This window comes from Bradyrhizobium sp. LB8.2, from assembly GCF_040548035.1.
In the GTDB taxonomy this organism is placed as follows: Bacteria; Pseudomonadota; Alphaproteobacteria; order Rhizobiales; family Xanthobacteraceae; genus Bradyrhizobium.
Window position 1 is genome coordinate 1 of record NZ_JBEPQV010000045.1, and the last position, 53,394, is coordinate 53,394.

Consider the following 53,394-nt stretch of genomic DNA (forward strand, 5'->3'; position numbering starts at 1 on the left):
CATCGTCGTCTCCAGGTTGGGTGGTATTGCAACCTCAGTCTGGCCTCAGACTTGGTCGCTATCCACTCCCCATGGAATCTTCGCTGCGCTCGCAATGACAGAAAAACTCAACCCCATCCCGCGCTGATGCCGCCATCCACCGTATAGATGACGCCCGATGTATAGCCGGCGCGATCCGACGCCAGGAACGCCATGAGGTCGCCGATCTCGCGGGCATGCGCCGGCCTGCCGAGCGGCAGGCTCTTCTGGAATTCCTTGTAGCGGCTCTCGTCGCCGAACTGGTGCTTTGCCCGCGTCTTCAGCAGGGTGACGTGACGGTCGGTGCCGACCGGGCCGGGATTGATGCCGACCACGCGGATGTTGTCGGCGAGGCTCTTGCCCCCGAGCGCGCGGGTGAAGGCCATCAGCGCGGCATTGCCGGCGCTGCCGCAAATGTAGTTGGCGTCGAACTTCTCGCCGGCGGCGCCGATGTCGTTGACAATGACGCCGCCGCCCTTCGCCTTCATCTGCGCGTAAATCATGCGCGTGAGGTTGATGTAGCCGAACACTTTCAATTCCCAGGCGTGCCGCCAGGTCGCCTCGTCGATCTTGTCGATGGAGCCGCCGGGGATGTCGCCTGCATTGTTGACGAGCACGTCGATGTCGGCGGCCTCCTTCGCCAGCCGCGCCAAATCCTCAGTCTTGCGCAGATCGACAATGCTCGTCGCGGCATCGATCTGATGGGCGGAGCGCAGGCGCTCGGCCAGCGCCTTGAGCTGATCGCCATTGCGGGCGGCGAGGAGGAGATGGCAGCCTTCCTCGGCAAAGGCCTCGGCGGCGGCTGCGCCGATGCCCTTGGACGCACCCGTGATCAGGACGCGCTTGCCACGCAGATGCAGATCCATGGAAGTTACTCGCTCGGTGAGAACAGGATGAAATCAGTAGGCGGTTGGCCGCGCCATGGTCAACATTGCAGTGCAGCGTTGCACTGCCGCCGCGTTTGGTCCATTGCAGTGCGGTCAAAAAACGCGGCGGCTGCCGGACCAATCAAGGACGTTCTCGATGAGCAAGAAGCAATACCGGATCGCGGTCATTCCCGGTGACGGCATCGGCAAGGAAGTGATGCCGGAGGGTCTGCGCGTTCTGGAGACCGCAGCGAAGAAGCACGGGGTGTCTCTTCATTTCGATCATTTCGACTTCTCGTCCTGGGACTATTACGAGAAGCACGGCCAGATGATGCCGGACGATTGGAAGGACAAGATCGGCAAGCACGATGCCATTTACTTCGGTGCGGTCGGCTGGCCGGCCAAGATTCCGGATCACGTCTCGCTGTGGGGTTCACTGATCAAATTCCGCCGCGAGTTCGATCAGTATGTGAATTTGCGTCCGGTGCGGCTGATGCCGGGCGTGCCGTCGCCGCTGGCAAATCGCAAGCCGGGCGAGATCGATTTCTGGGTGGTGCGCGAGAATACCGAGGGCGAATATTCGTCCGTCGGCGGCCGCATGTTCCCGGACACCGACCGCGAGTTCGTGACCCAGCAGACGGTGATGACCCGCATCGGCGTCGATCGCATCCTGAAATTCGCCTTCGAGCTCGCGCAGTCGCGGCCGAAGAAGCACCTGACCTCGGCGACCAAGTCGAACGGCATCTCCATCACCATGCCCTATTGGGACGAGCGCGTGGAGGCGATGGCCAAGAAGTTTCCGGGCGTGAAGTGGGACAAGTACCACATCGACATTTTGACGGCGAACTTCGTGCTGCATCCGGACTGGTTCGACGTCGTGGTCGGCTCCAATTTGTTCGGCGACATCCTGTCCGATCTCGGCCCCGCCTGCACCGGCACCATCGGCATCGCGCCGTCAGGCAACATCAACCCCGAGGGCAATTTCCCGTCGGTGTTCGAGCCGGTGCACGGCTCGGCGCCAGATATCGCGGGCCAGGGAATTGCGAACCCGATCGGTGCGATCTGGTCGGGCGCGATGATGCTCGAGCATCTCGGCGAGAAGGAAGCCGGCAAGTCGATCGTCGATGCGATCGAGCGCACGCTGGCCGAGCGCACGCTCCGCACCAAGGACCTGGGCGGCAATGCTGACACCACGGCTTGCGGCAAGGCAGTCGCGGAGATGGTGGATTAGTTCGATCCGCTAACCGCGGGGTGGCCGTCCCGGCCTTCGCCGGGACGACATAGAGCTACCCCGCGATCTTTTCGATCGCCGCCTGATCCAGCCCAAACTTCTTCCCGGCTTCCAGAATCTCCTGCCAGGTGGTCGGATCAACCGGAATACCTTCCGCCAGACGCTTCTTCTTCGTCTCGCGCTCGGGCTCGCCGGCGATCTTCACCTTGTCGACGCCGGGGGCGGGCGGTGAGCCGGTATGCCAGGCGACGAAGCCCTCGACCTCGCGCGCCAGATTCTCGCCGGTGCCGAGCTTGCCCGGGTCGATGATGATCGAGAGCATGCCGTTGAGGACGTTGTGCTTGCCGTCGGACGGGCCCTTGACCACCTGCCCGCCGGAGAGCGCGCCGCCGAGGATTTCGCACACCAGCGCGAGCCCCGAACCCTTGTGCTCGCCGAACGGCAGGATGGCGCCGTGCGGCGGGATCACGGTGTAGCGCGGATTAGTGGTGGGCTTGCCTTCATTGTCAATGATGGTGCCGGGTTCGAGCTCGACGCCCTTGTTGTGGGCGACACGGGTCTTGCCCTGCGCGATCCTGCTGGTGGCGAAGTCGAGCACGATCGGCTCTTTGCCTCTGCGCGGGATGCCGACGCAGAAGGGGTTGGTGCCGTGGCGCGCATCGCTGCCGCCCCAGGGCGCCACGATCGGGCGCGAGATCACGTTGACGAAGTGAATCGATACCAGCCCGTGGCCGATGCACTGCTCGGCCCAGTGGCCGATGCGGCCGATGTGGTGCGAGTTCGACAGGCCGACGAGACACACGCCGTTGCGCTTGGCGCGCTCGGCCGCCAGCTCCATCGCTTCATGGCCGATCACCTGGCCGTAGCCGGTGAGGCCGTCGAGGGTGAGAAGCGGACCAGTGTCGAGCACGATCTTGACGTGCTGGTTCACGGCGAGGCCGCCCGTGGTGACGCTCTGGACGTAGCGCGGGATCATGCCGACGCCGTGCGAGTCATGTCCCCTGAGGTTGGCCTCGACGAGGTTCGTGGATACGAGCTCGGCCTCGCGGTCCGTGGAGCCGCCGGCCTTGACAATGGCGCGGACGACGTTGGTGAGCGGCTGTGCCTTGATGGTGCGATAGTCGGCCATTGTTGTTGCTCTTATCCTTTCACGATCCGGCGGCAGTGGACCCACGCCGCTTCGATCAGGTTCTCACTTGCTTCCGGCGTGCGGAAGGCCGAATGCGCCGACAGCGTCACGTTCGGAATCTTCGTCAGCGGATGATCGCCGGGCAGGGGTTCGATGTTGAAAACATCGAGGCCGGCATGGCGGATGTGGCCCGACTTCAGCCCGTCGATCATGGCGGTCTCGTCGACGACGGCGGCGCGGGCGGTGTTGATGAGGATGACGCCCGGCTTCATCTTCGCGATCTTCTCGCGGGTGATCATGCCGCGGGTCTCGTCGTTGAGCAGCAGATGCAGTGACACGACATCGGCTCGCGCCAGCAATTCGTCGAGATCGGTGAATTCGACGCCCGGATGGCTCTTGGGCGAGCGGTTCCAGGCAATCACCTTCATGCCGCTGCCCGAGGCAATGCGTGCGACCTCGGCGGCGATACCGCCGAAGCCGATCAGGCCGAGCGTCTTGCCGGTGAGCTGCATGCCATCCTCGCGCAGCCAGTTGCCGCCGCGCATCTCGCGATCCATCATCGCGATGCCTCGCGCCGAGGCCCACATCAGCGCGATCGCGGCTTCCGCGACCGCCGTATCGCCATAGCCCTTGATCAGATGCACGGAGATACCGAGCTCGGCGAGCTCTTCCGGATTCATGTAGCTGCGCGCACCGGTGCCGAGGAACACCACGTGCTTCAGCCCTGCGCACTTCTTCGCGACCTCGGTCGGCAGCGCGGTGTGATCGACGATCGCGATCTCGGCGCCGTCGAGGATCTCAGGATATTGCTCGGGCTTGATGTCGGGATCCCTGTGGATACGCACCTTGGGATCGCCCGGTTGCTCCAGCCGCTCCATGATCACGGCGAGAGCTTCATTGGCGTCGACGAAAACTCCGCGCATGGTTTTCTCCGGTCAGGACGCGACGCCGGCGATCGCCAGCACGGTGTGCATCAATACGTTGGTGCCGGCCGCGCAGTCGGGCTGCGTGGCGTCCTCCAGCTCGTTGTGGCTAATGCCGTCCTTGCAGGGCACGAACACCATCGCCGCCGGCATGACGGTATTGAGGTTGCAGGCGTCGTGGCCGGCGCCCGAGGTGATGCGGCGAGAGGAATAGCCGAGGGTCTTCGCTGCGTTCTCCACCGCTGCAATCAGCTTCGGATCGAAATGCGTCGGCGGCTTGCGCCAGACGAGGTCGATCTTGACCTCGACCTTGCGGCGCGTGGCGATCTCGGCAATGGCAGCGTGCAAATCGCGATCGAGCGCGTCCATGATCGCGCCATCGGCGCTGCGGCAATCCATGGTGAAGGCGATCTCGCCGGGAATGACATTGCGCGAGGGGTTTGCGATCACGGCCTCGCCGATGGTGCCGACAGCCTTCGGCCCGTGCTTGCTGGCGATGGCCTCCATTGCCAGCACGATCTCGGAGAGCGTGGCGAGTGCATCGCGCCGCAACGGCATCGGCGTCGATCCGGCATGGCTCTCGAAGCCGGTAATCTTGCCGTCGTACCAGAGCACACCCTGGCCGGAATCGACCACGCCGATGGTCTTGCTCTCAGCCTCAAGGATCGGACCCTGCTCGATGTGCAACTCGACGAAGCAGCCGAGCTTCTGAAAGCCGACCGGCTTGTCGCCGCGATAGCCGATGCCGTCGAGTGCCTGCCCGACAGTGACGCCTTCGACGTCCTTGCGCGACAGGATGTCATCAGTGGTGAAGTCGCCGACATAGGCTGCGGAGGCCATCATCGCGGGGGCGAAGCGCGAGCCTTCTTCATTGGTCCAATTGACGACGCAGATCGGCGCCTCGGTCTCGATGCCGGCGTCGTTCAGCGTACGGATCACTTCGAGCGCGCCGAGCGTTCCCAGAATGCCGTCATACTTGCCGCCGGTAGGCTGGGTGTCGAGATGCGAGCCGATGCCGACGGGCAGCTTCGACATGTCGCGGCCCTTGCGCAGGCCGAACTGCGAGCCGAGCGCATCGGTGTGCACCTCTAGGCCGGCGTCCTCGCAGGCCTTGCGGAACCAGTCGCGCACCTGCTTGTCCTCCGCGCTCAGCGTCAGCCGCCGCACGCCGCCCTTGGCCGTCGCGCCGAACTGCGCGGTCTCGTGGATGGAGCCCCAGAGGCGGGCGGAATCGATTTGCAAATTGGTGGCGGCTCGGCTCATGCGGTCAGTCTCTCATTTGTCCGGCGCCTGTTTCAATGACGCGCCGGCGCGGGCGCGTCAACTGCGAGGCTGCTCTGCGCAATCTGACATGCAAGCTCTGCGACGCGCTCCACCGCCACGACGTCGGGCGAGGCGAGCCAGCTCGCGGTGAATGTCAGTGGCGCGATTTCGAGATCGGTGTCGAGCAGTTGCAGCCGCCCGTCTGCCAGCTCGCTCTCGACGATGGCGTCGGGAATCACAGCGATGCCGAGGCCCTCGACCGCCATGTGGATGACGGTCGCGAGCGAGGCGGAGGCGTGCAGCCGGATCGGCGGCAGCTCCGGCCGGTCGAACACTTCGCGCACGACCTCATAAGGCCGCGTCTTGCGCGGAAAGGTGATGATCGGAAACCGCGCCAGCTCAGCCCGCGTTACCGGTCCATGGCCGAGGCCGAGCGAGGGGCTGGCGAGAAAGCCGATCGGATAGTCGGCGAGGACGCGATTGTGCACCCCGGAGGCCGAGAGCGGACCGACGACGAAGGCAAGCTCGATCTCTTGCGCAAGCAGGCGCGCGGTGAGGTTCGGCGTGATGTCGACCTCGATCTCCAGCGAGAGGTTCGGATAGACCCCGTTCATGCTCTTCACGAGGCGGGGCAGCCAGGTGTGCACGATGGTTTCGGCAACGCCGAGACGCATCACACCGCGCATCGCCGAGCGGTCGCCGACCTCGGCCAACATCTGGGCGCGCAGGCCGATCAGTTTTTCCGCATACACCATCATCTGCCGGCCGCTCGGCGTCGGCGAAGCCACGCGATGATCGCGGTTGAGGAGCTTCACGCCCATCTCGCGCTCGAGCTGAGCGATTCGCTGGGAGATCGCCGGCTGGGTCGTGTTGAGCCTTGCTGCGGCACCACGGAAGCTGCCGAGCTTCACAACCCAGAGGAACGTCTCGATCGACCTGAAGTCCAGCACTGGAAGGATTTTCCCGATCGATAAACAAAATTTATCGAGAATGATTAGAAACGACGATTAGACTTTATAGCACGCTTGGTGTTGGCTTGTCTTTGTCGAGTTTATAGGCAGGTCGATCACATGACTGTTTTGGTGGCAGTGCAGCAAACTGAAACGCCCGACATGCTTCCGAGCCGCAAGGCGCGGCTTGCCTACCGCGAGGGTCTGGTCGCCTCGACCGCCGGCGTGGCTCCCGGCTTCGTCCAGGGCAATCTGGCGATCCTGCCGGCGGAATATGCCAGCGCCTTTCACCGCTTCTGCCAGCTCAATCCCAAGCCGTGCCCGATCATCGGGATGTCCGAGGTCGGCAGTCCGCACACCCCGGCGCTCGGAGCCGATCTCGATATCCGCACCGACGTGCCGCGCTATCGCGTCTGGCGCGACGGCGAGGTGGTCGACGAGCCGACCGATGTGAAGAAGCATTGGCGCGACGATCTCGTGACCTTCGTGCTCGGCTGCTCGTTCTCGTTCGAAGAGGCGCTGCTCGACGAGGGCATGCCGATCCGCCACATCGAGCACAATGTGCGCGTGCCGATGTATCGCACCAACATCGCCTGCGGCGCCTCCGGTCCTTTCGCCGGTCCCATGGTGGTTTCGATGCGTCCGTTCAAACCGGCGGACGCGATCCGCGCGGTGCAGATCACCTCGCGCTATCCAGCCGTGCACGGCGCGCCCGTGCATCTCGGCCATCCGCATCTGATCGGTATCAAGGACATCGCCAAGCCCGATTACGGCGATCCGGTGCCGGTTGCCGACGATGAGATCCCGGTGTTCTGGGCCTGCGGCGTGACGCCGCAATCGGTCATCAACGCCGCGAAGGTGCCGTTCGCGATCACGCATTCGCCCGGCCTGATGCTGGTGACGGATATCAAGAACAGGACCATGGCCGTGATTTAGTGGGCAGCGTTTGCTGCTTCTTCGGGCTTTACCGCATCCATCAATCGTTTCATTCGATCAGTCGAAATTCAGTAACAGGGGACTTTGCCATGACGATCACTCGCCGCGACGTATTGTTGGGAGCTACCGCTGCAGCCGCGCTGGTGCCGCTGGCAGCGCGCGCGCAGACTTCCGAGGTCGTGATCGGCGTGATCTATCCGTTCTCGGGCGGCAGCGCGCAGCAGGGCGTCGACGCGCAGAAGGCCTATGAGACCGCGCTCGAGGTCATCAACAAGGACACCGATTTCGACTTGCCGCTGGCGAAGGGCGAGGGCCTGCCGGGTCTCGGCGGCGCAAAGGTCCGCCTCGTGTTTGCCGATCACCAGGCCGATCCGCAGAAGGGGCGCGCCGAAGCCGAGCGCCTGATCACGCAGGTGAAGGTCTCCGCCATCATCGGCACCTATCAGAGCGCGGTCGCCGTCACCGTCAGCCAGATCTGCGAGCGCTACCAGATCCCGTTCGTCTCCGCCGACAACTCCTCGCCCAGCCTGCATCGCCGTGGCCTGAAATATTACTTCCGCGCCGCGCCGCACGACGAGATGTATTCGGCCGCGATGTTCGACTTCTTCGATGCCTTGAAAAAGAAGGGCACCAAGATCGAGACGCTGTCGCTGTTCCACGAGGACACCATCTTCGGCACCGATTCCGGCAACGCCCAGGCCAAGATCGCCGGCGAGCGCGGCTACAAGATCGTCACCGACATCAAGTATCGCGCCAACTCGCCCTCGCTCTCGGCCGAGGTGCAGCAGCTCAAGAGCGCCAACGCCGACGTGCTGATGCCGTCGAGCTACACCACCGACGGCATCCTGCTGGTCAAGACCATGGCCGAGCTCGGCTACAAGCCGAATGCGATCGTGGCCCAGGACGCCGGCTTCTCGGAGAAGGCGCTCTATGATGCCGTCGGCGACAAGCTCGAAGGCGTGATCTCGCGCGGCACCTTCTCGCTGGACCTGGCGCAGAAGCGCCCGATGGTCGGCAAGATCAACGAGATGTTCAAGACGCGGTCGGGCAAGGATTTCAACGATCTCACCTCGCGCCAGTTCATGGGCCTGATCATCCTCGCCGACGCCATCAGCCGTGCCAAGTCGACGGACGGCGAGAAGATCCGCGACGCGCTGGCCGCCACCGACATCCCGGGCGAGCAGACCATCATGCCCTGGAAGCGCGTCAAGTTCGACGAGATGGGCCAGAACAACGATGCCGACCCGGTGCTGCTGCAATATGTCGGCGGCAAGTTCGTCACCATCTTCCCGCCGCAGGCCGCGATCGCTGAAGCGATCTGGCCGATGAAGTAAGATTTAGGAAAGCGGGAGCTCAGACGGTAGCTCCCGCCCTCATCCCTGCGCAACGGCGAAGCCGTTGTCGCTGGAGGAGCGGGCGCAGCCCGCGTCTCGAAGGACGAGGGCGGGCCCATCCTTCGAGACGCGCGCAGCGCGCTCCTCAGGATGAGGGCGTAATTCGGGGGACGGACTTTTGACAGCCCAAACCATTATCCAGAGTCTCGCGAGCGGCCTTCTCATGGGTCTGCTCTACGGACTGATCGCCGTCGGCCTCGCGCTGATCTTCGGCCTGATGGACGTCGTGAACTTCGCCCATGGCGAGTTCCTGATGATCGCGATGTATGTGAGCTTCTTCCTGTTCACGTTCTTCGCGATCGACCCCCTGCTGTCGGCGCCGCTGGTGGCTGCCGCGCTGTTCGTGTTCGGAGCTGTGGTCTATCTATTGGTCGTGCGCTTTGCCATGCGGGCCAAGGCCAATGCCGGCATGGTGCAGATCTTCTCGACCTTCGGCCTCGCCATCGTGATGCGCGGCCTCGCGCAGTTCTTTTTCACGCCGGACTATCGCAGCGTTCCGCATTCCTGGCTCGGCGGCAAGACGATCTCAATCGCCGGCATCTTCCTGCCCGAGCCGCAGCTGATGGGCGCGCTGGTCTCGATCCTGGCCTTTGCCGGGCTCTACTTCTTCATCCATCGCACCGATTTCGGCCGCGCGCTGGAAGCTACCCGTGAAGATCCCGGCGCGGTGGCCCTGGTCGGCATCGACAAGAACCGCGTGTTCGCGCTTGGCTGGGGACTTGGTGCCGCGCTGGTCGGCCTCGCCGGAGCGATCATGGCAAGCTTCTTCTATATCTATCCCGACGTCGGCGCGTCCTTTGCGCTGATCGCTTATGTCACGGTGGCGCTCGGCGGCTTCGGCAGCGTGTTCGGCGCTTTCGCCGGCGGCATCATCGTCGGCCTCGTTGAAGCGACCACCGCGCTGGTGCTGCCGCCGTCGCTGAAATCGGTCGGCATCTACGCAGTCTACCTGCTGGTCGTCTTCATCCGGCCGCGCGGCCTGTTCGGGTCGATGTGATGGACAAGAATTTTGCCGTGCGGCGCCGCCGCGACCTCATCATCGCCGCGGTGCTGGCCGGGCTCGCAGCGCTCGCCCCGCTGTTCATCAAGGACGTCTACGTCCAGAACATCCTGATCCTGACCTTGATGTATGCGGCGCTGTCGCAGAGCTGGAACATTCTTTCCGGCTACTGCGGGCAGATTTCGCTGGGACACGCGCTTTATTTCGGGATCGGCGCCTACACCACCGAGCTCCTGTTCACCAAGTTCGGCGTGCTGCCCTGGTTCGGCATGCTCGCCGGCGGCGTGATTGCCGCCCTCATTGCGATGGGGCTCGGCTATCCCTTCTTCCGCCTGCGCGGCCATTACTTCGTGATCGCGACCATCGTCATCGCCGAGATCGGGCTGCTGCTGTTCCAGAACTGGGAATGGGCGGGGGCGGCGATGGGAATCACCATTCAGGTGCGCGGCGACAGCTGGCTGAAATTCCAGTTCATGCGCAGCAAGCTGCCGTACTTCTATTTCGCGCTGGTGCTGTGCAGCCTCGCGTGGTTCGTCACCTGGTGGCTGGAAGACTCCAAATGGGGCTTTTGGTGGCGCGCGGTGAAGGACAATCCGGAAGCGGCCGAGAGCCTCGGGGTCGTCGTGTTCAACTCCAAGATGGGCGCGGCCGCCGTCTCCGCTTTCCTCGTTGCCATCGGCGGCGCCTTCTATGCGCAGTTTCTCGCCTATATCGATCCTGAGAGCGTCATGGGCTTCCAGTTCTCGCTGCTGATGGCGCTGCCGGCAGTGCTTGGTGGCATCGGTACTCTCTGGGGCCCGGTGCTTGGCGCGGCCATCCTGATCCCGATGACGGAGCTGACGCGCTCCTATATCGGCGGCTCCGGGCGCGGCGTCGATCTGATCGTCTATGGCGGGCTGATCGTGGCGATCTCGCTGGCTCTGCCGCAGGGGCTGGTCAGTCTGTTCTCCCGTTCTAAAGCGAAGGGAGCCTCGCGATGACCGCGCTCCTTGAAACCCGCGGCGTCTGGCAACGTTTTGGCGGCCTCGTCGCCAACAGCGACGTCTCGATTTCGGTCGGCCGCGGCGAGATCGTGGGCCTGATCGGCCCCAACGGTGCCGGCAAGTCGACGCTGTTCAATCTGATCGCCGGCGTGTTGCCGCCGACTCAAGGCTCGATCTGGTTCGACGGCGAGGACGTCACCAAGATGCCCGCGGCCGAGCGCTGTCAGCGCGGCGTCGGGCGCACGTTCCAGGTGGTCAGGAGCTTTGAGACCATGACTGTCATCGACAACGTCATCGTCGGTGCTCTCGTGCGTAACACCGTGATGCGCGTGGCGCGCCGCAAGGCGTATGAGGTGCTGGAGTTCACCGGCCTTGCCGCGCGTGCCGACGTGCTGGCGAGCGACCTCGTGCCGGCCGAGAAGCGCCGTCTCGAAGTCGCCCGTGCGCTGGCGACCGAACCGAAGCTGCTGCTGCTCGACGAAGTCCTCACCGGCCTCACGCCGACCGAGGCGCAGACCGGTGTCGCCCTGGTGCGCAAGGTGCGCGATGCCGGCATCACCGTGCTGATGGTCGAGCATGTCATGGAGATCGTGATGCCGCTGGTCGATCGCGCCATCGTGCTCGACCTCGGCAAGGTGCTGGTCGAGGGCAAGCCCACCGAGGTCGTCCGCGATCCCAAGGTGATCAGCGCTTATCTGGGAGATCGTCATGCTGTCGGTGCGTGAAGTCACGACCGCCTATCAGGGCCTGGTCGCGATCTCCGCGATCTCGATCGAAGTCCAGAAGGGCGAGATCGTCTGCGTCGCGGGCGCCAACGGCGCGGGCAAGTCGACGCTGCTGAAATCCATCGCCGGCGCCGAGCGCCCGCGCTCGGGCACCGTGACGTTTGACGGCAAGCGGCTCGACGGCATGGCGCAGCACCACATCACGGCCACCGGCATCGCCTACGTGCCGGAGAACCGCCGCCTGTTTCCGCGCCTCTCCGTGCGCGACAATCTGCGCCTCGGCAGTTATCTCTATCGTGGCGAGGCCGATCGTGAGAGTCCGCTCGATCTCGTCTTCAAGCTGTTCCCGCGCCTGTCCGAACGCCTCGAGCAGCGCGCCGAGACGCTCTCCGGCGGCGAGCAGCAAATGCTCGCGATCGGCCGCGCGTTGATGACGCGCCCGCGGCTGCTGATGCTGGACGAGCCTTCACAGGGCATCATGCCGAAGCTGGTCGACGAAATCTTCCAGGCCGTGAAGCGCATCCGCGACGCCGGCATGACCGTGCTAATCGTCGAGCAGCGCATGGCGGAGTGCCTTGAGATCGCCGACCGCGCCTACATCCTGCAAACCGGCCGCGTGCTGATGCAGGGCGCAGCAAGCGAGATCAGAGGCAATCCGGATGTGCGCAAGGCATATCTGGGGCTGTAACTAGACTGCCACCACAATCTCTACCGTCATTCTGAGGTGCGCGCCCTTCGCGCGCCTCGAAGGATGCGCCGCGAACGCCTCTAGCCCATCCTTCGAGGCTTCACCTTGCGATGCATTGCATCACAAGGCTCGCGCCTCAGGATGACGGCGGAGTATGCGGTGAGCGCCCGTGCTCATGCCCATGCTCCGGCAGCTTCACCCCGAACACTTTCACCAGATCCTCCACCTGCTCCGGCGACAGATAGCGCGGGTTCATCCCGCGCAGCAGCAGATACAGCTTCGCCGTCTCCTCCAGCTCCTCCGTTGCGAACACCGCGGCCTCCAGCGTGTCGCCTGATACCACCGGGCCGTGATTGGCGAGCAGCACGGATGAATATTCCCCCGCCAGCCCCTTGATGGCATCCGCGACCTCGGGATCGCCAGGGCGGTAATAGGGCACGAGCGCGGTGGCGCCGCATTTCATCAGATAATAGGCCGTCATCGGCGGCAGCACGGCACGCGGGTCGATCTCGGGGAGCATCGACAGCGCGACGGAGTGGGTAGAATGCAGATGCACGATTGCCCTTGCGCTCCCGCGCGTGGCGTAGAGCGCAGTGTGCAGCGGAACTTCCTTGGTCGGCGCATCGCCCGAAACCAGCCGGCCCTGCTCGTCCAGCCGCGACAGTTTTGCGGGATCGAGAAAGCCGAGCGAGGCGTTGGTCGGCGTCACCAGCCAGCCGCCGCCGTCCAGCCTGATGCTGATATTGCCGGAGGAGCCGGGCGTCAGCCCGCGCTCGAACAGGGACCGTCCGAAGCGGCAAATGTCTTCGCGCAGCCTTGTCTCGTTGCTCATGGCCGTCATGTCCGTTTGTCTCACGCTTTGGCAGCGCGGCCAAGCCGTGTTATTCGGTTGCCAAGCTGCCGCAAGGGCGGCCGTCCGGGAAACGTTCGCAAGGATGAGTTGCATGTCCGCCTCCACGTCACAGAATCAGCGCATCGCCGTCGTCGGGCTCGGCTCGATGGGGTTTGGCATGGCGACCTCGCTAAAACGCGCCGGACATATTGTCACCGGCTGCGACGTCTCGGCCGATGCGGTGGCGCGTTTCGTGACGGACGGCGGCGCAGGCGCCAAGACGCCGGCCGAAGCTGCCAAGGACGCCGATATCGTCGTCAGTGTCGTCGTCAATGCCGCGCAGACCGAGACCATCCTGTTCGGCAAGGACGGCGTCGCCGAAGCCATGCCCGTGGACAGCGTCTTCCTGTCGTCCGCGACCATGGATCCCGACGTGGCGCGGCGCCTTGCCAAGCAGTTGGAGGCGACCGGCCGGCACTATCTGGATGCGCCGATCTCCGGCGGGGCGCAGCGCGCCGCGCAAGGCGAGCTGACGATTCTCGCCTCCGGCAGTCCGGCTGCGTTTGAGAAAGCGCGGCCTGCGCTCGATGCCATGGCCGCAAAGCTCTACGAGCTTGGCGATGCCGCAGGCCAAGGCGCCGCCTTCAAGATGATCAACCAGTTGCTCGCCGGCGTGCATATCGCCGCCGCCAGCGAGGCGATCGCGTTCGCGGCCAAGCAGGGGCTCGACATCCGCAAGGTTTATGAGGTGATCACGGCGTCCGCCGGGAATTCATGGATGTTCGAGAACCGCATGCCGCACGTGCTCGACGGCGATTACACGCCGCGCAGTGCGGTCGAGATCTTCGTCAAGGACCTCGGCATCATCCAGGACATGGCGCGCAGCGCCAGATTCCCGGTGCCGGTCTCCGCTGCCGCGCTCCAGATGTTCTTGATGACGGCAGCCGCCGGCATGGGCCGCGACGACGACGCGTCGGTGGCGCGGATGTATGCAAAGGTCACCGGCGTCAAGCTCCCCGGCGACAAGTAGACAAGAGGACTCCAATGCCCCGTTTTGCCGCCAATCTCTCGATGATGTTCACCGAGGTGCCGTTCCTCGACCGCTTCGATGTCGCAGCCCAAGCCGGCTTCACCGCCGTCGAGTTTCTCTTTCCCTACGAGCATCCGGCCGAAGCGGTCGGCGAGCGGCTCAAGCGCAATGGCCTGACGCAGGCGCTGTTCAACCTGCCGCCGGGCGACTGGAATGCCGGCGAGAAGGGTTTTGCCGCACTCCCCTCGCGCTTCGCCGAGCTCAAGCAAAGCCTGGAGACCGCGCTGCCTTACGCCAAGGCGACCGGCGTCAAGCGGCTGCATTTGATGGCCGGCATCGCCAACCGTGGCGAGCGCGTCGCCATCGAGGCGTTCTACAAATCGGTGGCGTGGGCCGCCGAGTTCTTTGCGCCGCACGGCATCGACATCGTGCTCGAGCCGATCAATGCGCGCAATGTGCCCGGCTACTTCCTCAATGATTTCGGTTTCGCGCGGGACCTGATCGACGAGTTGAGGATTTCGAACCTGAAGCTCCAGTTCGATATCTATCACTGCCAGATCATCCATGGCGACGTCACGATGCGGCTGCGCGAGATGATGCCGATCATCGGCCACGTCCAGATCGCCAGCATCCCCTCGCGCAACGAGCCTGACGGCGAGGAGCTGAACTATCCGTTCCTGTTCACCGAACTCGACCGGCTCGGCTACACCGGCTTCGTCGGCTGTGAATATAATCCGCGCGGCAAGACCACGGACGGTCTTGCCTGGTTCCAGCCCTATGCCGGAGTGAAGCCGTGACACTTGCACTGGGCTGCATCGCCGACGACTACACCGGCGCCTCCGATCTCGCCAACACGCTGACACGCGCGGGCCTGCGCACCGTCCAGACCATCGGCGTTCCCGCGGACGATCTCGCGCTGCCCGAGGTGGACGCCGTCGTGGTGTCCTTGAAGAGCCGCTCGATCGAAGCCGGTCTTGCCGTATCGCGCTCGCGCGCGGCCGAGACATGGCTGCGCAGCCGCGGCGCGAGTCATGTGCTGTTCAAGATCTGCTCTACTTTCGATTCCACGGATGCCGGCAATATCGGCCCGGTGATGGACGCGCTGCGCGCCGATGGCGGCGAGTCGGTGGTGCTGGTGACGCCGGCGTTTCCGGAAACCGGCCGCACCGTTTACCAGGGCAATCTGTTCGTCGGCGCCGTGCCGCTGAACGAGAGCCCGCTGAAGGACCATCCGCTCAACCCGATGCACGATTCCAACCTGGTGCGCGTTCTGGCGCGTCAGAGCGGGACGCAGATCGGCCTCGTCGACCTCGCCACGGTCACCCGCGGCGCAGATGCCGTGCGGGCGCGGCTGGCCGAGCTCGCCGGCAAGGGCGTTGGCGCGGCGATCATCGACGCCGTCTTCGACCGCGACCTCGAGGCCATCGGCCTCGTCGCTGCCGAACACCGGCTGTCGGTCGGTGCCTCCGGCATCGGCCTTGGCCTGGCGCGCGCGCTGGTCTCGACAGGCAAGGTCAAATCGGCAGCGGCCAGCAGCGGCGCCGGCGCCACGGTCGGCGGATCCGCGGCCTGCCTTGCCGGAAGCTGCTCGCAGGCGACGCTTCAGCAGATCGCGAATGCCGAGCGTGTCATGCCGGTGTTACATCTCGATCCGGACCGTATTACTACGGGCGAGGACGAGGCGCAGCGTGCGCTGGCCTGGGCGAAGCCGCGACTCGCCGACGGTCCGGTCCTGATTGCATCGAGCTCGACGCCGGACCAGGTCGCAGCGCTCCAGGCGCGCCACGGCCGCGACGCGGCCGGTCACGCCATCGAGCAGGCCATGGCCGATATCGCCGAGGGGCTGGTGCATGCCGGCGTCAAGCGCCTGGTCGTTGCCGGCGGGGAGACATCGGGCGCCGTGGTCGACCGGCTAAAGATTCCTGGATTTCTCGTCGGAGTAGAGATCGCGGCGGGCGTCCCGGTGCTGCGCGCGGTCGGTGCTGAAAAAGGCGACATGTTGCTTGCTTTGAAGTCCGGAAATTTCGGCGGCGCGGCGTTTTTCACGGACGCGCTTGGGCTCATGCGCTGAGCGCAGGGCATTTTTAGCGTCATGTTCACTTGTTTCGGGCTTCCGTACTCGTACGGAGTCGTAATTAACGTCTGCTCAGGTGCTCTGGTGTTGGATGTCGGTGCTGCTCCCTTTGGTTGATTCGTAGAACTTCCGGACGCCCCGCCGCGCCAGCACAAAGAGACCCGATTATGCTCGCCACCATTTCCATCCGCGCCAAGATCATCAGTGTCGTGGCGCTCCTGCTGGTCGCAATGACCGGCATGGGTCTGCTCGCCGTCATGAAGATGCGGTCGATGAACGCCAATACGGTCGACATCACCACGAGCTGGCTGCCGAGCGTGCGGGTGCTCGGCGATCTGCGCGCCGGCGTGATCACCTACCGCAACGTGATCCGCGAGCACATGCTGTCGGAGACTCTCGAAGAGAAGCTCGCGTCGGAGAAGACGCTTGCGACGGTGGTCGAGGCCAACACCAAGTTCCGTCAGGTCTACGAGCCCATGATTACCTCGCCTGAAGAGCGGGCGATGTACAGCGAGTGGTCCAAGCTGTGGGACGAGTACAAGAAGGGCACCCAGGAAGTCATGGCGCTCTCACGCAAGGAGGCCGGCAAGGTCCCGCACGAGGCGCATGAGCTGAACACCAAGACCGTCAACAAGATTGGACTGCAAGCCGATGAGGTCTTGCGCAAGGACATCGAGCTCAACACCAAGGGCGGCGACCAGGCCGCCCAGGATGCCGCCAACAGCTATTCCTTTGCTTTCATGCTGGTCTCGATCATTCTAGGCGCTGCGGTCGTCATCGGCACCGGCGTCGGCTTCTATCTCGTCCATGACGTATCGAGCGGCATCAACTCGATCACCGAGCCGATGCAGGCGCTTGGCAAGGGCGAGCTTTCCGCCGAAGTCCCGCATCGCGGCGAGAAGACGGAAATCGGTGCCATGGCCGACGTGCTCCAGATATTCAAGGAAGCGTTGATCGCCAAGAAGTCCGCCGACGAGGCCGCGGCCGCCGATGCCGAAGCCAAGATCGAGCGCGGCCGCCGCGTCGACAACGTCACCCGCGAATTCGAAACCATGATCGGCGAGATCGTGCAGACCGTGTCGTCGGCCTCGACCCAGCTCGAAGCCTCGGCCTCGACGCTGACCTCGACCGCCGACCGCTCGCAGCGGCTGGCGACCACGGTTGCCGCCGCTTCGGAAGAAGCCTCGACCAACGTGCAGTCGGTGGCCTCGGCGACCGAGGAGATGGCTTCATCGGTGGGCGAGATCAGCCGTCAGGTGCAGGAATCGGCGCGGATGGCGGGCGATGCCGTCGGCCAGGCCCGCGCCACCACCGAGCGCGTCAGCGAGCTCTCAAAGGCTGCCTCGCGCATTGGCGACGTCGTCGAGCTGATCAACACCATCGCCGGCCAGACCAACCTTCTGGCGCTGAACGCGACCATCGAAGCCGCCCGTGCCGGCGAAGCCGGCCGCGGCTTCGCCGTGGTGGCCTCCGAGGTGAAGGCGCTCGCAGAACAGACCGCGAAGGCGACCGGCGAGATCGGCCAGCAGATCGCCGGCATCCAGGCGGCGACCAACGACTCGGTCGGCGCCATCAAGGAGATCTCCTCGACCATCGAGCGTTTGTCGGAGATCTCCTCGGCGATTGCGGCCGCGGTGGAAGAGCAGGGCGCTGCGACCCAGGAAATCGCCCGCAACGTCCAGCAGGCCGCCCAGGGCACCCAGCAGGTTTCGTCCAACATCACCGACGTGCAGCGCGGCGCGACCGAAACCGGCTCGGCGTCCTCGCAGGTGCTGTCGGCAGCGCAGATGCTGTCCAACGACTCGGGCCGGCTCAAGACCGAGGTCAGCAAGTTCCTGACCAACGTTCGCGCGGCGTAGGCCGGGCAGGCACGGAATTCCTGAAAGCGGCGTCTTCGGGCGCCGCTTTTTTACGCGCAGGAAAGCGGCTTCTGTCGCCTTTCGGGCGCGAGCTGCATATCTGGAATGCTGTTTCGCAGTGCAATAGCGCGGAATTGACCGCACGTGACGCAGCGTCGTTGGCCATTTGGGCGGTCTTCAGGTAAATCAGCCATGGAACCCGCGGGGGCGGTGTTTCCTGTCCCTGATTTGGAATTGCCTGGCGAATGATTGCTCTGGTTCGTATTGCCCTGAGCCGGCCCTACACGTTTGTCGTGCTCGCGCTCCTGCTTCTGATCATCGGCCCGCTGGCGGCGCTGCGGACGCCGACCGACATCTTTCCGGACATCCGCATCCCCGTGATCGGCGTGGTCTGGCAGTACACCGGCCTGCCGCCCGACCAGATGTCCGGCCGCATCACGACGCCATTCCAGCGCGCGCTGACCACGACGGTCAACGACATCGAGCACATCACCGCCAACTCCTACAACGGCTTTGGCATCATCAAGATCTTCTTTCAGCCGAACGTCGATATCCGCACTGCCAACGCGCAGGTCACGGCGATCTCGCAGACGCTGATCAAGCAGATGCCGCCGGGCGCGACGCCGCCCTTGATCCTGAACTACTCCGCCTCGACCGTGCCGATCATCCAGGTGGCGCTGTCGGGTGACGGCCTCACCGAGCAGAACCTTGCCGATATCGGCATCAACCAGCTCCGCACCCCGCTGGTCACAGTGCCCGGCGCAGCGATCCCCTATCCGTTCGGCGGCAAGCAGCGCCAGGTCCAGATCGACCTCGACCCGACCGCGCTCCAGGCTCGCGGTCTCTCCGGCCAGGACGTCGCCAACGCACTTGCAGCCCAGAACCTGATCACGCCGGTCGGAACGCAGAAGATCGGCCAGTTCGAGTACATCATCCAGCTCAACAACTCGCCGCTGAAAATCGACGAGCTCGGCAATCTGCCGATCCGGACCGTCAACGGTGCGATGGTGTATGTGCGCGACGTCGCGACCGTGCGTGACGGCAACCCGCCGCAGACCAACATCGTCCATGTCGACGGCAACCGCTCAGTGCTGATGATGGTGCTGAAGGCGGGCGCGACCTCGACGCTCGACATCATCGCGGGCATCAAGCAGAAGGTGATCGACGTCAAGGATCAGCTGCCGGACGCGCTCAAGATCGGCTTCATCGGTGATCAATCGGTGTTCGTCCGCGGCGCCATCGAAGGCGTCGCGTTCGAAGGCGTGATCGCGGCGCTGCTCACCAGCGTCATGATCCTGCTGTTCCTCGGCAGCTGGCGCTCGACCGTCATCATCGCGGTCTCGATCCCGCTCTCCGTTCTCGGCGCCATCATCATGCTGTCGGCGATCGGCGAGACGCTGAACATCATGACGCTCGGCGGCCTGGCGCTCGCGGTCGGCATCCTCGTCGACGACGCCACCGTGACCATCGAGAACATCAATTATCATCTGGAGCAGGGCAAGCCCGTCGAGCAGTCGATCCTCGACGGCGCCAACCAGATCGTGACGCCGGCCTTCGTCTCGCTGCTCTGCATCTGCATCGTGTTCGTGCCGATGTTCTTCCTCACCGGCGTGGCGCGCTTCCTGTTCGTGCCGATGGCGGAAGCGGTGATGTTCGCGATGATCTGGTCGTTCCTGCTGTCGCGCACGCTCGTGCCGACCATGGCCAATTATCTGTTGCAGCCACATGTGCATCACGAGGGCGCGCCGCCGAAGTCGCGCAATCCGCTGGTGTGGTTGCAGCGCGGCTTCGAGGCTCGCTTCGAACGCATTCGCAGCGGCTACCACAATTTCCTCGGGCTCGCGCTGGCACATCGCCCGGTGTTCGTGATCGGCTTCCTCTGCGTGGTCGGCGCGTCCTTCGCGCTGGTGCCGTTCCTCGGGCGCAATTTCTTCCCTGCGGTCGATGCCGGCAACATCCTGATGCACGTCCGCACCCAGGTCGGCACCCGAGTCGAGGAGACCGCCAACCAGCTCGCCGACGTGCAGAAGGCGATCCGCAAGCTGATCCCGAGCGAGATCGAAACGCTGACCGACAACATCGGCATGCCAATCTCCGGCATCAACATGACCTACAACAATACCGGCGTGATCGGCCCGCAGGACGGCGACATCCAGATCAAGCTGAAAGAGGGCCACAAGCCGACCGAGGAGCATGTCCGCGTGCTGCGTGAGCAATTGCCGCGGCTGTTCCCCGGGGTCAGCTTCGCCTTCCTGCCCGCCGACATCGTCAGCCAGATTCTGAACTTCGGTGCGCCGGCGCCAATCGACCTCCAGATCCGCGGCGCCAATCTCAGCGCCAACTTTGCCTACGCAAACACGCTCCTGGCCAGGGTGCGGCGGATTCCCGGCGTCGCGGATGCGCGCATCCAGCAGTCGCCGAACAATCCGACCTTCAACATCGATGTTGATCGCACCCGCGCGCAATATGTCGGCCTGACCGAGCGCGACGTCACCAATAGTCTCGTGGTCAACCTTGCCGGCTCCTCGCAGGTGGCGCCGACCTACTACCTCAATCCGGATAACGGCGTGTCCTATTCGATCGTGATGCAGACGCCGCAATACCAGATGGATTCGCTTAGCGCGCTGCAGACGTTGCCGATCACGGCCGCCGGCAATTCGCAGTCGCCGATCCTGGGCGGCATCGCCGACATCAAGCGCTCGGCGTCAAGCGCCGTGGTCTCGCAATACGACATCCAGTCGATGGTGCAGATCTTCGCCACGACCTCGGGTCGTGATCTCGGTGCGGTTGCCGTCGACATCCGGCAGGCGATCGCCGACACCGCAAAGGAGGTGCCGAAAGGCTCTTCCGTGGTGCTGCTCGGCCAGGTGCAGACCATGAACAGCGCCTTCACCGGCCTCTTGTTCGGCCTGCTCGGGGCGGTCGTGCTGATCTACTTCCTGATCGTCGTGAACTTCCAGTCCTGGTCCGATCCCTTCGTGATCATCACGGCGCTGCCGGCCGCGCTCGCCGGCATCGTCTGGATGCTGTTCGCGACCGAAACGACGCTGTCGGTGCCGGCGCTGACCGGCGCCATCATGTGCATGGGCGTCGCCACCGCCAACAGCGTGCTCGTGATCTCATTCGCCCGCGAGCGCTACGAGGAGCTTGGCGATCCCATCGCAGCCGCGCTCGAAGCCGGCGTCGTCCGGTTCCGCCCGGTGCTGATGACTGCACTCGCCATGATCATCGGCATGGCGCCGATGGCCCTGGGGCTGGGCGAGGGCGGCGAGCAGAATGCGCCGCTCGGCCGCGCCGTGATCGGCGGCCTGATCTTTGCGACCTTCGCCACCCTGATGTTTGTTCCCGTGGTGTTCAGTATGGTACACAAGAAGCAAGGCGCCAAAGCCGCCGCCTCCCTGGAGACCCCGCATGTCGCCCACTGAACCCCGCTCCCCGGTATCGCACCGGAAACTGGGCATTTTTGGCGTGGTGGCGCTGATTGCGGCAGGCCTCGTGGTCGGCACCGGCATTCGCGCGCGCGAGGAGCAGGGCTCCAAGCTGAAGGAGTGGACCGACGAACAGGCCGTTCCCAGCGTCGCGGTGACGCTACCCAACGCCAAGGCCCTCCACGCCAGCCTCGATCTGCCGGGCCGGTTGGAAGCCTATTCCCGCGCACCGATTTTCGCGCGCGTATCGGGTTACCTGAAGAGCTGGAGCGCCGACATCGGCGCGCGCGTCAAGGCCGGTCAGGTGATCGCCGAGATCGAGGCACCCGACCTCGATCAGCAGCTCTTGCAGGCCCGCGCCGACCTCGCCAGCCAACAGGCCAGCGCCAGGCTGTCGGAGGCGACGCTCAACCGCCGCAAGACGCTGGTCGCATCCAACTTCGTCTCGGCGCAGGAAATCGACGAGCGCACCGCCGATCTCTCCAACAAGAACGCCGCCGTGCATTCGGGGCAGGCCAACGTCGAGCGGCTCGAGGCGCTCGCAGGCTACAAGAAGATCACCGTGCCATTCGACGGCGTCGTCACCGCGCGCGATACCGACGTCGGAGCGCTGATCAACGCGGGCGGCGGCTCGGGTCCGGCGATGTTCGTGGTTTCCGACATCACCAAGCTGCGCGTCTACGTCAACGTTCCCCAAAATTACGTGCCCGCGATCAAGATGGGCGCCAAGGCCGGCATCGTGCTGCCGGAGTATCCGAACCGGACCTTCCAGGCGACGGTGGAGGCTTCTTCGCAAGCCGTCGACGTCGCCTCCGGCACGACGCGCATGCAGCTTGGTCTCGACAATTCCTCGGGCGAGCTGATGCCCGGCGGTTACGCCAGCGTCAAGCTCAGCCTGCAGCGCGACTCCGCGCCGCTCAGCATTCCCGCCAGCGCGCTGATCTTCAACAGCAGCGGCCTGCGCGTCGCGACTGTCGGTGTCGACGACAAGGTCCTGTTCAAGCCCGTGACCATCGCGCGCGACCTCGGCCGCGAGATCGAGCTCGCCTCAGGAATTGCAGCGGATGACCGCGTCATCACCGCACCGCCGGACGGACTTTCCGACGGCGACCTGGTCCGCGTGACCGGCGCCGGCGCCAAGGGCAAGCCGGCGACGGCGTCGGAGAAGCAGGCGCCGAAGGGGTAGCTTCGATTTCGTGGGGTGCGCACGGCGCAAGAGCGCCTTTGCCTACCCTACGAGAGTTACGCCACCCTCCACTCCGGCACGCCATCCGCGGCGGCCATCGTGATCTCGCCCAGCGAACCCACCGGCGTTCGATCCATGTCGAGCAGATGCGCCAGCTTGGCGCCGTCGCCCGCCGGTATCCGCGCCAGCGTGCGCCGGTCATCTTCCGTCCGCAGCATCACCACGCCGTGCTCGACATCGCCGCCGCGGCCATAGAGCACCGTGAAGCTCTCGACCTTGCCCCTGCCTGTGACGTCCGTGACGAACTCCGGCACCGCGCGCTTGTTGCTGTCGGCCTCCGCCTGCACGCTGGTCTCCTGTGCCAATGCCTCGCGCGGCGGCACCTTCGACACCACCAGCGCATGGTGCTTGGTGACGAAGCCGCCCTGGCCGTAGAGCAGGCCGAGTTTTGCGCCGTTGCGCACACGCCGCACCATCGCGCAGGCTGCATGCGTCATGTAGGTGTTGAGCGGCGCGCCGAAGAAGGTGAGGCCGCCGGTCACGGTCGGCTGTACGTCGGGGCCTAAACCCAGCGTCCGCCGCGCCATCTTGGGCACGCACGGGAAGCAGCTGTACAGTTCGATCGCGTCGAACTTCTTGCCGTCGCCGCCGACGAGGTCCATCGCGGCTTTCAGCACCGCATTCTGCGGATGGCTCTCGTAAAACTGGTCGCGCAGGAGATAGTCGCGCGGTTCTTCCGCAGAGGCGCCGCCGAGCGGGTAGACCAGCTTGTCTTCGGCAATGCCGGCCGCGCGAGCCCTGGCGAGGCTGGTGAGCAGCAGCGCACCGCCCATGTTGACGCTGGGGTTGGCAACCATGAGCTTGTTGTAGGGCCACGCGATGAGACGATTGTCCGCCGTCGGCGTCGTGATCTCGTCCGGCGCGTAGCGCCGCTTGAGCCAGGCGTTGGGATTTTGCGCCGCGGCCTCGGAATAGCGCGACCATAGCGTGCCGGACTCTGCCATGGCTTCGCGCGGCGTCTGGCCCCAATGCGCGGAGGAGGCGGTCTCATAGAACGGGTATACGGTGACGGGGCGGAACACACCGAGCTTCACGGCCAACGGCTTCTGGAACGCCGCGCCGCGCTTCGGCTCCTCGACGTCATGGGCGAACGGCGTCCAGGGCAGCTTGGCCCCGGCGCGCTCGGCCTTGGTCGCGGTCGACTGCGCCTCCGCGCCGCAGACCGCGGCCACCGTGCATTCGCCGCGCGCGATGCGCTTTGCTGCCTCGTGGACGTAGCGGATCGGGCTTTCGCCGCCGACCGGGCCGTAATAGCAATGCGCCGGCGTGATGCCGAGTTGTTTCGCCAGCAGCTGCTCCGGATCGCGATAACGCCAGCTCAGGAAGTTGACGACGTCGAGCGATTGCACCTCGCCGAGCAGTTTGGCGCCGGCGTCCTGTTCGGCACGTCGCAGCGCCTGTTCGAGCAGATCAAGCGGCTCGAGGCCGTCGGTGATCTCCTTGGGGCGATCGACGATCTCGCCGATGCCGACGATGACGGGGATGCGGTTTGGGGGGATAGAGGAGTTCGTCATTTCTGTTTGCTTCACGTTTCAGATCTTGGGCACGCCGTCGTCCTTCGAGGCCTTCGCTGCGCTACGGCACCTCAGGATGACGGCTACAGATACCGCGTCATCCTGAGGTGCGAGCCGAGCGGCGCGTGCGCCGCCGGGCGAGCCTCGAAGGATGGGCCGCGGGCAATCACTCCGCCACCAGCGCATTCATGTGCTCGACGGCTTCGGCAAACTCTTCCTTGAACTCCTGCACCACGGCGCCTGCGGATTTCACGCTGTCGATCAGGCCGACGCCCTGGCCGACGAAATAGCTGACGAGATCCCGCGCCCTCGCGTTGCCGCTCGCCGCGGCGCGGTCGATCGAGTTGAAGGCGTCGCGGCTGACGATGCTTTGTAGCGGCATCGGCAATGCGCCGGGGCTCTCGGGTGCGCGATCCCAGGCGTCGGTCCAGACCGAGCGGAGTTGTCGGGCCGGCTTTCCCGTACGCCCTTTCGAGCGGATCGCATCGCGCGATGATGCGGCGATCATCTTCTCACGAAAGATTTCCGTGGTCTCGGCCTCGACGGTGGCAAGCCACACCGAGCCGGTCCAGGCGCCGGCCGCACCCATGGCCATGCAGGCCGCCATCTGCCGTCCGGTCATGATGCCGCCGGCGGCCAGCACCGGCACGTCGCGGATCGGCTTGATCGTCTTGATCACCTCCGGCACCAGCACCATGGTGGAGACCTCGCCGCAATGGCCGCCCGCTTCGGTGCCCTGGACCACGAGGATATCGACGCCGGCCGCGACCTGTCGTAGCGCATGCTCCTTGGCGCCGACCAGAGCGGCAACCGGCACGCCGTGCTTCCTGCCCATCTCGATCATGGCCTTCGGCGGCACGCCCAGGGCATTGGCGATCAGGCGAATCGGGTGGTTGAACGAGACCTCCAGCAGCTCCAACGCGGTCCTGGCATCGAATGGCTGCGGCTGGTCGTCAGCCACCTCAGTGGTCGTGAGTTCGATGCCGTATTTCTTCAGGAGATCGCGCGTGTAGTTGCGATGCTCCTGCGGCACGCGTGCTTCAAGGCTCTTCCAGGTGACGTCCTTCTCACCCGCGGTCGAAATGTTTTCCGGGATCAGCACGTCGACACCGTAAGGCTTGCCCTCAACGTGGTCGTCGATCCATTTCAGCTCGCGTTCGAGGGTATCAGGCGTGTGCACGGTCGCACCTAACACGCCAAAGCCGCCGGCGCGGCTGACGGCGGCGACGACATCGCGGCAATGGCTGAAGGCGAGCAGCGGGAACTCGATGCCCAGCATATCGCAGATCGGCGATTTCATCGTTCCCTCCCGGCGGCCTCGCGTTGCTGTTGTTGCATTCTGCAGCGAAGACCACTCGACGCTAGCCCATCGTCGTCCGCGATGCCACGCCGGATTCGGCCACGCATCTTGCGCGCAGGCGCCGCGCGGCAGACGAGCCATTCCGCTGTACAAAATAAGCAGATCAGAGCCGGCCGATTTGCCTCTTGCGCTTTCGGATGCGCGAGCGAATGCTGGCCCACAACAACAGAAAAGGGAGCGCCAGTCGATGTCGCCAGCGCAAGCGAATCCGTCTCCGACCACGGAATCCTACGACGTGATCGTCGTCGGCGCGGGCTTCGCCGGCATGTACATGCTGCACCGCTTGCGCGGGCTCGGTTTCTCGGCGCGAGTCTACGAGCAGGGCGGCGGCGTCGGCGGCACCTGGTACTGGAATCGCTATCCCGGTGCGCGTTGCGACGTCGAGAGCATGCAATATTCCTATTCGTTCTCGGAAGAACTCCAGCAGGAATGGGACTGGAGCGAGCGCTACGCATCGCAGCCGGAGATTTTGAAATACGTCGACCACGTCGCTGACCGGTTTGATCTGCGCCGGGACATCCAGTTCAACACCAACGTCGAGCGCGCGATGTTCGACGAACATGCGAGGTGCTGGGCGGTGACGACGTCCGACGGCAAAACGGTTCAGGCGCAATTCGTCGTGCTCGCGACCGGCTGTCTCTCGAATGCGCGCAAGCCCGACATCAAGGGTCTCGATAACTTCAAAGGTCCCGTCTATCACACCGGCAATTGGCCGCACGAAGACGTTGATTTCACCGGCTTGCGCGTCGGCCTGATCGGAACGGGATCGTCAGGCATTCAGTCGGCGCCCGTCATCGCCGAACAGGCAAAACATCTGACAGTGTTTCAGCGCACTGCGAATTTTTCCATTCCCGCCCGCAATGCCGCGTTGACCGACCAGGAGCGCAACACGTTCCGCAAGAATTATCCCGAGATCCGCCGCTTCGCCCGCGAAGTCGCGCGCAACGGTATTTTCGCCGAGCAGCCCGACCGCGGCGCGCTCGATGATAGCGACGATGTCAGGCGCGAAAAATACGCGGCGCGCTGGGAGCGCGGTGGTCTCACCTTCATGTATGCCTACAACAATCTCGGCCTCGCGCTGTCGGCGAACGACACCGCCGCGAATTTCGTCCGCGGCAAGATCGGCGAGATCGTGACGGATCCCGAGACGGCAAGGCTGCTGCAGCCGGATAGCCATCCGATCGGCACCAAGCGCATCTGCATCGACACCGATTATTTCGCGACCTTCAACCGGCCGAACGTCTCGCTGGTCGATATCAAGAGCAACCCGATCCAGGAGATCACGGCGAATGCCGTCCGTGTCGGAGGCGAGGACCACGAGGTCGACGCGCTCGTGCTCGCGACCGGCTTCGACGCCATGACCGGATCGGTCGCGAAGATCGACATCCGAGGTCCGGGCGGACAGACGCTGAACCGGAAATGGGCGGAAGGCCCCAAGACCTATCTCGGGTTGATGAGCGCCGGCTTTCCGAACCTCTTCATCATCACCGGCCCCGGCAGCCCCTCGGTGCTCTCGAACATGATCGTGTCGATCGAGCAGCATGCCGACTGGATCGCGGACAGCCTCGTCCACATGCGCAAGCAGGGCCTTGCCACGATGGAGGCGGATGGGGAAGCCGAGGACAAATGGGTCGCCCATGTCAACGAGGTCGCCCATGGCACGCTCTATCCGCAGGCCAATTCCTGGTACATGGGTGCCAACATCCCCGGCAAGCCGCGCATTTTCATGCCCTATATCGGCGGCGTCGGCGTCTACCGTCGTATCTGCGACGAGGTCGCGGCGAAGGGATATGAGGGGTTCGTGATGGAAGCCGAAGCCCGGCCGCGCAGGCTGGTGACGCGCTAGGCTGCATGCGGCCGGACTGAGGTCCGCGCCGGGCGCAGACCGGGCAGGCTTGTCATTCGCCATTTGCGCGCTAATTAATGCAGACGCATCTTCCCGCCGGAGAGCTTTGCATGACTGACGCCCCCGCCTACGTGCCGCCCAAGGTCTGGACCTGGAACAAGGAGAACGGCGGGCAGTTCGCCAGCATCAACCGCCCGATCGCCGGTCCCACGCATGACAAGGAGCTGCCGGTCGGCCGCCACCCCTTACAGCTCTATTCGCTGGCGACGCCGAACGGCGTCAAGGTCACCGTGATGCTGGAGGAGCTTCTGGCGCTCGGCCACAAGGGCGCGGAATACGACGCCTGGCTGATCAAGATCGGCAATGGTGACCAGTTCGGCAGCGGCTTTGTCGACATCAATCCGAATTCCAAAATCCCGGCGCTGATGGACCGCTCAGGCCCGGAGCCGATCCGGGTGTTCGAGTCCGGCTCGATCCTGCTTTATCTCGCGGAGAAGTTCGGCGCCTTCCTGCAGAAGGACATCAAGAGCCGTACCGAAGCGATGTCGTGGCTGTTCTGGCAGATGGGCAGCGCGCCCTATCTCGGCGGTGGCTTCGGCCACTTTTACGCCTACGCGCCGACCAAGATCGAATATGCCATCGACCGTTTTGCGATGGAGACCAAGCGCCAGCTCGACGTGCTCGACCGCCGGCTCGCCGACAATGAATATCTCGCCGGCAGCGAATACACCATCGCCGACATGGCGGTGTGGCCCTGGTATGGCGCGCTCGCCAAGGGGCTGGTCTATGGCGCGGGCGAATTCCTGTCCGTGCAGGACTACAAGCACGTGCAGCGCTGGACCGACCAGATCGCCAAGCGCCCGGCCGTCAAGCGCGGCCGCATGGTCAACCGCGTCTCCGGCGATCCCGCCAGCCAGCTCCACGAGCGGCATGATGCCGGCGATTTTGAGACCAAGACGCAGGACAAGATCGGCGAGGTGGCCGCGTCGTAGGTGGTGCTTGCTTCAACTCGCCCCGCTTGCGGCCCCAAGCGGGGAGAGGTCGGAATTCAATCTCGCTTGAATTCCGGGTGAGGGGGGGACTCTCCGCGAATCCAACTGTCACCGTCCTTGCGGAGAATCCCCCTCATCCCAACCTTCTCCCCGCAGGCGGGGAGAAGGGGAAGAAAGTTCACGCCATGCTCAGCTCGTGGCGTCCCACCACCATCCAGTGCACCTCGTCCGGACCGTCGGCGAAGCGGAGATGGCGGACGTCCTGGTACATTTCGGCGAGCGGGGTCCAGTGCGAGATGCCGGTGGCGCCGTGCATCTGGATCGACTGGTCGATGATCTTGCAGGCTCGCTCCGGCACCATGGCCTTGACCATGGAGACCCAGACGCGGGCTTCCTTGTTGCCGAGCACATCCATGGCCTTGGCGGCCTTCAAGACCATCAGCCGCATCGCCTCGATCTCGCAGCGCGCCTGCGCGATGATCTGCATGTTGCCGCCGAGATGGGCGATCTTCTTGCCGAAGGCTTCGCGGGTGAGGCCACGCTGCACCATCAAATCGAGCGCCTTCTCGGCCTTGCCGATGGTGCGCATGCAGTGATGGATGCGGCCCGGGCCGAGCCGAAGCTGCGAGATCTCGAAGCCGCGGCCTTCGCCGAGCAGAATGTTTTCCTTGGGCACGCGCACGTTGTTGAAGCGCATGTGCATGTGGCCGCGCGGCGCGTGGTCCTGGCCGAACACGTACATGGGGCCGAGCACTTCGACGCCGGGGGTGTCGCGCGGCACCAGGATCTGCGACTGCTGCTTGCTCGGCGCCGCATCCGGATTGGTCTTCACCATCACGATGAGGATCTTGCAGCGAGGATCGCCGACACCGGAGATGTAGTACTTCTCGCCGTTGATCACCCACTCGTCGCCGACGAGCTTTGCGTTCGTCGAGATGTTCTTGGCGTCGGAGGAGGCGACGTTCGGCTCGGTCATGACATAGGCCGAGCGGATCTCGCCGTTCATCAACGGCTTCAGCCACTTCTCCTTCTGCTCCTTGGTGCCGACGCGCTCCAGCACCTCCATGTTGCCGGTGTCCGGCGCCGAGCAGTTCATGCTCTCCGAGGCCAGCGGGCTCTTGCCGAGCTCGGATGCGATATAGGCGTAGTCGAGATTCTTCAGGCCTTGGCCGGTGTCGTCGTCGGGCAGGAAGAAGTTCCAGAGGCCTTCCTGCTTGGCCTTGTTCTTGGCTTTCTCCAGCACCTCGAGCTGCTTCGGCGTAAAGCTCCAGCGATCCTCTTTGCCTTCGCCGGCCTTGGCGAATTCGATCGACATCGGCTCGACGGTTTCGCGGATGAACTTCCTGACGTGATCATAGAGCGGCCGGACCTGGTCCGACATCCGGAGGTCGTTGAGCTCGTCGCCGGGGTTGAGGGTGTAATTGGTGGTGCGGGGAATATAGGCGTGTTTTGTCATTGTTCCTCCCGGACTCGCTGAGATCGTGCTGGAGCAGAGAATAGTCGCAGCGTCGCCAAAGTGCGAGCGCGCATTTTCCAACGCGAGCCATGCCACGCGATGGAATATCGCAATAGCGCTTCAAACACTGTTTGAGCGAGATCGGCATCGCGACGGCGACAGTCGGATGACCCGTCGGCTCGCAGATCTCCAGCAGCGATCTGAACATGTGGGTCGGTTGACGGGTCGCGGCACCGCAGCTCCTCTAGCCGATTCCGCACTGATTCCGCCTGTTCCCGGTGGCTATTGGGGCTTTTGCGTGCCGCTGTAACCGGCTAACCTCCGGCTCGCGCTAAGGGAGAGAGTACATGAGTTCTTCCGTTATACGCGAAGTGCAGTTTCCAAAGCAGCCGGCGCTGCAGTTGATCTACGATACGGCGCCGATCGGGCTTGCATATCTTTCGCCGGACTGCCGCTATTTGCAGATCAACCAGCGCCTCACCGAGATCTGCGGTATCTCGGTCGAAGGCCATCTCGGGCATACGGTGCGGGATTGCGTGCCCGGGCTCGCATCCGCCGTCGAGGGCATCGTTCGCTCCATCATGGAAACAGGCGAGCCGGTCACCGGGATCGAGGTTTACGGCCAGCGTCCCGGCTATAATGACGAACGCTGCTGGATCACCTATTGGCATCCGCAACGCGGCCCGAACGGTAACATTGTCGGCGTCAATGTCGCGGCAGAGGAGATCACCGAACGCAAGCGCAGCGAGCGAGAGATTCGCGGCGCGCGCGACGCGGCGGAGGCGGCGTTGCAACGCCTGAAAGAGGCTCAGGATTCGCTGGTCGAGGCGGAGAAGCTCGCAGCTCTCGGACGGTTGGTGGCTGGCGTGGCACACGAGATCAACAGTCCCGTCGGTACCAGCCTGACCGTCACCTCGGCGCTGGAGCGCAAGACGACAAAGTTTGCGGCGGAAGTCGCACGGGGCGGGCTGAAGCGATCGAGCCTGAATGAGTTCGTCGCGGTTGTTCAGACCGCATCACTGCATCTGGCCGACAATCTCGCGCGCGCCGCGGAATTGATCCAGGCATTCAAGCAGGTCGCTGTCGATCAAGGCTATCTTGAACGCCGCAGCTTCGATCCGGGCGAGCTGACGCGACAGGTTGTCGTGAGCCTACAGCAGGAATTGCGGAAGAACGCTTTGGCGCTCAATGTCGAATGCCAGCCCGATCTGGCAATGAACAGTTATCCCGGTCAATTCGCACAGGTGGTGACCAACCTGATTAAGAACGCGATGGTGCACGCGTTTCCGCATGGCAAGAGCGGTAGCATCAACATCGAGATTTGCGCGTGCGGCCGGGATGAAATTGAGATTGTCGTTTCTGATGATGGCTGCGGCATGAGCGCGGATCTGCGCCGGCAGGCGTTCAATCCGTTCTTCACGACGCGTCGCAGTCAAGGCTGCATCGGTCTCGGCCTGCACATCGTTCATAACATCGTCGTCAGTCGGCTGGGCGGGCGTATCAATCTCGAAAGCGAGCCAGACGAGGGGACACGAATTGGCGTGATCGTGCCGCGAGTTGCGCCCGTGCCACGCGATGCCTAGCGCGCCGGACACAGGCGAACGGAAGCGACGCCGTCCTTCGGATGGCTATCCTGGCTACGGCGACGCAGTGAGTGCTCCGCTCACACCATCCGATGCATCGCGCAGATCTTGTTGCCGTCGAGGTCGCGCAAATACGCAATATAGAGGTTGACGCCCGGGCCTTGTCGGACGCCGGGTGGATCTTCGCAAGGGATGCCGCCAGCGGCGACACCGGCGGCATGCCAGGCGTCGACCTGTTCCGGCGAATGGCAGGCGAACCCGATGGTGCCGCCATTCGCGCAAGTCGCCGCCTCGCCGTTGATCGGCTTCGTGACCGAGAACACGCCGGTCTTGGTGATGTAGAAGATGCGATGGCCGTCAACCCTGGCCGGCCGCACCTCGAGCGTGCTCAGCAAATTGTCGTAGAACGCCTTGGCCTTGTCGAGGTCGTTGGTGCCGATCATCACGTGGGAAAACATTTGCCCTGTCCCCTTTTGCGCTTACGAAATCAGACATTGTAGGGTTGGCAAAGCGCAGCGTGCCCACCACGACAAAAAACTCAAAACGCTGTATAGCCGCCGTCGATCACGAATGTATCCGCGGTGTGATAGGACGAGGCCTTGCTCATCAGATACACCGCGATGCCGCCGAAATCGCTGGCCTCGCCGAAGCGCCGCACCGGAATGCGCGGCATCACGTTGGCGACGAATTTTTCGTTGGCCATGATGCCGGCGGTCATGTCGCTCTTGATCCAGCCGGGCAGGATTGCATTCGCTGTGACGCCGTGGCGTGCCAGCTCGACGCCGAGCGCGCGCACCAGCGCGTTGATCGCGGCCTTGGTCGCCGCGTAATGCTCGTTACGCGCGGTGCCGAAGATCGAGGCCAGGCTCGAGGTCGCGACCAGCCGGCCAAAGGGCTCGCCGGCCTCGGCGCGCTGGGTCATGTGTCTTGCGGCAGCCTGGAACGCGTGGAAGACGCCGTCGAGATTGGTCGCAAACATCGTGCGCCATTCCTCCTCGGTGCGCTCGATGAAGGAGCGCCGGCCGCCGCCGCCGATGCCGGCATTGGCGAAGCAGCCGTCGACCCGGCCGAAAATGTCGAGCGTGGCCTTCATCGCGGCATTGACCGAGGCCGGGTCAGTGACGTCGCAGACCCGCGCGTCGACCTTGCCGGGCAGATCCGCAAGGCTCGCGGCAGCGCTTCTGTTCTTGTCAGGATTACGGCCCCAGATCGAGACGTTGCAGCCCTGGCCGGCGAGCGCCTGTGCGATGCCGAGTCCGATACCGCCATTGCCGCCGGTGATCACGGCCACGCGGCCCGAGAGGTCGAAAAGGTCCATGGCGCGTTTCCTGTTTTTGGCATGAGCGCATCAGCCGCTGCGCGCAAGATTGCTGGCTATGCTCTGATCACCATGGACAAGACCGCGCCAAAAATCAAATATGCGCCCCGGCAAGCAATTCCGGTCTGCGAAATTGACACAGGCCGCAACGTACGAGGAAACCATGCAGTTCAAACACGTCACGCTCGATCTCGATGGTTCGGTCGCGATCCTCAAGCTCGACCATCAGGAGGTGATGAACGCGGTCTCCGTGGACATGCTGGGCGGTCTCGCAGATGCGCTCGACGTGATCGAGGAGAAAAAGGACGAGGTGCGTTGCGTCGTGCTGACCGGCGCGGGCCGCGCATTCTGCACCGGCGCGAATCTCCAGGGCCGCAACAACCAGTCGAAGAAGACCAAGGCCGGCCTGACGCTGGAGACCGGCTTCCACCCGTTCCTGCGCCGCATCCGCAATCTGCATTGTCCTGTTGTCACCGCGGTCAATGGTCCGGCGGCCGGCGCCGGCATGAGCTTCGCGCTGCTCGGCGACATGATTTTGTGCGCGCGCTCGTCCTATTTCCTGCAAGCCTTCCGCCGTATCGGCCTCGTGCCGGATTGCGGCTCGACCTGGCTGCTGCCGCGGCTGATCGGCAAGGCCCGCTCGATCGAATTGTCGCTGATGGGTGAGCGGCTCCCGGCCGAGAAGGCGCTGGAATGGGGCCTCGTCAACCGCGTCTATGATGACGGCGTGCTGATGGAGGAGGCGATGAAGCTCGCGCATGAACTCGCCAACGGCCCGACGGTCGCACTGTCGCTGATCCGCAAGCTCTACTGGGACAGCCCGGAGAATTCCTTCGAAGATCAGCTCAATCTCGAATTCCAGTGCCAGCTCCGCGCCGGCGATACGCAGGACTTCCGTGAAGGCGTCGGTGCGTTCCTGGAGAAGCGCCCGGCGCAGTTCAAAGGCAAATGATCGAGGCCGAACTCTCCCGCAGCGTTCAGCGCTGGTACCCGGGCGCGACGGGTGTCGCCGGAGTAGCAAGGCTGTCCGGCGGCGCCAGTCAGGAAACCTGGCGCTTCGATATCGTACATCCGGATGGGTCGATCGGCGCGATTCTGCGCCGCGCACCGAACGGCTATGGTGCTGCACCGACGCGTGCAGCCGGCCTCGCTGCCGAAGCAACGCTGATGCAGCTCGCATTCGAGGCCGGTGTGCCGTCGCCGCGCGTCATGCATGTGCTGGTGCCGGACGACGATCTCGGCACCGGCTTCATCATGCAGCGGGTCGAGGGCGAGACCATCGCGCGCAAGATTCTTCGCGATGATCAATTCGCCGCGGCGCGACCGCGCCTCGCGCGGCAGATCGGCGGGGTGCTGGCCGGACTCCATAAGCTGCCCCTTTCGAAGCTGCCCGAGCTGCGGCACATGAGCGCCACGAAGGAGATCAGCGAGTTTGAGCGCGACTATCGCAGCCTGAACTGGCCGAAGCCCGTGTTCGAGCTGGCGCTGCGCTGGCTGCGCGACCACGACCCCGGCCCGTCCGCCGAAGAAACGCTGGTACACGGCGATTTCCGCAACGGCAATCTCATCATCGGTGCCGACGGCGTGCGCGCGGTGCTCGACTGGGAGCTCGCCCATCTCGGCGATCCCATGGAGGATCTCGGCTGGGTCTGCGTCAACTCATGGCGTTTTGGCGAGATCGACAAGCCCGTCGGCGGGTTTGGCTCGCGCGAGGAGCTGTTCGCCGGCTATGAGGCCGCGGGGCGCAAATGCGATCCTGAGCGGGTCAAGTTCTGGGAAGTGATGGGCACGCTGCGCTGGGGCATCATGTGCGGCGGCATGATGCAGCGGTTTCGCGAAGGCCCGGACCATTCGATGGAACGCGCCATGATCGGCCGCCGCGCCTCCGAGACCGAAATCGATCTGTTGCGGCTGCTCGCGCCGCGGGGGAGCTGACCATGCAGGACGAACCGATCCCGATCGAGCTGACCAAATCGGTCGCCGATTTCCTTCGCAACGACATCGCGCCGTTGATCTCCGGCCACCCCGCCTTCAAGCTGCGGGTCGCCGTCAACATCCTCGATCTCGTGACACGGCAGCTGACGCAGGGGGAGGGGAGCGATGCTGCGGAGGTCGAGCGGTTGCGCGCGCTGCTCGGCGCGGACGGCACGGTGACGGAGCTCAACCGCGCGCTAGCCGACCGTATCGCGAAAAGCGAGGTGGATCTCGCAACACCGGGGTTGGCCGAACACCTCTGGCAGACGACGATGGACAAGCTTGCGGTCGACCAGCCGAATTATGCATCCTATAAGCGCGAGCTGTCGCGAGGCGGCGGTTAGGTGCGATCCATCCTTCGTCATTGCGAGGAGCCCTTGCGACGAAGCAATCCAGACTGCCACGGCGGTGAGATTCTGGATTGCTTCGCTGCGCTCGCAATGACGGGGAGGGACCGTCTACTTCCCCACCCATTTCGGCGGCCGCTTCTCCGCAAACGCCTTCGGGCCCTCGATGTAGTCCTGTGACGCCGCCATCGCCTTCACCGCCGGATACTCCCGCTGCTCTTCGATCGCCTGCTCGAGCGACACGCCAAGCCCCTTCTGGATGGTCTGCTTCGACGCGCGGATCGACATCGGCGAATTCTTGGTGATCATCTCGGCCCAGCGCAGCGCGGCCGTCAGCGCCTCGCCCTGCGGCACCACCTCGTTGACGAAGCCGAGCTCGAGGCCTTCCTTGGCGCCGACATGGCGCGCAGTGAGGATCATGCCCATGGCGCGCTTCAAGCCGATCTGCCGCGGCAGCCGGTGCAGGCCGCCGGCGAGGGCGGCAAGGCCGACGCGTGGCTCGGGCAGGGCGAAGGTCGCATTCTCGGAGGCGATGATGAGATCGCAGGCAAGCGCGATCTCGAAACCACCGCCCATGGCGACACCGTTGACGGCGGCGATAATCGGCTTGTCGCAGTCGAAGCGCGCGGTGAGGCCGGCAAACCCGCCCTTGTCCCAGCCGCGCTTGCCACCTGCCGCCTGCCACTTCAGGTCGTTGCCGGCGCAGAACGCCTTGTCGCCGCTACCAGTGACGATCGCGACCCACTGCTCGGCATCGGCGCAGAAATCGTCGAACACCTTTTGGAGCTCGAAATGCGCATCGGTGTGCAGCGCGTTGTAGACCTCGGGCCGCGACAGCGTGACGATCGTGATCGGTCCCTTGCGTTCCACTTTGGAAAATTTCAGCTCCATGGTCGCTCCCGCATTTTCTGTGACAGAGAATTTGGCGCAGTGTAGCGCGCGGCGGCGCGTCAACACCATCGAATTGCGCAAGCGCGCCTTGCGCCTCTCACACGCCTCGGCTTGCTTGACTTGCGGACACTCTTCTCACCTTAATCGCGGGAAGAAAATCGCGCATAGCGCCTTAACGCAACACGAAAAAATCATCCGGGAGAGAACCGTGGATTTCTCATTGCCTGCCGACCTCGTCGCCTATCTCGGAGAGCTTGACCAATTCATCGAACGCGAGATCAAGCCGCTGGAGGAGGCCGACGACAACATCCGCTTCTTCGATCATCGCCGCGAATGGGCGCGCACCGATTTCGAAAATGGCGGCCTGCCGCGCCATGAATGGGAAGCGCTGCTGCGCAAGGCCAAGGATCTCGCGGACGCCGCCGGTCATCTGCGCTTTCCGGTGCCGAAGCAATATGGCGGCAAGGATGGCTCCAACCTCTGGATGGCCGTGATCCGCGAGCACTTTGCGGCGAAGGGGCTCGGCCTGCACAACGACCTCCAGAACGAGCATTCCATCGTCGGCAATTTTCCTGTCGCCACCATGCTCGACCGCTACGGCCGCGACGACCAGAAGGCGATGATCGACGGCTCGATCAAGGGCAAGTACCGCATCACCTTCGGGCTGACCGAGCCAAATCATGGCTCCGACGCCACCCACATGGAAACGCGCGCGGTGCCTGCGACCCGTGACAACGTCAAGGGCTGGATCATCAACGGCGAGAAGATGTGGACCACAGGTATGCATGTCGCCACGCACTGCGCGCTATTCGTGCGCACTAGCGGCAATGACGGCGATGCGCGCGGCATCACCTGCTTCCTGGTGCCGGCCAAGAGCTATGGCGTGAAGATCGAAGAGTACATGTGGACCTTCAACATGCCGACCGATCATCCCCGCGTCAGCTTCACCGACGTGTTCGTGCCCGAGGACGCGCTGTTCGGCGAGGTCGGTCGCGGCTTGTCGCTGGCGCAGTGCTTCGTGCACCAGAACCGAATCCGCCAGGCCGCGAGTTCGCTCGGAGCCGCCGTCTATTGCATCAACGAGAGCGTGAAGTATGCGCGCGAGCGAAAACCGTTCGGCAAGGCGCTGGCAGAAAACCAGGCGATCCAGTTCCCGCTGGTCGAGCTGGCGACCCAGGCCGAGATGCTGCGCCTGTTGATCCGCAAGACCGCCTGGGAGATGGACAAGCTCACCGAGGAGCAGATCGAGCGCACGCTCTCCGACCGGGTCTCGATGTGCAACTACTGGGCAAACCGCCTCGCTTGCGAATCCGCCGACCGCGCCATGCAGGTCCACGGCGGCATGGGCTATTCACGCCACAAGCCGTTCGAGCACATCTACCGCCACCACCGCCGCTACCGGATCACCGAGGGCAGCGAGGAAATCCAGATGCGGAAGGTGGCGGGATTCCTGTTCGGGTATATGGGGCCGGGAAAGCACTGATCGTCATTGCGAGCGGAGTGAAGCAATCCAGCTTCCTCGCTTCGCTCCTCGCACTGCCGATCAATTCACCCGCCGGTCCTTCGCCGCCCAATACGGCTCGCGCAATTGCCGCCGCAAGATCTTGCCGCTTGGATTTCGCGGCAGCGCCGGCAAAAACTCGACGCTCTTCGGCGTCTTGAACCCGGCGATGCGCTCGCGGGTGAAGTTGATGATGTCGATTTCGGTCGCCTGCTTGCCCGGCTTCATCACCACGACGGCCTTCACCGCCTCGCCCCATTTGTCGTCGGGTATGCCGATCACGGCAGCTTCTGCGACATCGGGACGATCGCACAGCGCGCTCTCGACGTCGGCGGGATAGATGTTTTCGCCGCCGGAGATGATCATGTCCTTGATGCGGTCCTGGATGTAGAGATAGCCGTCTTCGTCCATGTAGCCGGCGTCGCCGGTGCGCAGCCAGCCGTCGGAGCGCAACGTCGCGGCGGTCGCTTCCGGCAAATTCCAGTAGCCGGCCGTGTTGGAGCCCGAGCGCGTCGCGATCTCGCCGACTTCGCGCGGCGGCAGCGGCTTGCCGTCGACATCAAGGATGGCGATCTCGATGCCCGGCAGCGCCTTGCCGGCCGAGCGCATCCGCTCCAGTCCCTCGACGTGGTCTTCCGGCGGCAGCGCGACGATGGTGCCGGTGGTCTCGGTCATGCCGTACATCTGCACGAAGCCGCATTTGAAGATCTCGATGCACTCCTTCAGCAGCGTCGCGGGAATCGGGGAGGCACCATAGAGCATGTATTTCAGCCGCGAGAAATCGACCGTTTTCGCGCGTGGCTGCCGCACCACGAACTGCATCGCCGCGGGCACCATGAACAGCTTTGTGATGCCGGACTGTTCGAAGAAGTCCAAAACCCTGGTCGGATCGAACTCGCGCGCAATCACGCCGCGGGCGCCGTGATAGAGCCCCATCACGCCCCAGCCGGAGCCGCCGATGTGGAAGATCGGCATCGCGACCAGCGACACGTCGTCGGTCGACCACCGGTTCCACTCCGGCTTGTCCTCGGCATTGCCTGTTTGTACCAGGTTGAGGAAGTTGGCATGCGACAGCATCGCGCCCTTCGGCTTGCCCGTCGTGCCGGACGTATAGAGCTGGATCGCGATGTCCTTGGTGTCGATTGGTACTCCGGGATCGTCGCCGCTCCGTGCATCGCGCCAGGCTGTATAATCAGGCCATTCCGGCGCGCCGCCTTCGGTGGTGATCACGCTGCGCACGCCGGGCAACTGGTCCTTGATCTGGCGGACCTGGGTGATGAACTCGGGCCCGACGAACAGCACCGGCGCTTTGCAGTCACTAACGATGAAGGCAACCTCGGGGCCTGCGAGCCGCCAGTTCACCGGCGCCATCACCACGCCGGCCTTCATCGCGCCCATCAGCAGCTCGAAATAGATATCGCTGTTCTTGCCGAGATAGGCGATCCGCTCGCCCTTGTTCACACCCATCGCGATCAGCGCATTGGCGACGCGATTGGTCTTGACATCGAATTCGGCAAAGCTGGTGACGCGGCCCTCGAACTCGTAGGCGGTGGCGTTGCCGCGGCTCGTCGCGCGCTCGCGCACCATGTCGGCGAGATCAGTCAATGGCTGTGTGGTGGGCATGTTTCTCCCGTGACGTCTTGTTTTTATAGCGCGGAGTGTGGCGTCATCCGCCGGCAAAGACAAGATGGCGGGAGGGCAACCGCGATTTCGTGTCCCGGACGCGGCGCAGCACGAAGTGGTGCGGCGCTGAGCCGGGACCCATTCTGATTCAGCATGCTGCGAGAGATAGGCCCCGGCTCAGCAGCGCATCACGCCGCAAGTGCGGCGCGCTGCGCTGCGTCCGGGGCACGAGATCATCCTCTCTTCGCCCGGTCCTTCTCGTTCTGTGCCTTGATCGAGTCCCGCGCATTGGTCCAGTCGTCGTCGCTCCAGTCGCGGAGCTGGTAGAAATTGCCGCCCATTGCGAGCGCCTGGGCGCCGTCCATGGCAATCGTCTCGCCTGTGATCCAGTCGCAGCCGCCGGAAATCAAAAACACTGCGAGATTCTGCAGCTCCTCCATGGTGCCGACGCGGCCCATCGGGTTCATCGCCTTGGTGCGCGCGCCGGCCTCGTCACCGGGCTTGATGCGCTTGCTCATGCCTTCGGTCGGAATCTCGCCCGGCGCGATGGTGTTGAGGCGGATGCCGTATCTGCCCCATTCGGTGGCGAGCGACATCGTCATGGCGTGGATCGCCGACTTGCTCATCGCCGACGGCACCACGTAAGGCGAGCCGTTGCGCACCCAGGTCACGGTGATCGAGACGACGTTGCCGGGCTGCTTCAAAGCTATCCAGCGCTTGCCGACAGCATGCGTCACATAGAACGTGCCGTGCATGACGATGTTGGCGACCGCGTCGAAGCCGCGCGGCGAAAGTTCTTCGCTGCGCGAGATGAAATTGCCGGCCGCGTTGTTGATGAGATCGGTGAGGGGGCCATCGCGAAAGATGTTCTCGATCATCTCCTCGACCGCGAGCGCGTTGCGAATGTCGACGCCGTGGCTGGTGACGCGGCCGCCATACTGATCCATCAGCTCGGTCGCGGTCTCGTCGCAGACGATCTTGCGCCGGCCGCAGATGTGCACTTCGGCGCCGAGCTGAAGGAAGCGCGCTGCCATCGACTTGCCTAGCCCGGTCCCGCCGCCGGTCACGAGAATGCTCCGGCCGGCCAGAAGATTTTCCTTGAACATGGCTGTTTCCCTCGTAGGGATTGTCAGTTAATTGGTCGATTGACTAAATCCGGCCGCCGTCTTTCTGTAAAGCGGCACCGAACAAGAACAGGCAAGAACCAGGGGAGAATCATCCATGGAAGAGCGCGTCTCGATCTCGATCTCGGAAGGCGTCGCCGACGTCCGCCTGGTGCGCGCGGACAAGATGAATGCGCTGGATCAAGCCATGTTCGAGGCCCTTGTGGCCGCAACGGACCGGCTTTCAAAGGACAAGAGCGTACGCGTTGTCGTGTTATCCGGCGAGGGCCGCGCCTTCTGCGCCGGCCTTGATATGGGGCGTTTTGCCGCCATGAAGGAAAAGGGCGGCAACGGAATTCCGGGTGGCGAAAATCGCGATCTCACGGCGCGCACGTACGGCCAGGCGAACTTTGCGCAGCAGGCGGTGTGGGGCTGGCGCCAGCTTCCGGTCCCCGTGATCGCCGCGATCCAGGGCGTTGCCTTCGGCGGCGGCTTCCAGCTCGCGCTCGGTGCCGACATGCGCTTCCTCACCCCCGACGCACGGATGTCGGTGATGGAAATCAAATGGGGTCTGGTGCCCGACATGGCGGGCACGCCGATCCTGGCTTCGCTCGTGCGCGACGACATTTTGCGCGATCTCACCTACACCGGCCGCATCTTCTCCGCGCAGGAGGCGATGGCTTATGGTCTCGCCACGCGCATCTGCGACGACCCGCGCGCTGCCGCGCTCGAAGTCGCGCGCGAGATCGCCGGCAAGAGCCCCGATGCAATCCGCGCCGCAAAACGCCTGCTCAACAATCTCTCGGTCGATCCGGGCCCCGCGCTGCTCGCCGAGTCCGTCGAGCAGCAGAAGCTGATCGGCAGCGCGAACCAGACCGAAGCGGTGCGTGCCAATCTGGAGAAGCGCGCGCCGAAGTTTGCGGACTGAGGTAGACCTCATCCCGAGGAGCCGCGAAGCGGCGTCTCGAGGGATGGGCCACGAGGTCTCATGGTTAGAGACAGCGCTGCGCGCCTCCTCACCATGAGGGACAACGTCAAACATAAAGAAAAACAAATGAGCGAAACGTCAAATTTCCTCGGCATGGTCTCCGGCGAGCGCAGCCGCTCCCATGCCGAGGTCGCGAACCGCGCCGATCGCATCGCCGCCGGCCTCGCCATGATCGGCGTCAAGCAGGGCGATTGCGTCTGTATGCTGATGCGCAACGACATCGCCTTCCTCGAGGCCGCCTATGCCGCGATGCGGCTGGGCGCCTATGGTGTGCCGATCAACTGGCACTTCAAGTCGGAGGAGATCGACTACATCCTGAAGGATACTGGCACGTCCGTGCTGATCGGGCATGCCGACCTGCTGCACGGCTTGAGCGACGCCATTCCGAAAGGCGTCACCGTGCTCAGCGTGCCGACGCCGCCGGAGATCCTGTCCAACTACAAGATCGATCTCGATCATCTGAAGACGCCGGATTTCGCGATCGATTTCGAATCCTGGGTCGCGCAGCACCAGCCCTATGACGGCCCGATCGTGCCGCAGCCCATGAACATGATCTACACTTCGGGGACGACAGGCCATCCCAAGGGCGTACGACGCAACGCGCCGACGCCGGAACAGGCGGCGGCCGGCGAGCGCATGCGCGCGATGATCTACGGATTGAAGCCCGGCGCCCGCACGATCCTGCCGGGCCCGCTCTATCATTCCGCACCGAACTCGTTCGGCATCCGCGCCGGCAAGCTCGGCGGCGCGCTGGTGCTGATGCCGCGCTTCGAGCCCGAAGAATTTCTCGGACTGATCGAGCGTTACAAAATCGACACCATCTTCATGGTGCCGACCATGTTCATCCGCCTGATGAAGCTGCCGGAGGAGGTGCGCAAGAAATACGATGTCTCCTCGCTGCGCCACATCATCCACGCGGCAGCGCCATGCCCGGCGGACGTCAAGCGCGCCATGATCAAGTGGTGGGGGCCGGTGATCTACGAATTCTACGGCTCGACCGAATCCAGCGCCGTCACCTTCGCGACCTCCGAGGATGCGCTGAGGAAGCCCGGCACCGTCGGCAAGATTTCGCCGGGCGCCGAACTGCGCTTCATCGGCGATGACGGCCGCGTGCTGGGCGTGGGCGAGATCGGCGAGATCTACTCACGCATGGCCGGGACGGCCGACTTCACCTATCACAACAAGCCGGAGAAGCGCGCCGAGATCGATCGGGACGGCTTCATCACCTCGGGCGACGTCGGCTATATCGACGAAGAGGGCTACGTCTTCATCTGCGACCGCAAGCGCGACATGGTGATCTCGGGCGGCGTCAACATCTATCCGGCCGAGATCGAATCCGTGCTGCATGCCGTGCCCGGCGTGCATGATTGCGCGGTGTTCGGCATCCCCGATGCCGAGTTCGGCGAGGCGTTGATGGCCGTGGTCGAGCCGCAGGCGGGCATCACGCTGGACGCCGGCGACATTCGTAAGCGCCTGAAGGCGTCGCTCGCGGATTACAAAGTCCCAAAACACATCGAGATCCGCGCCGGACTGCCGCGCGAAGATTCCGGCAAGATCTTCAAGCGCCGCCTGCGCGATCCCTATTGGGAGCAGGCGGGGCGGAAGATCTAGCGGCTACAAGAATGGCCAACGACCTGAGTGGCGTCACGGACCACCGGTCATGCTATACTAACGGGATCATCGACCTCCGGATCATCCCATGGCCCCTGTTTCCATCCTGCTCAACCTGCTCTGGATTCTCATCGGCGGCGCCTGGATGGCGGTCGGCTGGCTGATCGCTGCCGTTATCATGGCCATCACCATCATCGGCCTGCCGTGGGCGCGGGCGGCGTTCAACATCGCCGTCTACACGCTGCTGCCGTTCGGTTCGAAGGCGGTCAGCCGCGACGAGGTCACCGGAATGAGCGATATCGGCACCGGCCCGCTCGGGGTGATCGGCAACATCATCTGGTTTCTGCTGGCCGGCTGGTGGCTGGCGCTCGGCCATGTCCTCACCGCCCTGGCCCTCGCGATCACCATCATCGGCATTCCCTTCGCCTGGGCCCATTTGAAGCTCGCGGGCATCGCGCTCTGGCCGATCGGCAAGGTGATCGTGCCGGCTTAAGGCGTGGACCCGTCAATGTCGGCCTCCGGCTGCAGAGCGGAAGTCGCCCGGCTTTGGGTAGGGCTATCGCATTTGAGGCGCCTCCCCGCGGCCCATCCTTCGAGACGCCCGCCGTTGGCGGGCCCTCAGGATGAGGGGGGAACACGTGGTTGCAGTTTCAACGAAACCCGACGTAGCTCAGCCTCATCCTGAGGAGACCGCGAAGCGGTCGTCTCGAAGGACGAGGCGCTTGCTCAGCTCATAGCTCGTAGAATGGGTAGAGCGAAACCCATCAATCCGTCCGCCGATGACGAAGGATGATGGGTTTTCGCAAGGGCTCAGCCCACTCTACTGGCGGGAATCATGGCAGGCGCGATTCGCAACAGTTAGCGGCTATCCGGCCGGCTTAGGGTCCGGTCTGATGATCCGTGCATCGTCGCCCCATCTAGCGAGGCGGGGTGCGCTCAATTGCCTTCCGCACACAATTCCCCGCGTTGCCCGACGGGCAAAACACGCTGCATGCAGGTCAAGGGTGGCGCTCCCAAATATTCTGATTGACCGAATTCATCTCTTCGGGTAAACCGCAAGACATCCCGGCCCGCCAAAAGGGCGTTTCGCGATCGTCACGATACGTGAGCCGGAATGCGATGGACGCGGCAGCGCCGGCGCGTGACGAGGTGGCAGGGCGGGCTACGCCTGTGAGCCATCGCGCTCTGCGCGAACGACCCGGCACGGTCACAGCGTTTCTTTTCGGCTTCGGTGGCGAGCACGCGCGAGCTTCCGGATGTCCGGGGAGGGACGTCCGCGGACGGCAAAAGCGTGTGGTCCTGACGCCCGGGGTCTGTGCGTCAAGGCTTGCGGTGATGTGCGGCCCGACCGGGTGCGCGCATCGATCATCCGCAAGGCGACGGGGGCAATAGTGCATCGCTCCCCGGGGAGAGCGCGCCATAAGCCGTAAAACCATTGCGCAGGGAAGGCCGGGATGTCCCGGCATCACCTGTGGGTCACCCCGCGTGCGTTTTTCGCGTGCGGACCCTGGGTGCCAGCCGGCGCCCGGCCTTCCCTGCGCCCTTTCTTCTCGATGAGGGCGAAACGGACAGCAAAACTCGGGCGCCTGCGCCGCGAGGCCGCGGATATGCGCGCGCCCGCCAGCGACGCGCACGATGATCGGTGACGTTGCCGCGCCTCCCCCAACTTCATCTTGCGCTGCGGCAAAAAACTTGCACACTCGTCGCCACCGGGGAGCCACAGGGTGCTCTAGAAGCGGAGCCAGCCATGTCCCTCCAGACCGTACGATCCGACGCCACCGATCTTCGCCCCAACCGCCCTGAGGACGTCCAGGCGCTGGAGGCGGATACGCAGCTGCGCGACGACATCCGCCTGCTCGGGCGCATCCTGGGCGATACCGTTCGCGACCAAGAGGGGGCCGAATTGTTCGACCTGGTCGAGCGTATCAGGCAGACCTCGATCCGGTTTCACCGCGACGAGGACCGGCTGGCCCGCCGCGAGCTCGAGCAGATCCTCGACAGCATGTCGACCTCGGAGACCGTGCGGATCGTCCGCGCCTTCAGCTATTTCTCCCACCTCGCCAACATCGCCGAGGACCAGAACAACATCCGCCAGATGCGCGCCGGCAAGGGTGGCGGCTCCGGCGTGCTGGCCGAGACGCTCGCCCATGCCAGGGCGGCGGGCATCGGTGCCGATGCACTACGCAACTTCTTCAAGAGCGCGCTCGTCAGCCCGGTGCTGACCGCGCATCCGACCGAGGTCCGCCGCAAGAGCACCATGGACCGCGAGATGGAGGTCGCAGCCCTGCTCGACCGCCGCGAGCGCGTCGCGCTGACCGCCGATGAGGCCGCCGCCAGCGACGAGCAGCTCCGCCGCGAGGTGCTGACGCTGTGGCAGACCAATTTGCTGCGCCGGACCAAGCTCACGGTGCTCGACGAGGTCGCCAACGGCTTGTCGTTCTACGATTACACCTTCCTGCGCGAGGTGCCGCGGCTGGTCAACGCGCTGGAGGACCGGCTGGAGGAGGGCGGCGAGCAGGTCGCCGGCGAGCTCGCCTCGTTCCTGCGGATGGGAAGCTGGATCGGCGGCGACCGCGACGGCAATCCCTTCGTCACCGCCGACGTGATGCGCGGCACGCTGCGGCTGCAGTCGAGCCGCGTCATGCAGTTCTATCTCGAAGAGCTGCATGTGCTCGGCTCGGAGCTGTCGATCGCCGCGCATCTCGCCGACGTCTCCGAGGAGCTGCGGACGCTGGCCGAACGCTCGCCCGATACCTCGCCGCACCGGAGCGGCGAGCCCTATCGCCTCTCAGTGTCAGGCATCTATGCGCGGTTGACAGCCACGGCCGAAAAGCTCGAGGTCGAGATCACGCGCCGGCCGGTGGGCAAGGGCGCGCCGTATGACAGCGTCAGGGAGCTCAAGGCCGATCTCGACGTGCTGCACCGCTCGCTGATCTCCAACAACGCCCGCGTCATCGCCCGCGGCCGGCTGCGGCTGCTGCGCCGCGCGGTGGACTGTTTTGGCTTCCATCTGGCGCGGCTCGATATCCGCCAGAACTCGGCGGTGCACGAGCGCACCATCGCCGAGCTGATGGACGCCGCCAACCCCGGCATGTCCTACCTCGCGCTTGGCGAGGAGGCGCGCATCTCGCTGCTCACCAACGAGCTGCGCTCAACGCGCTCGCTGGTGTCGCCGTTCGTCAAGTACAGCGACGAGACGATGGGCGAGCTCAATGTGTTCCATGCCGCCGCGGAGGCGCATGCGAAGTTCGGCTCGGACGCCATTCCCCAATGCATCATCTCGATGTGCAAGGGCATGTCCGACATGCTCGAGGTCGCGGTGCTGCTCAAGGAGGTCGGCCTCGTCCATCCCTCCGGGCGCAGCGCGATCAACGTCGTGCCGCTGTTCGAGACCATCGAGGATTTGCAGGCGTCATCCAGCATCATGGACCGCATGCTGTCGCTGCACGATTACCGACGGCTGGTGGACAGCCGCGGCAGCGTGCAGGAGGTCATGCTCGGCTATTCCGACTCCAACAAGGATGGCGGCTTCGTCACCTCGGGCTGGGAGCTCTACAAGGCCGAGATCGGCCTCGTCGACGTGTTCGAGCGCCACGGCGTGCGGCTGCGCCTGTTCCACGGTCGCGGCGGCTCGGTCGGCCGCGGCGGCGGTCCGAGCTATGATGCCATCATCGCCCAGCCCGGCGGCGCCGTGAACGGCCAGATCCGCATCACCGAGCAGGGCGAGATCATCTCGTCAAAGTATTCCAACGCCGAAGTCGGCCGCAACAATTTGGAAATCCTTGCCGCGGCGACGCTGGAAGCAAGCCTGTTGCATCCGCGCCAGAGCGCGCCGCGCCGCGAATATCTGACCGCGATGGACGAGCTTTCAAGTCTCGCCTTCAAGGCCTATCGCGGTCTCGTCTACGAGACCGACGGCTTCGTCGACTACTTCTGGGCATCAACCGTCATCAACGAGATCGCGACCCTCAACATCGGCAGTCGCCCGGCCTCGCGCAAGAAGACCCGCGCGATCGAGGATTTGCGGGCGATCCCCTGGGTGTTCTCGTGGGCGCAATGCCGCCTGATGCTGCCGGGCTGGTACGGTTTTGGCAGCGCGGTCGAGCAGTGGATCGCGGAGCATCCCGACAAGGGCATGCCGTTCCTCAAAGAGCTCTACCGGGAATGGCCGTTCTTCCGCATGCTGTTGTCGAACATGGACATGGTGCTTGCGAAAAGCTCGATCGCGATCGCCTCGCGCTATGCCGAGCTCGTGCCGGATGAAGCCCTGCGCGAAAAGATCTTCGGTCGCATCCGCCGCGAATGGCATTCCTGCATCGAGACCCTCTTGGACATCATGGGCCAGGACCGTCTGCTCCAGGGCAATCCGCTGCTGGAGCGCTCGGTGCGCCACCGCTTCCCCTATCTCGATCCGCTCAACCATGTGCAGGTCGAGCTGCTGAAAGAGCACCGCGCGCAGAACCCGGACGAGCAGGTGCTGCGCGGGATTCAGCTGACGATCAACGGGATTTCGGCGGGATTGAGAAATACGGGTTGATGAGGGCGAGTAGCGAACAGATGCGTGTCCGAACCGTTCGCTACTCGCCACGCGCTTATTGGCTCAAGGCTTCATCGAACCCTGTGCACTCGTGTAGACAGCATAGAGCGAACTCGAGCCGCAGATGTACAGTCGATTTCGCTGCTGACCGCCGAAGCAGAGATTGGCGACCGTTTCCGGGAGGTGGATCTTGCCGAGCAATTCGCCCTCTGGAGTATAGCAGCGCACGCCGTCCTCGTTCGGATCGCCCCAGCCCACGGAGCACCAAACGCGCCCGGCCGTGTCGGTTCGCATCCCATCGGTAATGCTGGGCTTGGGCATCTCCGCAAACACCTTGCTGTTCGAGACCTTTCCGGACCCAATATCCACGTCGAATACGCGGATATGGGAGGGATTATCGGGGCCATCAGTGAAGCCGGTATCGATGACGTAGAGTTTCTTCTCGTCGGGCGAGAAGGTTATACCGTTGGGTTCGACGAAGTCGTCGACGACAACCTTGATCTCCCCGGATCTTGGATCGACCCGGTAGACGTTGTTTTTTGCCTGCTCCTTCTCGGCCTTGATACCCTCATAATAGCCGCCGATCCCGTAGCCGGGATCGACAAACCAGACCGATCCATCGGAAGCGACGACCAGATCGTTCGGCGAGTTGAGCTTCTTGCCGTTGTAACTGTCGGCAATGATGGTGATCGAGCCGTCGAGCTCGGTCCGGGTGACGCGCCTGCCGCTGTGCTCGCAAGTGAGCAGGCGTCCTTCGCGATCGATGGTGTTGCCGTTGGAGTTCATCGAAGGCTGGCGGTAGACGCTCGTATGACCGTCATCCTCGGAGAAACGCATGATGCGATTGTTGGGAATATCGCTGAACAACACGTACCGGCCGGCTGGGAAGTAGACGGGTCCCTCGGCCCATCGGAATCCGGTTGCTACGCGCTCAACAGCCATCGTGCCCGCGAAGGCAGGAAAACCAGACGGCCCAAACGATGGTGGCCCCTTCTTGGCCGATTCCAAATGGGAGTCCGGGTAGCGGCTGCCTGGCAGCGGTCCCAACGGCAGCGGCGCCGTCGATCTCGTTGGAGCGCCCGTCTGGCCCAATGGCATGACGGAGGCTGCCAAGCTTGCGTTGGCGGTAAAGCCTGTCGCGGCGACTGCCGCCGCTGCGCCCTTCAAGAGGGCACGACGGCCGAGGCCATCGCGCTCTGTTGCAATCGTGTCGCTGGAGTTGGTCAGTATTCTTGTCATGGTTTCCTCCCGAAGTTGTGTTGGGAGGGAACGATCCGCCTGCAATCGGGCGTAAAGCGGGCGATCTCCGGCCGGACAACCGGAGATCGCAATGCAGCAACAGGTGGAGTTCGCTTACACGGGATCCCACGGGAAGATGTCGGCGGAACGATCGAGCTTGTAGAACGATCCCTTCAACGCCGGCATGCCGTGCTCGGCGATCGATTGCGGCGTCCAGCCTTCGCTCCGATGCACCGAGCGCAGCGGACGGTTTTGGCTGAACAGGAACAGCTCGTTCATGCGCGCGCCAAAGATCTGCCCGGAGACGTCCTTGGCGGCATCGGACAGCAGATAGGCGCAGATCGGCGCAATTTTCTCCGGTCCCATCTGCTTGATCTTCTCGACGCGCGCCTTCTCGGCATCGGTCTCGGTCGGGATGGTGCCGATCATGCGGGTCCATGCGAACGGCGAGACGCAGTTGGAGCGGACGTTGAAGCGGCCCATGTCGAGCGCGATCGACTTCGACAGGCCGACGATGCCGAGCTTGGCGGCGGCGTAGTTGGCTTGTCCAAAGTTGCCGATCAGGCCGGAAGTCGAGGTGAAGTGCACGAAAGAGCCGGACTCCTGCTCGCGAAACAGCCGCGCCGCGGCGTGCGAGACGTAGAACGAGCCCATCAAATGAACCTTGATGACGGCCTCGAACGCTTCCACGCTCATCTTGTGGAAGATCATGTCGCGCAAGATGCCGGCATTGTTGACGACGCCGTCGAGCCGCCCGAAATGATCGGTCGCGGTCTTCACGATCTTGCTCGCGGGAATCGCCTCCGCCACCGACTCGAAATTGGCGACCGCGGTGCCGCCGCGCTTCTTGATCTCCTCGACCACTTCCTCAGCGGGGGATGCGCTCGAACCGGCGCCGTCGGAGGCGCCACCGGGATCGTTGACCACGACCTTGGCGCCTTCCGCCGCGCAGAGCAGCGCGATCTCCCGCCCGATGCCGCGCCCTGCGCCGGTGACGATGATGACCTTGTCTTGCAGTGATTTTGTCATGTGGATTACCTCTCGTTCGTAAACACGATCGTGCCCGACGCGGCGAACATGCCGCCGACGCCATGGCACACCGAAATCTTGGCGTTGGCCACCTGCGCCGGCGCGATGCCGCGCATCTGGCGTACGCTCTCCTGGAGCGCGTACATGCCGTACATGCCCGAATGCATGTAGCTCAATCCGCCGCCATTGGTGTTGAGCGGAAGCTTAGCCCCCGGCCGCGTGTTGCCGTCGGCGATGAACTTGCCGGTTTCTTCGTGCGGCATGAAGCCGAGATCGCCGAGGCCGAACAGCGGCAGATGCGCGAAGGCGTCGTAGATCATGAGATGGTCGACGTCCTTGTGGGCGATGCCGGCCTCCCTGAACGCCAGCGGCCCCGCGGTCTTGAACGCGCGCGAGGAGTTAAAAGTCTCCATTTGGCTGACCATCGGCGTCTCCACGCTTTCACCGGTGCCCATGATGTAGACGGGCTTGCGCGGAAAGTCCTTGGCGCGATCAGCCGAGGTCAGGATCAGCGCGCCGCCGCCGTCGGTGACGAGGCAACATTGCAGCAGGCGGAACGGATAGGCGATCATGCGCGAGTTGAGGACGTCTGCGACCGTGATCGGGTCCTTCATCATCGCGCGCGGATTCTTTGCCGCCCATTCCCGCTGCACCACCGCGACCGAGGCGAGCTGCTCGTGCGTGATGCCGTAGGTCTTCATGAAGCGCAGCACGGGAATCGGGAACATGCTCGGTGGCCCATAGACGCCGAACGGCTGTTCGAACTGGCCGTTGAGGCTGTCCGGCGCCGTCGAGCGCGGCGCCTTGCCGATCATCGACTTGCCGCTTTCGGCGTGGGTGATCAGCACGGTCTTGCACAGGCCGGCCTCGATCGCCGCCGCGGCGTGGCGGACATGCAGCATGAAGGAGCAGCCGCCGACGGAGGTGCCGTCCACCCAGGTCGGCTTGATGCCGAGATAGTGGCAGACCTGCTGCGGTGTCTCGACCGCGGTGGCGAAGCCGTCGATGTCCGACAGCTTCAGCCCGGCGTCGGCAATGGCATTGAGCGCCGCGTCCGCGTGCAGCTGGAGCTGCGACATGTTGGGGATGATTCCGAGCTCGGTGGTCTCGGCGGCGCCGACGACGGCAACCTGGTTGCTGCGCATGGTCTATCCCTTCGCCGGACGGAACACGGGGAGGGTGATCTTGTCGTCGAGCGCCTCGAAGGCGACCTCGAGCTTCATGTCGAGTTCGAGCGCCTCCGGCGTCTGCGGACAGTCGATGATGTTGCTCATCATCCGCGGCCCCTCGGCGAGCTCGACCACGGCGATCGCATAGGGCGGCGTGAAGCCGGGCGCGGCGGGACGGTGGTTGATCACGTAGCTGTAGAGAAAGCCTTTTCCGCTCGCCTTGAAGATGCTGACCTTGCGCGAGGCGCAGGACGGGCAGAACGGGCGTGGCGGGAAATAGACATGCGCGCAGGCGTCGCAGCGCTGCAGGCGCAATTCGCCCGCCTTGGTGCCGTCCCAGAAATGCTGGGTCTCCGGCGTCGGTTTCGGTCGCGCGCGCTGCGGTTCGGCCATCTCGAAAGGTCCTCCCAGAGCTTGTTTTGTCAAGGGGCGGGTCTCAAGCCCGCCTGTTTCAATCTTGATGCGACAATCGACCATGGCGCGTCAACGGTCCAGCAATGCGCATGCATGCCATCATGCGCACAATGCTTGTGTCGAACTGAGGCAGCGCTATAGATTGCGCACGCAAATATTCCGTGAGACAGACATGCCCGATTTTCCGACGCTGGCGAAGCTCGCCGAAGACCTCGAAAGCGGCCGCACCACCTCCCGCAAGCTGGTCGAGGCTTGCATTGCCAGAATTGCCGATCCGGCCGGCGAGGGACAGCGTGCCTTCATCCATGTCGACAAGGAAGCCGCGCTCGCGGCGGCGGATGCGATGGACGGTTTGCGCAAGGTGAAGGCGGCGCCCTCGCGCTACGCCGGTATCCCGGTCTCGATCAAGGATCTTTTCGACATCAAGGGCCAGGTGACGCGCGCCGGCTCCCGCGCGCTCGACGATTCCTCGCCGGCCGAGCAGGATGCCCCCACGGTGGCGCGGCTGCGCAAGGCGGGCTTCGTCGTGATCGGGCGCACCAACATGACCGAATTTGCCTATTCCGGCATCGGCATCAATCCGCATTACGGCACGCCGAAGGGCGCCTGGAACCGGGCCGAGGGCCATGTGCCCGGTGGCTCGTCCTCGGGCGCCGCGGTGTCCGTGCTCGACGGCATGGCGCACGGCGCGCTCGGCACTGATACCGGCGGCTCCTGCCGCATTCCGGCGGCCTATAACGGCATCGTCGGCTACAAGCCGACGCAGCGCCGCGTGCCGCTCGACGGGGCTGTGCCGCTGTCGTTCTCGCTTGACAGCATCGGGCCGCTGGCACGATCGGTCAGTTGCTGTGCCATACTCGACGCCGTGCTCGCGAACGAGCCGGTCGTTGCGCTGAAGCCTCGCCCGGTGAAGGGCATGCGGTTAGCGGTGCCGACCACGATCGCGCTCGACGACCTCGATGCGGACGTGGCCAAGACGTTCGAGCGTGCGCTCAAGAGCCTCGCCGATCATGGCGCGATCATCGAGCGCATCGAGATGGCCGAATTCCACGACATCGGCCCGATGAACGCCAAGGGCGGCTTTGCGGCTTCCGAAAGCTTCGCCTGGCACCGCTATCTCATCACGTCCAAGGGCGACGTCTATGATCCCCGCGTTTCCGTGCGCATCATGCGCGGCGAGGCGCAGAGCGCGGCCGACTACATCGATCTCCTCAACGAGCGCCGCTCGCTGATCGCCCGCGTCAATGCGCGCCTTGCGCCCTATGACGCGCTGGTGCTGCCGACCACCGCCAATACGCCGCCGAAGATCGCCGATCTCGCCGACGACAAGGCGTTCACCAGGGAAAACCTGCGCGCGCTGCGCAATTGCACCCTGATCAACATGATCGACGGCTGCGCCATCTCGCTGCCTGCGCATCGCGAGGGCGACGTCCCGGTCGGCCTGATGCTGGCGGGCGCGGGCGGATCGGACCGCCGTATCTTTGAACTTGCTGCCGGCATGGAGGCCGTAATTCGTGTTTGACCTGACTTTCACCGTCGACGCCCAGGACACCACAACGCCACTGACACTGGCGATCGACCAGATGGTCATCGCCGGCTGGACCGGCCGCGACGCGATCGCGCGCGACAAGCACATCACGGAGCTGGAGGCTATGGGCATTGCCCGGCCGGCCTCGACGCCGATCTACTATCGCGCCTCGGCGCGGCGACTCACCATGGAAGACCGCATCGAATGCACTGGCGGCGATTCCAGCGGCGAGGTCGAATTCGTGCTGATCGGCTGGCAGGGCCGCATGTTCGTCGGCTGCGGCTCCGACCACACCGACCGCAAGGTCGAAGCCTACAGCGTCACCGTGTCCAAGCAAATGTGCGACAAGCCGATCGCATCCACGCTGTGGGAGCTCGAGGACGTCATCGGCCATTGGGACAAGATGATTTTGCGCTCCTACGCTTTAATCAAGGGCGAGCGCGTGCTCTACCAGGAGGGCACGCTGGACGCGATGCTGCCGATCACCGATCTCATCGCGCGCGGCTTCGAAGGTGGGAAATTCCCCGACGGCTGCGCCATGTTCGGCGGCACGTTCGCGGCCAAGGGTGGCATCCGCCCCGCCGACCGCTTCGAGTTCGAGCTGGAAGACCCTGTGCTGAAGCGGACGATCAAGCACGGCTATGATGTGGTGACGCTGCCGGTGCTGGGCTGAGCTATCGCCACCGTCATTGCGAGGAGCCCTTGCGACGAAGATTCCATGGGGAGTGGATAGCGACCAAGTCTGAGGCCAGACTGAGGTTGCAATACCACCCAACCTGGAGACGACGATGTTGCT

The 53,394-nt window shown here is 64.2% G+C and carries 44 protein-coding genes; 26 read left to right on the forward strand and 18 right to left on the reverse strand.

What is annotated here, in order from left to right; translation table 11 throughout:
• Positions 1-107: 107 nt before the first annotated feature.
• Positions 108-884 (reverse strand): SDR family oxidoreductase, encoded by a 777-nt coding sequence (locus ABIB06_RS35365; protein WP_247441456.1) that lies wholly within the window; start codon positions 882-884, stop codon positions 108-110.
• 157 nt (positions 885-1,041) lie between these two features.
• Here ABIB06_RS35365 and ABIB06_RS35370 point away from each other — a divergent pair, with 157 nt between their 5' ends.
• A complete protein-coding gene (locus ABIB06_RS35370) occupies positions 1,042-2,115 on the forward strand; it encodes a tartrate dehydrogenase (protein ID WP_247441458.1) in 1,074 nt (357 codons plus the stop codon).
• Positions 2,116-2,170: 55 nt separating this feature from the next.
• Here ABIB06_RS35370 and ABIB06_RS35375 read toward each other — a convergent pair whose 3' ends face one another.
• Genes ABIB06_RS35375 through ABIB06_RS35390 form a run of 4 tightly spaced genes read right to left on the reverse strand, consistent with a single transcriptional unit; the run spans position 2,171 to position 6,380 of the window.
• The gene (locus tag ABIB06_RS35375; protein ID WP_354053028.1) at positions 2,171-3,244 is read right to left on the reverse strand and encodes a malate/lactate/ureidoglycolate dehydrogenase; all 1,074 of its coding nucleotides are present in this window, start codon (positions 3,242-3,244) and stop codon (positions 2,171-2,173) included.
• An 11-nt stretch (positions 3,245-3,255) separates the two neighbouring features.
• The gene (locus ABIB06_RS35380) at positions 3,256-4,167 is read right to left on the reverse strand and encodes an NAD(P)-dependent oxidoreductase (RefSeq protein WP_354053029.1); all 912 of its coding nucleotides are present in this window, start codon (positions 4,165-4,167) and stop codon (positions 3,256-3,258) included.
• A gap of 12 nt (positions 4,168-4,179) precedes the next feature.
• Entirely contained in the window at positions 4,180-5,430 is a 1,251-nt protein-coding gene (locus tag ABIB06_RS35385; RefSeq protein ID WP_247441464.1) for a Zn-dependent hydrolase, read from the reverse strand.
• A gap of 32 nt (positions 5,431-5,462) precedes the next feature.
• Positions 5,463-6,380, reverse strand: coding sequence for a LysR family transcriptional regulator (locus tag ABIB06_RS35390; RefSeq protein WP_354053030.1), 918 nt, complete (start codon positions 6,378-6,380; stop codon positions 5,463-5,465).
• A gap of 120 nt (positions 6,381-6,500) precedes the next feature.
• Here ABIB06_RS35390 and ABIB06_RS35395 point away from each other — a divergent pair, with 120 nt between their 5' ends.
• From ABIB06_RS35395 to ABIB06_RS35420, 6 genes are all read left to right on the forward strand, one after another.
• A complete protein-coding gene (locus ABIB06_RS35395; RefSeq protein ID WP_354053031.1) occupies positions 6,501-7,316 on the forward strand; it encodes a putative hydro-lyase in 816 nt (271 codons plus the stop codon).
• 89 nt (positions 7,317-7,405) lie between these two features.
• Positions 7,406-8,650, forward strand: coding sequence for an ABC transporter substrate-binding protein (locus tag ABIB06_RS35400; protein WP_354053032.1), 1,245 nt, complete (start codon positions 7,406-7,408; stop codon positions 8,648-8,650).
• Positions 8,651-8,828: 178 nt separating this feature from the next.
• Positions 8,829-9,707, forward strand: a complete 879-nt coding sequence (locus tag ABIB06_RS35405; protein WP_456679083.1) for a branched-chain amino acid ABC transporter permease — start codon at positions 8,829-8,831, stop codon at positions 9,705-9,707.
• Positions 9,707-10,690: a branched-chain amino acid ABC transporter permease gene (locus ABIB06_RS35410; protein ID WP_354053033.1), complete on the forward strand. Its 984-nt coding sequence runs from the start codon at positions 9,707-9,709 to the stop codon at positions 10,688-10,690. The genes ABIB06_RS35405 and ABIB06_RS35410 overlap by 1 nt, the downstream gene beginning before the upstream one ends.
• Positions 10,687-11,418 (forward strand): ABC transporter ATP-binding protein, encoded by a 732-nt coding sequence (locus ABIB06_RS35415; RefSeq protein ID WP_354053034.1) that lies wholly within the window; start codon positions 10,687-10,689, stop codon positions 11,416-11,418. Before ABIB06_RS35410 ends, ABIB06_RS35415 begins: the two co-directional genes overlap by 4 nt.
• Positions 11,402-12,106, forward strand: a complete 705-nt coding sequence (locus ABIB06_RS35420; RefSeq protein WP_247349760.1) for an ABC transporter ATP-binding protein — start codon at positions 11,402-11,404, stop codon at positions 12,104-12,106. The genes ABIB06_RS35415 and ABIB06_RS35420 overlap by 17 nt, the downstream gene beginning before the upstream one ends.
• Before the next feature lie 136 nt (positions 12,107-12,242).
• Here the strand turns inward: ABIB06_RS35420 and otnC are convergent, their stop codons facing one another.
• Positions 12,243-12,947, reverse strand: a complete 705-nt coding sequence (gene otnC, locus ABIB06_RS35425) for a 3-oxo-tetronate 4-phosphate decarboxylase (protein ID WP_354053035.1) — start codon at positions 12,945-12,947, stop codon at positions 12,243-12,245.
• Here otnC and ltnD point away from each other — a divergent pair.
• The 6 genes from ltnD (at position 12,946) to ABIB06_RS35455 (ending at position 22,515) form a co-directional block, all read left to right on the forward strand.
• Entirely contained in the window at positions 12,946-13,968 is a 1,023-nt protein-coding gene (ltnD, locus tag ABIB06_RS35430) for an L-threonate dehydrogenase (protein WP_502917772.1), read from the forward strand. The genes otnC and ltnD overlap by 2 nt on opposite strands.
• Before the next feature lie 14 nt (positions 13,969-13,982).
• On the forward strand, positions 13,983-14,765 hold the full coding sequence (otnI, locus tag ABIB06_RS35435) for a 2-oxo-tetronate isomerase (protein WP_247349763.1): 783 nt from the start codon (positions 13,983-13,985) through the stop codon (positions 14,763-14,765).
• Positions 14,762-16,039: a 3-oxo-tetronate kinase gene (gene otnK, locus ABIB06_RS35440; RefSeq protein ID WP_247441482.1), complete on the forward strand. Its 1,278-nt coding sequence runs from the start codon at positions 14,762-14,764 to the stop codon at positions 16,037-16,039. Before otnI ends, otnK begins: the two co-directional genes overlap by 4 nt.
• A 170-nt stretch (positions 16,040-16,209) precedes the next feature.
• Positions 16,210-17,901, forward strand: a complete 1,692-nt coding sequence (locus ABIB06_RS35445) for a methyl-accepting chemotaxis protein (protein WP_247441484.1) — start codon at positions 16,210-16,212, stop codon at positions 17,899-17,901.
• A gap of 245 nt (positions 17,902-18,146) precedes the next feature.
• The gene (locus ABIB06_RS35450; RefSeq protein ID WP_354053037.1) at positions 18,147-21,326 is read left to right on the forward strand and encodes an efflux RND transporter permease subunit; all 3,180 of its coding nucleotides are present in this window, start codon (positions 18,147-18,149) and stop codon (positions 21,324-21,326) included.
• Positions 21,313-22,515 carry an efflux RND transporter periplasmic adaptor subunit gene (locus tag ABIB06_RS35455; protein ID WP_354070085.1) on the forward strand — a complete coding sequence of 401 codons (1,203 nt, stop codon included), beginning with the start codon at positions 21,313-21,315 and terminating at the stop codon, positions 22,513-22,515. Before ABIB06_RS35450 ends, ABIB06_RS35455 begins: the two co-directional genes overlap by 14 nt.
• A gap of 56 nt (positions 22,516-22,571) precedes the next feature.
• On the opposite strand, the gene ABIB06_RS35460 is transcribed toward ABIB06_RS35455, so the two are convergent.
• A complete protein-coding gene (locus tag ABIB06_RS35460; RefSeq protein ID WP_354053039.1) occupies positions 22,572-24,089 on the reverse strand; it encodes an acetyl-CoA acetyltransferase in 1,518 nt (505 codons plus the stop codon).
• A gap of 166 nt (positions 24,090-24,255) precedes the next feature.
• A complete protein-coding gene (locus ABIB06_RS35465; protein WP_354053040.1) occupies positions 24,256-25,389 on the reverse strand; it encodes a nitronate monooxygenase in 1,134 nt (377 codons plus the stop codon).
• A 247-nt stretch (positions 25,390-25,636) separates the two neighbouring features.
• Here ABIB06_RS35465 and ABIB06_RS35470 point away from each other — a divergent pair, with 247 nt between their 5' ends.
• Together ABIB06_RS35470 and yghU are read left to right on the forward strand one after the other, a co-directional pair.
• Positions 25,637-27,295: a flavin-containing monooxygenase gene (locus tag ABIB06_RS35470; RefSeq protein WP_354053041.1), complete on the forward strand. Its 1,659-nt coding sequence runs from the start codon at positions 25,637-25,639 to the stop codon at positions 27,293-27,295.
• A 110-nt stretch (positions 27,296-27,405) separates the two neighbouring features.
• Positions 27,406-28,287 carry a glutathione-dependent disulfide-bond oxidoreductase gene (gene yghU, locus ABIB06_RS35475; RefSeq protein WP_354053042.1) on the forward strand — a complete coding sequence of 294 codons (882 nt, stop codon included), beginning with the start codon at positions 27,406-27,408 and terminating at the stop codon, positions 28,285-28,287.
• 178 nt (positions 28,288-28,465) lie between these two features.
• On the opposite strand, the gene ABIB06_RS35480 is transcribed toward yghU, so the two are convergent.
• Positions 28,466-29,743 (reverse strand): acyl-CoA dehydrogenase family protein, encoded by a 1,278-nt coding sequence (locus ABIB06_RS35480; protein ID WP_354053043.1) that lies wholly within the window; start codon positions 29,741-29,743, stop codon positions 28,466-28,468.
• A 347-nt stretch (positions 29,744-30,090) separates the two neighbouring features.
• Between ABIB06_RS35480 and ABIB06_RS35485 the strand changes: the two genes are divergently transcribed.
• Positions 30,091-31,326: an ATP-binding protein gene (locus ABIB06_RS35485; RefSeq protein ID WP_354070083.1), complete on the forward strand. Its 1,236-nt coding sequence runs from the start codon at positions 30,091-30,093 to the stop codon at positions 31,324-31,326.
• A gap of 80 nt (positions 31,327-31,406) precedes the next feature.
• On the opposite strand, the gene ABIB06_RS35490 is transcribed toward ABIB06_RS35485, so the two are convergent.
• Positions 31,407-31,784 carry a VOC family protein gene (locus ABIB06_RS35490; protein ID WP_354053045.1) on the reverse strand — a complete coding sequence of 126 codons (378 nt, stop codon included), beginning with the start codon at positions 31,782-31,784 and terminating at the stop codon, positions 31,407-31,409.
• A gap of 80 nt (positions 31,785-31,864) precedes the next feature.
• Positions 31,865-32,644, reverse strand: coding sequence for an SDR family NAD(P)-dependent oxidoreductase (locus tag ABIB06_RS35495; RefSeq protein WP_354053046.1), 780 nt, complete (start codon positions 32,642-32,644; stop codon positions 31,865-31,867).
• Positions 32,645-32,807: 163 nt separating this feature from the next.
• Between ABIB06_RS35495 and ABIB06_RS35500 the strand changes: the two genes are divergently transcribed.
• From ABIB06_RS35500 to ABIB06_RS35510, 3 genes are read left to right on the forward strand one after another with little or no spacing between them, the layout of a single operon-like run.
• Positions 32,808-33,596 carry an enoyl-CoA hydratase/isomerase gene (locus tag ABIB06_RS35500; RefSeq protein ID WP_354053047.1) on the forward strand — a complete coding sequence of 263 codons (789 nt, stop codon included), beginning with the start codon at positions 32,808-32,810 and terminating at the stop codon, positions 33,594-33,596.
• Entirely contained in the window at positions 33,593-34,579 is a 987-nt protein-coding gene (locus ABIB06_RS35505; RefSeq protein WP_354053048.1) for a phosphotransferase family protein, read from the forward strand. The genes ABIB06_RS35500 and ABIB06_RS35505 overlap by 4 nt, the downstream gene beginning before the upstream one ends.
• A 2-nt stretch (positions 34,580-34,581) precedes the next feature.
• Positions 34,582-34,962 (forward strand): DUF6285 domain-containing protein, encoded by a 381-nt coding sequence (locus ABIB06_RS35510; protein ID WP_354070081.1) that lies wholly within the window; start codon positions 34,582-34,584, stop codon positions 34,960-34,962.
• A gap of 114 nt (positions 34,963-35,076) precedes the next feature.
• Here ABIB06_RS35510 and ABIB06_RS35515 read toward each other — a convergent pair whose 3' ends face one another.
• The gene (locus ABIB06_RS35515) at positions 35,077-35,856 is read right to left on the reverse strand and encodes an enoyl-CoA hydratase-related protein (protein WP_354053049.1); all 780 of its coding nucleotides are present in this window, start codon (positions 35,854-35,856) and stop codon (positions 35,077-35,079) included.
• A 208-nt stretch (positions 35,857-36,064) separates the two neighbouring features.
• Here ABIB06_RS35515 and ABIB06_RS35520 point away from each other — a divergent pair, with 208 nt between their 5' ends.
• Positions 36,065-37,339, forward strand: coding sequence for an acyl-CoA dehydrogenase family protein (locus ABIB06_RS35520; RefSeq protein ID WP_354053050.1), 1,275 nt, complete (start codon positions 36,065-36,067; stop codon positions 37,337-37,339).
• A gap of 60 nt (positions 37,340-37,399) precedes the next feature.
• On the opposite strand, the gene ABIB06_RS35525 is transcribed toward ABIB06_RS35520, so the two are convergent.
• Both ABIB06_RS35525 and ABIB06_RS35530 read right to left on the reverse strand, forming a co-directional pair.
• A complete protein-coding gene (locus ABIB06_RS35525; RefSeq protein WP_354053051.1) occupies positions 37,400-38,980 on the reverse strand; it encodes a fatty acid--CoA ligase in 1,581 nt (526 codons plus the stop codon).
• Positions 38,981-39,213: 233 nt separating this feature from the next.
• Positions 39,214-40,086, reverse strand: a complete 873-nt coding sequence (locus ABIB06_RS35530) for an SDR family oxidoreductase (protein ID WP_247349789.1) — start codon at positions 40,084-40,086, stop codon at positions 39,214-39,216.
• Positions 40,087-40,201: 115 nt separating this feature from the next.
• Between ABIB06_RS35530 and ABIB06_RS35535 the strand changes: the two genes are divergently transcribed.
• The 4 genes from ABIB06_RS35535 to ppc all read left to right on the forward strand — a co-directional run bounded on the left by ABIB06_RS35535 (position 40,202) and on the right by ppc (position 47,219).
• Positions 40,202-41,011: a crotonase/enoyl-CoA hydratase family protein gene (locus tag ABIB06_RS35535; RefSeq protein WP_247349790.1), complete on the forward strand. Its 810-nt coding sequence runs from the start codon at positions 40,202-40,204 to the stop codon at positions 41,009-41,011.
• Positions 41,012-41,137: 126 nt separating this feature from the next.
• Positions 41,138-42,682 carry an acyl-CoA synthetase gene (locus ABIB06_RS35540; protein WP_354053052.1) on the forward strand — a complete coding sequence of 515 codons (1,545 nt, stop codon included), beginning with the start codon at positions 41,138-41,140 and terminating at the stop codon, positions 42,680-42,682.
• A gap of 88 nt (positions 42,683-42,770) precedes the next feature.
• Positions 42,771-43,175 (forward strand): YccF domain-containing protein, encoded by a 405-nt coding sequence (locus ABIB06_RS35545; protein WP_247349792.1) that lies wholly within the window; start codon positions 42,771-42,773, stop codon positions 43,173-43,175.
• 1,254 nt (positions 43,176-44,429) lie between these two features.
• Positions 44,430-47,219 (forward strand): phosphoenolpyruvate carboxylase, encoded by a 2,790-nt coding sequence (gene ppc, locus ABIB06_RS35550; RefSeq protein WP_354053053.1) that lies wholly within the window; start codon positions 44,430-44,432, stop codon positions 47,217-47,219.
• Positions 47,220-47,282: 63 nt separating this feature from the next.
• Here ppc and ABIB06_RS35555 read toward each other — a convergent pair whose 3' ends face one another.
• The 4 genes from ABIB06_RS35555 to ABIB06_RS35570 all read right to left on the reverse strand — a co-directional run bounded on the left by ABIB06_RS35555 (position 47,283) and on the right by ABIB06_RS35570 (position 51,049).
• Positions 47,283-48,458, reverse strand: coding sequence for an SMP-30/gluconolactonase/LRE family protein (locus ABIB06_RS35555; protein ID WP_247349796.1), 1,176 nt, complete (start codon positions 48,456-48,458; stop codon positions 47,283-47,285).
• Positions 48,459-48,572: 114 nt separating this feature from the next.
• Positions 48,573-49,487 (reverse strand): SDR family oxidoreductase, encoded by a 915-nt coding sequence (locus ABIB06_RS35560; protein WP_247447310.1) that lies wholly within the window; start codon positions 49,485-49,487, stop codon positions 48,573-48,575.
• Between the two features lie 5 nt (positions 49,488-49,492).
• Positions 49,493-50,632, reverse strand: coding sequence for a thiolase C-terminal domain-containing protein (locus ABIB06_RS35565; protein ID WP_354053054.1), 1,140 nt, complete (start codon positions 50,630-50,632; stop codon positions 49,493-49,495).
• Positions 50,633-50,635: 3 nt separating this feature from the next.
• On the reverse strand, positions 50,636-51,049 hold the full coding sequence (locus ABIB06_RS35570) for a Zn-ribbon domain-containing OB-fold protein (protein ID WP_027568974.1): 414 nt from the start codon (positions 51,047-51,049) through the stop codon (positions 50,636-50,638).
• Positions 51,050-51,242: 193 nt separating this feature from the next.
• Between ABIB06_RS35570 and ABIB06_RS35575 the strand changes: the two genes are divergently transcribed.
• Entirely contained in the window at positions 51,243-52,592 is a 1,350-nt protein-coding gene (locus ABIB06_RS35575) for an amidase (RefSeq protein ID WP_354053055.1), read from the forward strand.
• Positions 52,585-53,271 carry a DUF2848 domain-containing protein gene (locus tag ABIB06_RS35580; protein ID WP_354053056.1) on the forward strand — a complete coding sequence of 229 codons (687 nt, stop codon included), beginning with the start codon at positions 52,585-52,587 and terminating at the stop codon, positions 53,269-53,271. Before ABIB06_RS35575 ends, ABIB06_RS35580 begins: the two co-directional genes overlap by 8 nt.
• Positions 53,272-53,394: the final 123 nt, after the last annotated feature.

Coding starts and splice junctions, on each gene's coding strand:
- ABIB06_RS35495 (WP_354053046.1), bottom strand. CDS start 32,644: ATGGACCTTTTCGACCTCTCGGGCCGCGTGGCCGTGATCACCGGCGGC.
- ABIB06_RS35505 (WP_354053048.1), top strand. CDS start 33,593: ATGATCGAGGCCGAACTCTCCCGCAGCGTTCAGCGCTGGTACCCGGGC.
- ABIB06_RS35490 (WP_354053045.1), bottom strand. CDS start 31,784: ATGTTTTCCCACGTGATGATCGGCACCAACGACCTCGACAAGGCCAAG.
- ABIB06_RS35535 (WP_247349790.1), top strand. CDS start 40,202: ATGGAAGAGCGCGTCTCGATCTCGATCTCGGAAGGCGTCGCCGACGTC.
- ABIB06_RS35460 (WP_354053039.1), bottom strand. CDS start 24,089: ATGACGAACTCCTCTATCCCCCCAAACCGCATCCCCGTCATCGTCGGC.
- ABIB06_RS35555 (WP_247349796.1), bottom strand. CDS start 48,458: ATGACAAGAATACTGACCAACTCCAGCGACACGATTGCAACAGAGCGC.
- ABIB06_RS35570 (WP_027568974.1), bottom strand. CDS start 51,049: ATGGCCGAACCGCAGCGCGCGCGACCGAAACCGACGCCGGAGACCCAG.
- ABIB06_RS35465 (WP_354053040.1), bottom strand. CDS start 25,389: ATGAAATCGCCGATCTGCGATATGCTGGGCATCGAGTTCCCGCTGCTC.
- ABIB06_RS35510 (WP_354070081.1), top strand. CDS start 34,582: ATGCAGGACGAACCGATCCCGATCGAGCTGACCAAATCGGTCGCCGAT.
- otnI (WP_247349763.1), top strand. CDS start 13,983: ATGCCCCGTTTTGCCGCCAATCTCTCGATGATGTTCACCGAGGTGCCG.
- ltnD (WP_502917772.1), top strand. CDS start 12,946: ATGTCCGTTTGTCTCACGCTTTGGCAGCGCGGCCAAGCCGTGTTATTC.
- ABIB06_RS35365 (WP_247441456.1), bottom strand. CDS start 884: ATGGATCTGCATCTGCGTGGCAAGCGCGTCCTGATCACGGGTGCGTCC.
- ABIB06_RS35470 (WP_354053041.1), top strand. CDS start 25,637: ATGTCGCCAGCGCAAGCGAATCCGTCTCCGACCACGGAATCCTACGAC.
- ABIB06_RS35565 (WP_354053054.1), bottom strand. CDS start 50,632: ATGCGCAGCAACCAGGTTGCCGTCGTCGGCGCCGCCGAGACCACCGAG.
- ABIB06_RS35385 (WP_247441464.1), bottom strand. CDS start 5,430: ATGAGCCGAGCCGCCACCAATTTGCAAATCGATTCCGCCCGCCTCTGG.
- ABIB06_RS35450 (WP_354053037.1), top strand. CDS start 18,147: ATGATTGCTCTGGTTCGTATTGCCCTGAGCCGGCCCTACACGTTTGTC.
- ABIB06_RS35485 (WP_354070083.1), top strand. CDS start 30,091: ATGAGTTCTTCCGTTATACGCGAAGTGCAGTTTCCAAAGCAGCCGGCG.
- ABIB06_RS35545 (WP_247349792.1), top strand. CDS start 42,771: ATGGCCCCTGTTTCCATCCTGCTCAACCTGCTCTGGATTCTCATCGGC.
- ABIB06_RS35525 (WP_354053051.1), bottom strand. CDS start 38,980: ATGCCCACCACACAGCCATTGACTGATCTCGCCGACATGGTGCGCGAG.
- ABIB06_RS35575 (WP_354053055.1), top strand. CDS start 51,243: ATGCCCGATTTTCCGACGCTGGCGAAGCTCGCCGAAGACCTCGAAAGC.
- ABIB06_RS35375 (WP_354053028.1), bottom strand. CDS start 3,244: ATGGCCGACTATCGCACCATCAAGGCACAGCCGCTCACCAACGTCGTC.
- ABIB06_RS35445 (WP_247441484.1), top strand. CDS start 16,210: ATGCTCGCCACCATTTCCATCCGCGCCAAGATCATCAGTGTCGTGGCG.
- ABIB06_RS35515 (WP_354053049.1), bottom strand. CDS start 35,856: ATGGAGCTGAAATTTTCCAAAGTGGAACGCAAGGGACCGATCACGATC.
- ABIB06_RS35540 (WP_354053052.1), top strand. CDS start 41,138: ATGAGCGAAACGTCAAATTTCCTCGGCATGGTCTCCGGCGAGCGCAGC.
- ABIB06_RS35480 (WP_354053043.1), bottom strand. CDS start 29,743: ATGACAAAACACGCCTATATTCCCCGCACCACCAATTACACCCTCAAC.
- ABIB06_RS35415 (WP_354053034.1), top strand. CDS start 10,687: ATGACCGCGCTCCTTGAAACCCGCGGCGTCTGGCAACGTTTTGGCGGC.
- ppc (WP_354053053.1), top strand. CDS start 44,430: ATGTCCCTCCAGACCGTACGATCCGACGCCACCGATCTTCGCCCCAAC.
- ABIB06_RS35410 (WP_354053033.1), top strand. CDS start 9,707: ATGGACAAGAATTTTGCCGTGCGGCGCCGCCGCGACCTCATCATCGCC.
- otnC (WP_354053035.1), bottom strand. CDS start 12,947: ATGACGGCCATGAGCAACGAGACAAGGCTGCGCGAAGACATTTGCCGC.
- ABIB06_RS35380 (WP_354053029.1), bottom strand. CDS start 4,167: ATGCGCGGAGTTTTCGTCGACGCCAATGAAGCTCTCGCCGTGATCATG.
- ABIB06_RS35400 (WP_354053032.1), top strand. CDS start 7,406: ATGACGATCACTCGCCGCGACGTATTGTTGGGAGCTACCGCTGCAGCC.
- ABIB06_RS35370 (WP_247441458.1), top strand. CDS start 1,042: ATGAGCAAGAAGCAATACCGGATCGCGGTCATTCCCGGTGACGGCATC.
- ABIB06_RS35560 (WP_247447310.1), bottom strand. CDS start 49,487: ATGACAAAATCACTGCAAGACAAGGTCATCATCGTCACCGGCGCAGGG.
- yghU (WP_354053042.1), top strand. CDS start 27,406: ATGACTGACGCCCCCGCCTACGTGCCGCCCAAGGTCTGGACCTGGAAC.
- ABIB06_RS35455 (WP_354070085.1), top strand. CDS start 21,313: ATGTCGCCCACTGAACCCCGCTCCCCGGTATCGCACCGGAAACTGGGC.
- ABIB06_RS35530 (WP_247349789.1), bottom strand. CDS start 40,086: ATGTTCAAGGAAAATCTTCTGGCCGGCCGGAGCATTCTCGTGACCGGC.
- ABIB06_RS35420 (WP_247349760.1), top strand. CDS start 11,402: ATGCTGTCGGTGCGTGAAGTCACGACCGCCTATCAGGGCCTGGTCGCG.
- ABIB06_RS35395 (WP_354053031.1), top strand. CDS start 6,501: ATGACTGTTTTGGTGGCAGTGCAGCAAACTGAAACGCCCGACATGCTT.
- ABIB06_RS35500 (WP_354053047.1), top strand. CDS start 32,808: ATGCAGTTCAAACACGTCACGCTCGATCTCGATGGTTCGGTCGCGATC.